The 57671-nt window shown below is 33.7% G+C and carries 40 protein-coding genes (2 of these 40 running past the window's edge); 1 reads left to right on the top strand and 39 read right to left on the bottom strand.

Features of this window, described 5'->3' with window-relative positions; translation table 11 throughout:
* From ACNC7R_RS11005 to ACNC7R_RS10890, 24 genes are all read right to left on the bottom strand, one after another.
* A protein-coding gene (locus tag ACNC7R_RS11005) for an acyltransferase family protein (RefSeq protein WP_417941138.1) crosses the window boundary here: on the bottom strand, positions 1 to 692 show its 5' portion. 457 nt of this gene lie to the left of the window's left edge; 692 of the gene's 1149 nt are visible here — the first part of the coding sequence; it begins with the start codon at positions 690 to 692; the stop codon falls past the left edge of the window.
* Positions 693 to 920: 228 nt separating this feature from the next.
* Positions 921 to 4061: a glycoside hydrolase family 2 TIM barrel-domain containing protein gene (locus ACNC7R_RS11000; RefSeq protein WP_417941137.1), complete on the bottom strand. Its 3141-nt coding sequence runs from the start codon at positions 4059 to 4061 to the stop codon at positions 921 to 923.
* 65 nt (positions 4062 to 4126) lie between these two features.
* Entirely contained in the window at positions 4127 to 4999 is an 873-nt protein-coding gene (locus ACNC7R_RS10995; protein ID WP_417941136.1) for an inositol oxygenase family protein, read from the bottom strand.
* Between the two features lie 253 nt (positions 5000 to 5252).
* The gene (locus ACNC7R_RS10990; RefSeq protein WP_417941135.1) at positions 5253 to 9290 is read right to left on the bottom strand and encodes a hybrid sensor histidine kinase/response regulator transcription factor; all 4038 of its coding nucleotides are present in this window, start codon (positions 9288 to 9290) and stop codon (positions 5253 to 5255) included.
* Between the two features lie 53 nt (positions 9291 to 9343).
* Positions 9344 to 11170 carry a metallophosphoesterase family protein gene (locus ACNC7R_RS10985; RefSeq protein WP_417941134.1) on the bottom strand — a complete coding sequence of 609 codons (1827 nt, stop codon included), beginning with the start codon at positions 11168 to 11170 and terminating at the stop codon, positions 9344 to 9346.
* 1 nt (position 11171) lies between these two features.
* Positions 11172 to 12743: a glycoside hydrolase family 28 protein gene (locus ACNC7R_RS10980; protein ID WP_417941133.1), complete on the bottom strand. Its 1572-nt coding sequence runs from the start codon at positions 12741 to 12743 to the stop codon at positions 11172 to 11174.
* A 76-nt stretch (positions 12744 to 12819) separates the two neighbouring features.
* Positions 12820 to 13671 carry a DUF4861 family protein gene (locus tag ACNC7R_RS10975; RefSeq protein WP_417941132.1) on the bottom strand — a complete coding sequence of 284 codons (852 nt, stop codon included), beginning with the start codon at positions 13669 to 13671 and terminating at the stop codon, positions 12820 to 12822.
* Positions 13672 to 13941: 270 nt separating this feature from the next.
* Complete coding sequence (locus ACNC7R_RS10970) at positions 13942 to 15735, bottom strand: hypothetical protein (protein WP_417941131.1); 1794 nt, start codon at positions 15733 to 15735, stop codon at positions 13942 to 13944.
* Positions 15736 to 15793: 58 nt separating this feature from the next.
* Positions 15794 to 16360 (bottom strand): hypothetical protein, encoded by a 567-nt coding sequence (locus tag ACNC7R_RS10965; RefSeq protein ID WP_417941130.1) that lies wholly within the window; start codon positions 16358 to 16360, stop codon positions 15794 to 15796.
* A gap of 6 nt (positions 16361 to 16366) precedes the next feature.
* Positions 16367 to 18643, bottom strand: a complete 2277-nt coding sequence (locus ACNC7R_RS10960) for a GH92 family glycosyl hydrolase (RefSeq protein ID WP_417941129.1) — start codon at positions 18641 to 18643, stop codon at positions 16367 to 16369.
* A gap of 82 nt (positions 18644 to 18725) precedes the next feature.
* Positions 18726 to 21038, bottom strand: a complete 2313-nt coding sequence (locus tag ACNC7R_RS10955; protein WP_417941128.1) for a GH92 family glycosyl hydrolase — start codon at positions 21036 to 21038, stop codon at positions 18726 to 18728.
* Between the two features lie 245 nt (positions 21039 to 21283).
* Entirely contained in the window at positions 21284 to 22903 is a 1620-nt protein-coding gene (locus ACNC7R_RS10950) for a RagB/SusD family nutrient uptake outer membrane protein (protein ID WP_417941127.1), read from the bottom strand.
* Positions 22904 to 22921: 18 nt separating this feature from the next.
* Complete coding sequence (locus tag ACNC7R_RS10945; protein WP_417941126.1) at positions 22922 to 25933, bottom strand: SusC/RagA family TonB-linked outer membrane protein; 3012 nt, start codon at positions 25931 to 25933, stop codon at positions 22922 to 22924.
* Between the two features lie 162 nt (positions 25934 to 26095).
* A complete protein-coding gene (nagB, locus tag ACNC7R_RS10940) occupies positions 26096 to 28024 on the bottom strand; it encodes a glucosamine-6-phosphate deaminase (RefSeq protein ID WP_417941125.1) in 1929 nt (642 codons plus the stop codon).
* Positions 28025 to 28054: 30 nt separating this feature from the next.
* Positions 28055 to 30235: an alpha-N-acetylglucosaminidase gene (locus ACNC7R_RS10935; RefSeq protein ID WP_417941124.1), complete on the bottom strand. Its 2181-nt coding sequence runs from the start codon at positions 30233 to 30235 to the stop codon at positions 28055 to 28057.
* A 424-nt stretch (positions 30236 to 30659) separates the two neighbouring features.
* Positions 30660 to 31769 (bottom strand): DUF7005 family protein, encoded by a 1110-nt coding sequence (locus tag ACNC7R_RS10930; RefSeq protein WP_417941123.1) that lies wholly within the window; start codon positions 31767 to 31769, stop codon positions 30660 to 30662.
* A 2-nt stretch (positions 31770 to 31771) separates the two neighbouring features.
* Entirely contained in the window at positions 31772 to 34681 is a 2910-nt protein-coding gene (locus tag ACNC7R_RS10925; protein WP_417941122.1) for an NHLP bacteriocin export ABC transporter permease/ATPase subunit, read from the bottom strand.
* Between the two features lie 10 nt (positions 34682 to 34691).
* Positions 34692 to 36893, bottom strand: coding sequence for an NHLP family bacteriocin export ABC transporter peptidase/permease/ATPase subunit (locus tag ACNC7R_RS10920; protein WP_417941121.1), 2202 nt, complete (start codon positions 36891 to 36893; stop codon positions 34692 to 34694).
* 9 nt (positions 36894 to 36902) lie between these two features.
* Positions 36903 to 38165 carry an NHLP bacteriocin system secretion protein gene (locus tag ACNC7R_RS10915; RefSeq protein WP_417941120.1) on the bottom strand — a complete coding sequence of 421 codons (1263 nt, stop codon included), beginning with the start codon at positions 38163 to 38165 and terminating at the stop codon, positions 36903 to 36905.
* A 16-nt stretch (positions 38166 to 38181) separates the two neighbouring features.
* A complete protein-coding gene (locus tag ACNC7R_RS10910) occupies positions 38182 to 39747 on the bottom strand; it encodes a TolC family protein (protein ID WP_417941119.1) in 1566 nt (521 codons plus the stop codon).
* Between the two features lie 31 nt (positions 39748 to 39778).
* On the bottom strand, positions 39779 to 40300 hold the full coding sequence (locus ACNC7R_RS10905) for a cyclic nucleotide-binding domain-containing protein (protein WP_417941118.1): 522 nt from the start codon (positions 40298 to 40300) through the stop codon (positions 39779 to 39781).
* A gap of 85 nt (positions 40301 to 40385) precedes the next feature.
* Complete coding sequence (locus ACNC7R_RS10900; protein WP_417941117.1) at positions 40386 to 40712, bottom strand: NHLP leader peptide family RiPP precursor; 327 nt, start codon at positions 40710 to 40712, stop codon at positions 40386 to 40388.
* Between the two features lie 49 nt (positions 40713 to 40761).
* Positions 40762 to 41418, bottom strand: coding sequence for a helix-turn-helix domain-containing protein (locus ACNC7R_RS10895; protein ID WP_417941116.1), 657 nt, complete (start codon positions 41416 to 41418; stop codon positions 40762 to 40764).
* Between the two features lie 87 nt (positions 41419 to 41505).
* Positions 41506 to 42204 carry a hypothetical protein gene (locus tag ACNC7R_RS10890; protein ID WP_417941115.1) on the bottom strand — a complete coding sequence of 233 codons (699 nt, stop codon included), beginning with the start codon at positions 42202 to 42204 and terminating at the stop codon, positions 41506 to 41508.
* Positions 42205 to 42516: 312 nt separating this feature from the next.
* Between ACNC7R_RS10890 and ACNC7R_RS10885 the strand changes: the two genes are divergently transcribed.
* Entirely contained in the window at positions 42517 to 43281 is a 765-nt protein-coding gene (locus tag ACNC7R_RS10885; RefSeq protein WP_417941114.1) for a response regulator transcription factor, read from the top strand.
* Between the two features lie 40 nt (positions 43282 to 43321).
* Here the strand turns inward: ACNC7R_RS10885 and ACNC7R_RS10880 are convergent, their stop codons facing one another.
* The 15 genes from ACNC7R_RS10880 to ACNC7R_RS10810 all read right to left on the bottom strand — a co-directional run.
* Positions 43322 to 44503: a hypothetical protein gene (locus tag ACNC7R_RS10880; protein ID WP_417941113.1), complete on the bottom strand. Its 1182-nt coding sequence runs from the start codon at positions 44501 to 44503 to the stop codon at positions 43322 to 43324.
* Between the two features lie 48 nt (positions 44504 to 44551).
* Positions 44552 to 46096 carry a type 2 lanthipeptide synthetase LanM gene (locus ACNC7R_RS10875; RefSeq protein WP_417941112.1) on the bottom strand — a complete coding sequence of 515 codons (1545 nt, stop codon included), beginning with the start codon at positions 46094 to 46096 and terminating at the stop codon, positions 44552 to 44554.
* Positions 46097 to 46443: 347 nt separating this feature from the next.
* Positions 46444 to 46794, bottom strand: coding sequence for an NHLP leader peptide family RiPP precursor (locus ACNC7R_RS10870; protein ID WP_417941111.1), 351 nt, complete (start codon positions 46792 to 46794; stop codon positions 46444 to 46446).
* Between the two features lie 31 nt (positions 46795 to 46825).
* Positions 46826 to 47254: an NHLP leader peptide family RiPP precursor gene (locus ACNC7R_RS10865; protein WP_417941110.1), complete on the bottom strand. Its 429-nt coding sequence runs from the start codon at positions 47252 to 47254 to the stop codon at positions 46826 to 46828.
* Positions 47203 to 47562, bottom strand: coding sequence for an NHLP leader peptide family RiPP precursor (locus tag ACNC7R_RS10860; protein WP_417941109.1), 360 nt, complete (start codon positions 47560 to 47562; stop codon positions 47203 to 47205). Before ACNC7R_RS10860 ends, ACNC7R_RS10865 begins: the two co-directional genes overlap by 52 nt.
* A 25-nt stretch (positions 47563 to 47587) precedes the next feature.
* Positions 47588 to 47935: an NHLP leader peptide family RiPP precursor gene (locus ACNC7R_RS10855; RefSeq protein WP_417941108.1), complete on the bottom strand. Its 348-nt coding sequence runs from the start codon at positions 47933 to 47935 to the stop codon at positions 47588 to 47590.
* A 98-nt stretch (positions 47936 to 48033) separates the two neighbouring features.
* On the bottom strand, positions 48034 to 48366 hold the full coding sequence (locus ACNC7R_RS10850) for a hypothetical protein (protein ID WP_417941107.1): 333 nt from the start codon (positions 48364 to 48366) through the stop codon (positions 48034 to 48036).
* 78 nt (positions 48367 to 48444) lie between these two features.
* Entirely contained in the window at positions 48445 to 50370 is a 1926-nt protein-coding gene (locus tag ACNC7R_RS10845; RefSeq protein ID WP_417941106.1) for an adenylate/guanylate cyclase domain-containing protein, read from the bottom strand.
* 186 nt (positions 50371 to 50556) lie between these two features.
* Positions 50557 to 50865: an NHLP leader peptide family RiPP precursor gene (locus tag ACNC7R_RS10840; RefSeq protein WP_417941105.1), complete on the bottom strand. Its 309-nt coding sequence runs from the start codon at positions 50863 to 50865 to the stop codon at positions 50557 to 50559.
* 244 nt (positions 50866 to 51109) lie between these two features.
* Positions 51110 to 51856: a HesA/MoeB/ThiF family protein gene (locus ACNC7R_RS10835; protein ID WP_417941104.1), complete on the bottom strand. Its 747-nt coding sequence runs from the start codon at positions 51854 to 51856 to the stop codon at positions 51110 to 51112.
* Between the two features lie 119 nt (positions 51857 to 51975).
* On the bottom strand, positions 51976 to 53604 hold the full coding sequence (locus ACNC7R_RS10830) for a DUF5597 domain-containing protein (protein ID WP_417941103.1): 1629 nt from the start codon (positions 53602 to 53604) through the stop codon (positions 51976 to 51978).
* 130 nt (positions 53605 to 53734) lie between these two features.
* Positions 53735 to 54391: a fructose-6-phosphate aldolase gene (gene fsa, locus ACNC7R_RS10825; protein WP_278009981.1), complete on the bottom strand. Its 657-nt coding sequence runs from the start codon at positions 54389 to 54391 to the stop codon at positions 53735 to 53737.
* 299 nt (positions 54392 to 54690) lie between these two features.
* Positions 54691 to 56016, bottom strand: a complete 1326-nt coding sequence (gene xylA, locus ACNC7R_RS10820) for a xylose isomerase (protein WP_417941102.1) — start codon at positions 56014 to 56016, stop codon at positions 54691 to 54693.
* Positions 56017 to 56026: 10 nt separating this feature from the next.
* A complete protein-coding gene (locus ACNC7R_RS10815; RefSeq protein ID WP_417941101.1) occupies positions 56027 to 57508 on the bottom strand; it encodes a xylulokinase in 1482 nt (493 codons plus the stop codon).
* Between the two features lie 4 nt (positions 57509 to 57512).
* A protein-coding gene (locus ACNC7R_RS10810; RefSeq protein WP_417941100.1) for a GntR family transcriptional regulator crosses the window boundary here: on the bottom strand, positions 57513 to 57671 show its end. It continues 852 nt past the right edge of the window; 159 of the gene's 1011 nt are visible here — the last part of the coding sequence; its start codon lies beyond the right edge, outside the window; its stop codon occupies positions 57513 to 57515.

Below are 57671 nucleotides of genomic sequence, written 5' to 3'. Positions count from 1 at the left end.
CCCAACAAAGCCGTCGAAACAGCCGGTATTGTCGAAAATATACCTTCAGGGTCATATACTTTACTATGCAGTCTTCCCGGAAGAAAAAGTCGGTCAATGTATCCTTCCAGTGACCCCTCTGCTGTTAAATTACCTGCTCCAAATCCGGGAACTGGTATTAATTTCATGGCTAAATAATAACCAATCAAAATTCCTGTAAACCAGATGATCTGCTTCTTCAAATCAAAATTTAAATAAATTAGTCCTGCAAAAAACCATGCAATTCCGATACGGCCTAATACACTGGCAAAACGGGTTTGGTCATATCCGTCAAAACGCAATAATCCATTAACTACAAATCCAAGAAATATTAAAATACAGGTTCTTTTGAGCATGGACAGGTATATTTTTTTCTTTTCTTTTGACGGAAGTTCACTTGGCTCCTTCACTCCTGCAAGCTTGATTTTTTTATCGAAGGAATACGGCATTGAAACTCCTGCAACGAATAAAAAAACAGGGAAGATCATATCATAAAATGTAATACCATCCCAGTCTGTATGATGCATTTGTGAGGACATCCATACAAAAACCGGAATTGGGGCAGCTTTGGCCAAAGCGTGAATAATATGTTCGCCGCTCATAATCCAAAACATAACAAATCCTCTTAGAACGTCTAAAGAAATTAATCTGTTATTTGTTGTAATTTTATTCATACCGGATTTATTTTTAAAGCATATTTTACGTGCTGATTTCTTCTGTGAATATCAGTCTATTGTTTTGTTTTCAAATGTAACTTTTGATTGACAGCATTCTTTACAAAAGCATCGAAGTCATTTTTTTACATCAACCACGTTCACATAATATGAACGTGATCGAATGTAAAGTGAAAGATCTAAGCCTTAAACGGGGCAAAATTTAATCTGCTTAAATCATTTCGCTCATTATTTTATTGGTTTAATCACAAAACCGTAACTATATTCATTTTTTGTCAGTTGGTATTGTGGATGTGGTGGTAGGCCCCAGCTGTTATCTCCTCCTAAGCCTCTCTGCGTTAAGTCAACACATACTACAACTTCTTTTCTTGGCGTAATATCGCTAGAGTGAATATTTTTTTTAGAAATCCCACCATCAAAATCAGCCGGATAATTATTCAGAGTACTAATTCCTAAAGGCTGAAGACCTTTTATTTCCAGACCTTTTCCACTATTATCTGAAAGTGCAAACCAGCGAATATCAGTTTTATATCCATTTTCCTGCGGTCTTGTGTACGGCACATACTGATCTGCAACTTTGCTAGTATAAATTGCTTTTAGTGATGCCGTTTTTCTGTCAGGATAATTTTCTAAAGGTCCTCTTCCGTAATAATCCAGATTTTCTAATGTATTTTTCAAAGTGAAAATCATTCCGAAACGCGGTAACTCCGGAACCGGATTATTTCCTCTTTTATAAGATACCTTAATCTCTAAAGCTCCATCAATTCCTAATGCATATCTGATCGTGTAATCTGAGGCAACGTCGTTTAGTTTTAATTTCGCAACAATATATTTTTTTCCATCTTCTTCCATTTGCTGAATGCTTTCTAACGAAGTATTTTTTCCTGCCGTTCTCCAGACATTAGTTCTAATCTGCATTTTATTTCCGATATCATTATCGGTGGGCGCCCTCCAGAAATTTGGTTCAGGATATTCTTTAAAATATTCCTCACCTTTTAAACTAAAATAGGAAATAAGCCCGGTATTCTTACTGATTTTAAGCGTAGTACCATCTGAAGTTAAAATAAACTGATCTTTCTCATCCTGAACTTTTGCTGTATTTATTTTTTCAGATGTTGTAAAATATTTTTCGTCTTCGATAACAAACTGTTCTTTGGCAATTTCAAAATTCTCTGGCAATAATTCTGAACCTGTTTTAGTATTAGCAAAAACATTCAATAAATATTCAGTTCCTTCTTTTGATTCTAATTTTGGTAAATCAATTTTAAATTGTTTTTTCGTTTTAGGATCTAAAGCGACATTAAAATTACCTTCTTTAATTACTTTTCCGTTTTCTAAAACTTCATATCTAAAGTTGTATTTATTAAGGTTTGTAAATCCGAAGTCGTTGTTAATTTCAATGATTCCGTTTTTAATATCAACGACTTTAAATAAAATATCCTGATAGACTTTTTTCACTTCAAAAGCTCCTGGATGTGGTGTTCTGTCTGGAAATACCAATCCATTATGGCAGAAATTTTCGTCATTGAGATAATTCTGGCTGCCCATGTCTCCTCCGTAAGCCCAGTATTCACGGCCTGCTTCATCTTTTCTCTTAAAGCCCTGATCTACCCAGTCCCAGATAAAACCGCCCTGCATGTTTTTGCTTCCGCGGATAATATCCCAGTATTCCTGAAAATTTCCACTGCTGTTGCCCATTGCATGCGAATACTCACACATGATATACGGGCGTGTAACTTCTTTACGTGCCGCATATTCCTTCATGTGTTCTATTGTTGGATACATCGGACAGACAATATCTGTATTCTCGTTTTCTTTAGCTTGTTCAAACTGAACCAAACGGGTATTGTCTCTCTCTTTTATCCATTTGTATGCTTCGTGAAATACAGGTCCGTTGGCACTTTCGTTCCCTAAAGACCAGATAATTACCGATGGAGCATTTTTATCTCTTTCTACAAGACTATAAATTCTATCCAGATGCGCTTCTCTCCATTCAGGAAGGAAGCCCGGATTTGTTTTTGGATTCATCCACTTTAGAGGCTGTCCCTCAACACCCATTCCGTGGCTTTCTATATTGGCTTCATCCACTAGAAACAACCCGTATTTATTACAAAGTTTTACCCATAAAATGTTATTAGGATAATGACTGCAGCGAACTGAATTGATATTAAGCTGTTTCATCATCTTAATATCTTTCATCATAGTGGCTTCATCCTGATAATGCCCTGTTTCAGGATTATGCTCATGAACATTAACTCCATGAACCATTAATCTTACTCCGTTCACTAATAATTGTCCTCCTTTTAATTCTACTTTTCTAAAGCCTATCTGAGTAGAAGTTGTTTCTACAATATTGCCTTTTTCATTTTTAAGCGTCAAAACTAAAGTGTACAAATTAGGATTTTCGCTGCTCCATAATTTTGGAGCTGAAACTTTTTGAGAAATATTAACAGTTTGAGTTTTATTTCCAGCAAAATTTACAGGTAATTCTTTAACGAAAACAGTTGTGTGTGATGCATCAACCAGTTTGGCAATTAGTTTTTGATTGTTTATAAACGAAGAACTCAGATTTTTCAAACTAACTTCAACATTCAGGCTTCCGTTTTTGTAATTGGAATCCAAATCAGGTTTTGCAAAAAAATCAGCAATTCGAATATCATGCGTACTATACAAATACACATTTCTGTCTATGCCCGAAAGCCGCCACATGTCCTGATCTTCAAGATACGAACCATCGCTCCATCTGTAAACTTCTACAGCAAGATCATTTTTGCCTGGTTTCAGGTATTTCGAAATATCAAATTCAGCCGGACTTTTAGTGTTTTCCGTATATCCTACTTTCTCACCGTTTACCCAGATATACATCGCTGATGTTCCTGCTTCAAAATGAAGATAAACATGTCTTCCTTTCCAGTTATCAGGCAGTACAAAATCTCTTTTATAAGAGCCTACCGGATTATCCCAATGATTGATTAAAGGTGGATTTTTTTCGAAAGGGTATGTGATATTGGTATAAATTGGCACACCATAACCATGCAGTTCCCAGTTGGATGGCACCTTAAGATCGTTCCAGTGGAGCGTGCTGAAATCTGTTTTGTAAAAATCTTTTGGTCTTTGATCAGGTGTTGGGGACCAGGAAAATTTCCATTTACCATTCAGGGAAAAATACCATGGTGAATTTTCATATTGATCACTTATAGCAGATGTTTCGTCTGCATAAGGGAGAAAAGACGCTCGTGCCGGTTCTCTGTTAATCTGAAATACCTCTGGATTCTCCCAGTCATTTCTGTCTTTTTCCTGTCCTACAGCACCTAAAACAAAAATCACTAACAGACCAAACAAAAATATTTTCGTTTTGCTTTTTTGCATTTAATTTAAAATTAAGAGATATACCTACAAAAAAAGTTGTTAATTATAACCGAAATGAATTGCTATTAAAAATTCAGTTTTTCAGGCAAATATTTAGCTACTAATTCTTTGTAGTATGGCAATAATGCTTTTACGTCCGGTCTGACAGGCGCTTTTGTATATAAATCGTATGGATTGAATTTTTTAACCCATTCAAACATTTCGATATCTTTCTCATTCATCAAATGCGCATAAGCATTTTCTTTATGCTGTGAATAAAACGAGTGGTAACGAATCATATAGAGAGCAGGCTCAGGCAAATAATCTTTCATGATCTGGTACAAATATTCATCATGACCCCAGCTCATTTTAACTTTATCCAGTCCGCAATTTTCAGTGTAAACCCCAAACTTAGTATTAAACCTTTCATCTGTATAATCAGGATTATCTTTGAAAAATTCTGAATAGACAATTTTATCAGAATATGCACAGCCTACAGGAAAAGTATCGCCAACAACTGCCCATTGCGGTTCCCCAAATAAACATAAAATTTTACCCAAGTCATGTAAAAATCCGGTAAGTACAAACCAATCCGGATGACCATCTGCCCTAATCGCTTCTGAAGTCTGCAATAGGTGCTGCGTCTGGTCCAAATCAATATCCGGGTCGCTATCGTCAACAAGTGTATTTAAAAAATCTACTGCTTCCCAAATAGACATTTGTTTTTTATTAAACTGCAAAAACTCCTGCTCTTTGCTGCAGACGAAATCGTAAGTCTGATATGTATGATTTATTCTGTAAAATTCTCTAACAGTTTCTACTCTTTCAGAATCTACATAATTCCTAAATTCCTCTTTTTCTTTTACAGGTTCAGATGGATCCGGATAACGCATTAACAAATCATCTTCCCATTCATCTAAATTATGCAACGGATTATCTGTGTCTATATGCTTTTTCATATCGATTATAAATTAAAAGTTATAAGACAAAAATAGATTTACATATACATTTCAAAATGGACTAATACATCAAAAATATGGATAGAATATTATTTTATAAGAATATTACACTTTTAAATTTGATAAATTCAAAAATTCAGTACTGAAATTCAAAATTCTAATTTTTAGAAGACTAAAAAAAATGAACTCCAAATTCCAAATCTGTGATCGATTGGAATTTGGAATTCATATTAGTAGAATTTATAAAATTTATTTAGTTGATAAGCTTGCTTGGAGGAAACCCAAACTGCTTTTTGAAACATCTGCTAAAGTATAACGGATCATTAAATCCCACCATATTTGTAACTTCAGAAACGTTGTATTTTTTTGTTTTTAAAAGTTCTGCCGATTTTTTTAAACGGATTGTACGAATAAATTCATTTGGAGCCAGATCAGTCAGTTCTTTTATTTTTCGGTATAATTTAGAAGAACTTACCCCTAGCTTGTCACATAAAAATTCTGTTGACAAATCTAATTCACTAAGATTATCATTAATCAAAGTGGTAATTTTTTCCATAAACTCTTCGTCAATTGGTGAATGTGTAAGTAAGCTTACTTTACTTTCTACTTCACCGGAAAATTTTGCCTTAAGGTCTAATCTTGATTTAATAACGTTTTCTATAACTGATTTCAATAATGTAGGTTCAAAAGGTTTTACCAGATAACTATCAGCACCAATTTCATATCCTTTAACTTTATCGACATTTTCACCAAGTGCGGTAAGCAGTACCACCGGAATATGACTAATGAACTCATCATTTTTCAGTTCTTTGCAAAATTCGAGTCCATCCATAACAGGCATCATTACATCGGCAACACATAAAATTGGTTTAATTTGTCGGCAAATTTTAAGACCTTCCTCACCATTTTCAGCATCATACACTTTGTAATAATCAGATAAGAAATCTACCAGATACTTTCTAAGCTCTGTATTGTCTTCAATAACGAGTATTTTTTGTTTCAATTCTGTACTTTGAATCGTTTTCTTTGCTGATTTTTCCGGTATCAGCATGCTAAGATTATCATTTTTCAAAGCATATTCAAACACTTCTTTACTTTCATAAGAGACACGATCAATCGGAATTTCAACTCTGAAGGTACTTCCTTTACCGAGCGCACTTTCTACTGTTATCGATCCTTTATGAATAGCTACTAATGATTTTACCAAAGACAAACCAATACCTGATCCCGTATTATGTGCCTTACTATTTGTGGCCTGATAAAATCTCTTGAAGATTTTCTCCTGACTTTTCGGCGGAATTCCGATACCGTCATCTATTACTTCAATGATTAGAATTTCATCAGTATTATTTTTTAACCTGATAAATAAATCTACGTTTCCGTATTTATTGGTAAACTTTAAAGCGTTAGATAAAAGGTTATAAAGAATTTTATCATACTTATCATTATCTATCCAGCCCTCAATAGATTCTGCCTCAGCAATAAAATTCAATTTAATTTTTTTGTTGAAAGCCATTTCTTTAAAAGAATCAAAAATATTTTTTGAATAGCTTAGAATATCCGTTTTTGTAACCTTAAGCTTCAATTCCCCTGACTGTGCTTTTCTAAAATCAAGTACCTGATTTACCAAATTTAAAAGCCTGCTGGCATTTTGATAGATAAGATTGTACCTGCTTTTTTCATAATCAGTAGCATTACTGTTTTCGTCCAGTAATTGCTTAGCCGGACCTAAAATAAGCGTTAACGGTGTTCTTAATTCATGTGAGATATTAGTGAAAAATCGAAGCTTTTCGTTATTCAGTTTAATATCATGTTCTCTGTTTACTTTTTCGGTAAGCAGTTCCTGTTTCAGGCGGATACGGTTTTTAATCTCCTTTCTTATGAAATAGAATATAAAAAACAATGCTATAAAAACCAATACGAAAGATAGTGGCGTTAACCAAAACGGCGGCAGTATTCTTATGTCATAGGAAACCTCTTTGCTCCAATGCCCATCGCTGTTACTGGATTTTATTCTGAATATATATTTCCCTGGATAAAGATTGGTGTACTGAACTATTCTTGAGTTACTATTTACCGTAATCCACTGCTTGTCAAACCCTTCTAGCATATACTGGAATTTGTTCAGTTTTTCATTAGCAAATGAAGGTGTCGAAAACTGAAGAGTAAAGTTGCGGTTTTTGTAACTCAGTTCAACTTTTTTACCATAATTTAAATCCTGTGAAAGCGGAATATCACCATTAATTTCCATTTCTGGAAGAATCTCTTCGTTCTGAATCTTAAATTCGCTGATTACTGGTTCTGGCGACCAGTTGTTTCTCTTCATGGTCTTAGGTGAAAATGTAATAATCCCATTTTTACCTCCAAGGAAAATTGTTGAATTATTAAAATTGAAAAAACCGCTTGAACTAAAAACATCCAGCCTGTTACCACTGTTTACATGATAAATATTGATGTCTTTCAGATCAGATTTTACCCAGGCAATGCTATTATTATTGATATTGAGCCATAAATTTCCGTTTTCATCAGATAGCATATCTGTAATCCATATACCAGAAGTTTCCTTAAAGTTTTTTATGGTTTCAAAAGTGTTCTTTTTAGCATTATAGATACACAATCCGAAACGTGTCGAGGCCCATACTTTACCTTTCTTGTCAATCATAACATCACTAACGTTATCCTCGTTAGTCATATTATTTTCACGCTTAGAAAGAGATTTGTAAGTTTCTGATTTACCTGATACAAGATTATATTTAACAACACCTGTTTCTGTAGCAAACCATACGTTATTTTGAGGATCTTTCTCTATGGAGTTGATCTGGAAACCGGGCAGTAATTTTCCTTTAGAAGTCTCAACCTGAAGTGTTTTTGTATTTAGCATAACAGCTCCTTCTCCAAATGAACCTATCATCAAAGAATCATCTCCAATTTTTTCGAATGCAAATATTGGCGAAGTGTTAAAACCCAGACTGACTTCTTTTGATGAATTAGTAGTGTAATTATAAATCATCAATCTGCCATCCCAGAGTCCACAATAAAAAATTTTACCATCATCAGAATAAATATTGGATATATCAATTGATTTGTTGTATAATGGTACAAAACCTTTTGCATTTGAAATAAAAAGTCCGTTATGACTCGTTGCCACAATTACTTTTCCATCGTAAGTTTTCGAAAAACCTCTTATTCTGGGTGCCTGATTGCCTATGTAGCGGGAAATATCTTTATTGAGTACAAATTGGTTTTCATACGGATCAAATTTGTCAAGTCCGTCTTCAGTACCAATCCATAAAACTCCTGAGCGATCAAAATACAAAGCCGAAACCAAATTATCAACCAGTGAAGTATCATCAGACAGTATAGAATAATACCATTTATAATCGCCTTTCTGAATGTCTTCTAATTGTTTGCAAACTAATAATCCGCCAAGGGTTCCTACCCAGTATTTACCATCCGGAGCTTTGGCAACCGATAAAAAATAAGGTCCTAAACTCCCTCTGATTTCTTTATTTTCAATATATAAATTTACAAAATTATCATTTTTCTTATTTAGCTTATAAAGACCTCTTCTAGTTCCAACAAAAATGTCTGCTTTAGCATCTTCATAAATAAAATTGATGTATGGATTTTTCTCATTCGAATGAGGAACAGCCAGTGTGTAATTGTTTATTCTTATGATAGCTCCTTGGCTGTCTAACATTATTTTGGCAACAGAGCCTTTATCATAACTTCCAACCCAGATATTTCCCTTTTTGTCTTCAAATATTTCTTTTACGTAGTCAAAACCTCTAATTGGAATTTTTTCAAATCTGTTTTCTCCCAAAAAAAACATATAAAGTCCCTGACTTTTAGTCCCTACCCACACTCTTTTGAACTTATCAACATACACAGACCTTATTTCACCTTCAGGTATACTGTTCGGGTCATTTTTTTTGGGTAGGAAAGTCACAAAGGTATGTGTATCCATTTTAAAAAGCGTAAGTCCTTTTCGTGTTCCGATCCATAAATGATTCGAAGATTCATCTAATCTTAATGCTGTTATATCATCATTATATAATCTGTTATTGCCTGGTGATGAACTCATGTAGTTTTTAAACTGATATCCATCAAATCTATTCAACCCAAAAAAAGTTCCGAACCACAAAAATCCTTTTTTATCCTGCACTATATGCCGAACAGAATTATGAGACAATCCGTTGTTGTCATTATAATGTGTGAATTTTATATTCTGCGAATGTGCATTATAAAAAACGAGAAAGCTAAGAAGTAGTATGAAAGGATTTTTTCTCATATAATAAATTATAAATACAGCTTATGATTAGATTAAAATAAAGTTAATAAATTTCAAGGATTTATACGTTCAATCTGATTCATTTTTAAGCTAATCTTAAAATGATTAGATGGTTTTCCATTCATTGTTTTCAGAAATATTCTGGACCACAAAACCAGTTTTTCATTACTAGATTTTTCTAATTGTCCGCAGACTATTTTGTATTGTTTCAGTCGATTGGCTCCTATTTCAGGAATGGCTAACTCGTCAGCATTTTTTAACCGGTAGAAATCGAAAATCATATCAAAGCCTGTCCAGGATTCAAAATCTCTTGATTTCAAAGAATTTGCTTTCATTGCTGCCTCAACTTCTGTATTGTTTTTATTTATATATGCCAAATCCACTCCTGAAAGTTTTAAAAGGGATGCAGAAAATTCAGCTGGGAAATCTTCTGGTAAAAATCTTAACCTCACTAATTCCTTTAAATGCCATTTTATAAACCCTTCATAATCTTTAGTATTAAGAATTTCTTTATTCCAGATATCAGAATTTTTTATCTGCTTTAAATGAGCATATTCCTGCTTATAAAAAGGAAACAAACTATTAAACTTTGAAACCTTATCGATTACCACAGTTTCTATTTCAAGAACAGCATCCGGATGTATTGTAAGTATTTTATAGCCTGGCATATAAGCAGCCAAAGAAGGCGTCTGGATATTGAATAATGTATTCCCTTTAGGAGTAGTCCGGATTCCTGTGTCATTGATGTGCATATGTCCGCCAAAATGAACCTGAACTCCTGCATCGGCAAATATTTGGGCTACTTCTTCATTTGGAACCCTTGATAACTGCATCTTATTGGAGCCAAAAAGCGATTTTAATTCGGGAGATGCATCATCGTTAAAATCGATCATCGGATAATGGCTGAAGGCAATTAAGGTTTTTCCTTTTTGTTTTGCTTCAGCAGCAACCTTTTTTACCCATTCAATTAAATGACTTTTATAAATGAGTACATTGTTATAGCCGATATTAGCACCTGAAAAGTCATGCGGATCATTTGGCTGACCGGACAGCTTTTCGTTCGGAACGTAAGCATTCGCATCAATTGCCAGAAGCCATACTCCTTTTACTGGTTCAACTACATAACTCGCATCAGGAAGAAATAAATTAGTGTTTTTTACAGAATATGTTCTTTTTTCTAAATCTGATTCAGCAAAAGCTTTTTCATAACTATAATCTTCATATTTATAATCTGAAAAAGGAGTTTCCCAATACAAATAGTTTTTTTGTGGAAAGAACCCGAAAGCCTGCATTTCATTTATGGTTTCCTTGTATCCCCAGTTTTTAATATCAGCCGTAATGATTGGTTCTAACTGATTTTTATGTTTAGGCAGATTGTTTTTTGAACTGCTGATAATTTGTTCTTTGCCGTCTTTTCCTAAAAAATCAGTTTTAATGGCATCTTGCGTGAAAGGTTTTACAACATCATGGTTTCCGGTGGTTACAAAAAAGGATATGCCATATTTGTCAGCATATTGGTTTAAAATTTTTCTCAGTCCCCTCACATGAACAGGCTGACCGTCATCACTGAAATCCCCAGGAAGTGCAACCTGTTTAATGCCTCTTTTTGCAATGTCATTTAAGGCTTCTAAAAAGGCAAAATAATTTTCATTAAAAATTCGCGTTGAATGCAATTGGGCATTCATCGTCCTGATATTGGCGTATTCCCCCGTTACCGGATTTGGGATTCCCTGATAATCATTGTCTTCAAATTTTGCAAAAATATCCTGTAAATGAGCATCGGCAATAAAAGCAATCTGGACATCTTTTGTTTTTGTCTGTTGTGATTTACAAGCCGACAATGATAGAAAAAAAAGTATAAAAACTAATGTTCTTGACATATTATTTAACTTCTGTAGTTTGTTTTAATAGCTGATTTTCCAGCGTTGCTGAAGTTACATTTTTCAAAACAATCTGTTTGTGTTTTGCCTCTGGAAGATTTATATCCTGCATATTAATATTCTGAACATCATCAAACACAAATGCAGGTCTGAAATCAGCATCATCCAATGTCAGCTTGATATTTTTCAGACTTATTCCGTTAGCATGCCTCACATAGAAACCATAAGCAGGCAGTTCTCCAAACATAGAAAATTCAGGATAATCCTGAGCAGCTTCAGGAACCTGATGTAATCGGTTTAGCGCAATATACGCCATTCCTTTTGAGGATCTACCGGGATAATTGAGTTCGATATTTTCTAAAACTACATTTTCGATATTATGTCCTTTCAGTCCCACAATAGAGGACGGAAAAGGATTGTGAAAGAAATCAACTTCCGGACCTCTCAGGTCATAATTACTATCCGGGCGATCAAAAGGGACTTGTACTTTTATGTTCTTTATGCTAACATTTTTTATACTTCCGGGTTTATCCTCAGTTCGTTTTCCTAACCTAATAAAAATAGCATTGCCTGTATTGACAGCGTCTATATTTGAAACCTCAATATTTTCTATAAAAGCACCATCAACAGATTCTATCGCAATGGCAGAACGAAACGTATCATAAACTTTAATGTCTTTAATAATTACATTTTTGAATCCGCCAAAAGAAGCACTTCCAAATTTTACAGCACTGGCGCTGGATCTAATGGTGTTATTGGCAATATAAACCGAGTCATTATAAAATCCGGGGTAGTATGATTTTAGACAGATTCCATCATCGGCAGCGTTGATATCACAGTTGGTTACCCTGACGTTTTTACAATCTGTAATATCGATTCCGTCATTATTCCAGTATGATCGATTTACAATTTTGAGGTTATTTAAAACAAGATTGTGACATAATTCAAACGATAGTCCCCAGCAAGAAGCTTCACCCGCTTTTAGTCCTTCAATTACAATTGATTCACATTGAGAAAAACGAAATAATTTTGGACGCATGGTTTCACTTGGTCTGTTTCTGCGAAGGCTGTATTTTGGATCTACTGTGATACCGGCATGATGAAGACTGTCAATATTTAAAGCCAGCTGTAAACCCTGACCATCAATAGTTCCTTTCCCTTTAAGTGCAATATTTTTAGCTTTATGGGCAATAATCAAAGCCATTTGAGAATTGTCGTCTTTTTTAGGAGAATCTGGTCTTCCTTCAAAAATCATATTAGGATAGTCTTTTGGATTTGTGCTTCCGAGCAAGACGCATCCTTCTTCAAAATACAAGGTCACATTGCTTTTTAAGATAATACTTCCTGATAAAAAATTTCCTTTAGGAAAAACTACACGCCCACCTTTATTTTTAAACGCGGCATCAATTGCTTTTTGGATCGCAATAGTATTAATCGTTTTTTCGTCTGATTTAGCACCATAACTGGTGATTAAAAAATCTTTTTGAAGTCTTTTTGCATTCGATTCAAAACCAAATGAAAAAAGATGGATTAGTAAGGTAATAAAAAACAGTTCTAGTTTAATTTTTGACATTATTATTCGTTTTGTATTAAATACTTCAAACAAAAAAATTAAACTAAAACTGTTTACAAAAGATGTTACAGAAATCTTACTGATTAATGTAAGCTTCTAATTTATCTAAAGTGTTAAGTTCTGTCTCTCTTTCGCAAGAGGATATAATTTTTGTTTCTAAGTATTTTGCTGGTTTAGAAATTAACAAATATTGTGTTCCGTCGTCATTCGTTTTTACATAATCTTTAGGATTGTATAAGATAGCAGCACCAACTTCAACAATTTCTGCTGCTACATCTTCAGGATGTTTTCCCCAAACGGCGATGTAATTCTTTCCTTTTTTAGTTTGAAAATCTTTAAAATAATTTATTCCGGTAACAAATTGCACTTTTTCTCCATTTAAGCTAAAAGCCTCCACTTTAGCCTCTCTTTTTCCTGAAAATACAGTTACACGAACTAAAATATCTACTTTTTTTCCTTTGTATGGCACTCCTCTTGAAATCATTTCCATCCATGAAGTCGTGTCCGTTTTTCCAACACGTGCCAAGCGGTTTGTAACAGGATTCAGGGGTACTACTTTTTCACCATCCCACAATTTTACACCACCTAAACCGCTTGTTGATGCCACTTTATAATAATCAGCTCCCCAGCCTTCTTTTTGCTGTTCCGGAGTTGGATACCAATTTGCCTTTTTTAACTCTAATCCTTTTTTTGCTTTATTATACACATCAATGGCTACTTTATCGCTAAAATAGATTCTCAATGCCATCCATTCATTTTCAATTGCCGGTCCGTGATGTCCGATCGTTTTATACAAGTCACCTGATTCTGAACCAATATCTGTCAAATACGTTATTTTATCAGACTTCATATACAAACTCGTGTCTGTATTATTTTGTGCAAAACCAATGCAGCAAAAAAACAAAGCAGGTAAAAATGATAATTTCATAATTTCTATTATTTATAGGATTAATTTAATTTCCGTAAAAATAAAACAACCTTTCAATAATACCGCAACATTTTTTATAATATTAAGAAATTATCGTTTAAAAATTCAAACAAAGATTTCACATATTACCACGAAAATCAATGTGTTTTTAATTGTACTAATTCTTTAAAGTATGATATTTATTCTTCAAATTGGGTTTTTAAAATTGATTAACACTTGCGGAAAACTAGTGTAATTGTGTTCATATAATTAAATTCATTTACATACTTATCAAGAAATGAACATTTTATGATGAAACGGCGTAAATCCTGTAATGTAAATATGTTCTCCTTTTGTACGCAGACTTCCCTGATGATAAGTATATGCTTCACTATCCAGGTTTTCTACATTTAGATGTTCACATTTTCCGGGGCCAAACTGTATTGAATCTGCTCCCATTGAGAGTTCGCCATTTCCGGATTTCAGAAAATAATTTTGTTTTTCATCCGATACGGCACCTGTCACATTACTTCCTTCTTTAAAACACATTTCTATCGTAACTTCTACATTTGGAGGGCCATCAACTTTAAAATCAAGATTTAGGACTCCGTTATCTTCAGTGATTTCAATTATAGTGGTTTGCTTTTTTACGTTGCTTTTTATGCGGGATTCAAAATCCATTTTATTCCAAAAACGCCCATCCGGTGACTCTGATAATTTATAATCGCCATCACTTTTACGAAATTCTTCTGCAAGCGGCTGATAGTAATCTGCTTCTTTGGTTTCTTTTAGAATGTATTTATTTCCCTCTTTTATAATTCCTTCACTACTGAAATAACCCATCCGGAAAAAAGATGTAGAAAGGCGCATGTATTTTAGAACGGCATCCCCCTTTCTGTACATTAAAAAATTTGGATTTGAAGATCTTCCCGAAACAATCATTACCGGCTTATCGTTTCCTCCAAATAAAGTCACAGAAACTTTACCACGCCTTATTCTTGCCAAATTTGAAATTGCAAAAAATTTCTCGAAATCATTTGCCATTGCTCCTTCAACAGGAATTTGTTTTCTCAGTTCTTCATTTTCCATAAAAAAAGCAAGTGAACCCGACAAAATATCAGCAGCAAAATTTGGAAGACTTTCAATCATTTCAACCATTTGTACAAACATTGGATTTTTTGTACGGATTACCATATATCGATACTGGAGATAAAAATTCGTCACTTTTAAATCCATAAACTGATCCTGTCTTTTTGAATCCACCGTCACCAAATCACCGTTAGGTTCAGTGTAATAAAAATAAGTCGTCAGGTTTTTATTTACAATATCAAGCAATTGAGGTCTGTTTAACAACCTTGACATTGTTATCAGGGCTTTATCAATAACAGCAGAATAAATTCCGCTACGTTCCGCATAATGTCCGTCCTGATTCATATAAATTCCTTCGGCCAGCCATTCGTCAATTCTTCGAATATATCTGGTATCAGGAAACAGCGAATTAATATTAGCTAAAGCTGCACAAATGACCCATCTGTGATTGGGCGTGTGGATACCGCCGGTAATCATGGCTTCTCCAGCATTGATAATAAACTTTTTGAGTTTATCTTTTAATTCGTCCAAACCTTTTTGTTTGCTATTTTTTAAAATGGCAGCTGCTGGACAAATATATTCCAGAATAAAAGCAGTGTCAGGTGGTGATTGTCTGTTCCCTCCGGCATCTAAAGTACCATCACTGTATTGGGCTTTTAACAAAACGTCAATCGCTTCATTAATTTTTGCAACCAGAATTTGAGACTTAAAAAAAACTGATTCTGAATTACACATTGAAGCAGCCATAACGGTTATCGAACTTGCAACATTACGGAAACTATTAAGTCTGATGGCAGGGTCATAAGACTTATTCAATATAGAAGTAACTTTTGCATCATTACTCAAAATAAGCTTTTTCATTAATGCTGTATCCTCTTTCGAAGTTTTGTTTTCAGAAAGGAAATCATTTCCCAATACAGCATTACTGACTAAAGCACCAGCAAGTGAAAGACCTCCTAATCTTATAAACTCTCCACGGGTCATTTCGTTTTTCATACTGTTAGTTTTACTAATTTTACTGACTAATCAACTGCAAAAAATGAAATAACGCAATCTATTTATCGACGATTTTTACCAATGTCCAGTTGATTCCTAACGGATTTTTAGTCAGCTTACAGATTAGAGGAAATTCCGGATTTTTCACGATCCACATTTCCGTTTCATCAATCTGAGCAATTACATGTAAAGTCTGTACTGATTTACCTTCAATTACAACACTGTTTTTATCTGCATTCGGATCTAAAACATATGTTGTATTGTTGTAAATGAATTTGTTATTTTTTACTAAATCCTGATAAGCAGACTGCGAAATCATAAAAAAAGTCTCATTTGGCTTTAAATTCAAAACTGGTGCATATTCTCCCTGATTATAACTTAAAGCGTTACCATTTTTCAGTGCTTCTGAAGTAGTAACAATATTGCTGTTTACATCTCTCGTATCTAAATTAAATGTAAGTGCATCAGCCGTTATTGTAGAAGTGAGTGTCAAAGTGCGGGTCTGACCGTGCAGTTTACAGATATAATGCAGCACAGTATTATTTTTGATTGTAGGAACAAAACTTTGTGCTGACACTAGTTGAAATAGTCCGCAAAAAAAGACGGTTAAAATTGTATTTTTCATGATAGCTTATTTTTTTGGTGGCAAAAGAGTCGTTCCCCAGGCAGAAGGTTTCGAATCCATTTCGAAAATCAATTCGCCTCCTTTAGCAATATCTTCATGCGTCATCCAGGCTTTATTATAAGGCTTTCCGTTTAGAGAAGCGGTTTTAATATATTTATTCTTTTCACTCATTTTTTTTGTAACGATCTTGAAGATTTTGCCTTCTTCCAACTGCAAAGTGATTTCTTTAATCAAAGGTGTATTCAGTAAGTAATAAGCCTGACCCGCGTTAGGATATAATCCCATCATGTGAAAAGCCAGCCACGAAGACATAGCACCCGAATCATCATTCCCCGGTAAACCTTCGTGAGAGGTATTGAAATTATCTTTTATAATCGTCCTTATTCGGTCACTGCTCAAATGTGGTTTGCCAATCCAGTGGTACATTGTAGGGGCTAAAAATGAAGGTTCATTCGAAACGTCATATAATTTTGCGTCAAAAAAAGTATCTAGTCTGGTTTTAAAAGCTTCCTCGCCTCCCGATCTGCGAATCACTTCAGGAAGGTCATGCGGAATACTTAAAGAATATTCCCAGGAAGTCCCTTCGTAAAAAAACACACACCAATGGCACACATACCATGGAGATTCAGTAATTACCGGTGTATATTTATAGGTTGGTTTCTGAATCTTTGATTCTCCAAAAACAACTTCATCCAGCCAGTTTCCTGAAGCGTCTTTAGGCATGATGAAACCTTTTGAACCGTTATTTTCATAATCAGAACGCCATAAATTTTGCCAGTTATCTGCCTGTTTGATATACTGATTATAGATTTCAGTATGATTTAAACCTTTGGCAACAGTAGCAATGTTATAGTCGTTGTATGCATAATCTATAGTACGGTTACCTGCACGATCTATACCAAAAGGCACATAACCTAAACGCAAATAATCTAATAAACCGCCTCTTCCTTCTCGTTCTTCATTCCCACCGGGCGGTATTGTAGCATCCTTAAGCATTGCTTTCAATGCGAGTTCATAATCTATTCCTTTTAAGTTTTTTACAAAAGCATCCGCAAGTACGGTCTCCGCATTTGAACCGCCCTGAGTGCGGCCATTATCATTTCCGCTTCTGCCTTCTGGAAAATAGCCGTCATGTTTGTAAATATTAAGCATCGCATTGATAATCTCTACCTGACGCTTTGGATCAATAAGTGTAATTAATGGACTTGAAGTTCTGAACGTGTCCCAAATACAGTAAAAATCATCATAATAGGGTTCGTCATTCGTCCATAACGGATTTTCTCCAGTGCGGTTAACTGGCATAATCATAGTATGATATAAACCTGTATAAAACATCTTTTTATACTCTTCAGATGTATCAGCAGAAAGTTGTATGCGGTTTAATAACTGTTCCCATTTGTTTTCTAATGATGCTAAAACAGTGTTGAAATCCCAATGCGGAATTTCGGCTTCTATGTTGTTTTTTGCTTTTAACTCGCTTAAAAATGAGATTCCAATTTTTACATTAAGTTCCTCTTTTCCTTCTTTCCCAAAAGAAACTAAAGCTCCCGTTTTTTTACCCGAATCAAACTGAGCCGATTGATTACTGTAAAATTTACCGTCTTTCCAGGTAACATATTTTGCAATGGGCTGGTCAAAAGTCGCCCAAAAGTAAACGGTGTAAGCGCGCCCATTATTCCACCCGCCTCTGATTCTGCTGTATCCTCTAACCTCAGTATCTGAAACAATCTCAATTTGAGATCCAACAAATTGCTGCGCTTCCCTGGCATTAGGTTCAGGAGACTCGCCAAGGAAAAAACCAGGATCAATTTTTAAATCTTTTGATGCGTTTTTTGGATACGTTATTTTGTAAAATGAAACTTTTTCAGCCGTTGTGATTTCAGTTTTAATCTGATTTTCTTTAAAAACCGTTTCATAGTAACCCAGTTTTACCTTTTCCTCAGTTCTGTGAGCACTTTGATCGAGTTTGTCTAAAGTACCTGAAAAAGGCATAATCTGAATATTCCCGTATTTAGGTCCGCCACCTGTTCCGCTAACGTGTACCTGACTAAATCCGGTTACTTCTTTTGGCAATGGTAGCCATCCGCTATTCGGACTTACCGTACAATCCGGACTTGGCTTTACCATTCCGTAGGGACATGAAGGACCAATAAAAACACGTCCTACTCCTTCTGAACCAATCATCGGATCTACATAATGGTGTACTTTGGTCTGGGCATAATTTACTGATGTAAAGAATAATGATATTCCTAAAAAAAGGATCACTTTAGTACATGTCTTCATTGTTATTTTATTTCTTTCGGTTATAATTAGTCTCTGCTTGTAAAAGCCTTAAAATCGGCTCAGGATCAAATCGTATCACCTATTACTGCTTTGCTTTATTAGACATTTCTAAAATCAATTTTCCTCCGTTTGTAATAGCATTGTGCGAAATGGTATAATTTTCTACAGTGGTATTGTTGTATTTTATTTCGTTGACATACCTATTTTCTATACTGTTCTGAGGAGCTTCCATTATGAAATTTTTACCTTTGTAATAGTTTTGATTTAGCTGAATGGAAACTTTAGAAAAAATTGGACTTCCTATCTGATATTGCGCATCCTGATCGGTTCCTCCATTCATCTGGAATAAGCCAATTTTAAGCAAAACATTCAAGCTTCCCATTAGCCCCTGATCCTCATCTCCGTTGTAACCTGTAGCAGGAGATAATCCGCTAAAGGTATCTTTTACAACGTTTCTGGTCCAGTATTGTGTCAAATCAGGTCTTCCTAATGCATTAAAAATAAAGGATGTCTGAATGGAAGGCTGGTTGCCAAAATTGACAGGAATACGGCTGAATTCCGGATGCAATTCGGCATCATGTGAAGTTCCCGAAGTGAATTTTAACTCTTTTGCCGTTTCAAATTGCTTATTCAGTTTTTCAACCGCTTTTTGCTTTCCTCCCATCAATTCTGCTAATCCTTCAATATCATGCGGAACAAACCACGTTGACTGGGCTCCATTTGATTCAATAAAACCGTTTTCATATTCATACGGATCATAATTTTCACGCCACTTTCCTTCTACATTTTTTGGACGCATCCATCCGGAAGTTTTATCAAAAACATTCTGGTAGTTTTTAGATCTTGCCATGAAATAATCATAATCTTCCTGATGCTTTAATTTCTTAGCCAATTGAGCGAGTGTCCAGTCCTGATATGCATATTCTAGAGTCTGACTTGCTCCGTCCTGATGACTTCCAAAATTGCCTTCAGGAAGTGGATACGGAACAAAACCTTTTTCGATATAATATTTCAATCCACCACCAACATTCGTATTATGTTCATATCCTGCTTTTCCCATGATGCCGTTTAGCATATGGTTTTTCTTCAGTGCAATATAAATAGCTTCTAAATCGTCTTTTACAATTCCTTTTTGAATGGCCGTTACTATAAATGGTGTCGTAGAAGCACCTGTCATTACATAGGTGTCATTTCCTCCCGAAGGACCACGCGGAATCATACCTCCATCTTTATAATATTGCATTAAAGAATGTACAAATTCATCCATAATTTCAGGATAAACGAGTCCCCAAAGCGTATTGATTGTCCACTGGGCTCCCCAAAATGCATCCGAATTGTAATGATTGAATTTCGGTTTTCCGTTTGCATCAAGAGGCAATTGCCCAATTCTGAATTTTTCTCCGGTATTATCCGGATAGGCACCATTTGCATCACTAATTATTTTTCGTCCCTGTAAGGCATGCCAGAGATCAGTATAAAAACGTCTTTGATCCGTTTCTGTACCACCTTCAACCTGAATTCTGCCTAATAAACTATTCCATTCATCTTTTGAGTCAGAAACAGTTTTATCAAAATTCCAATGGGGTAATTCCTGCTGCATGTTATTAGAGGCATTTTCTACAGAGGTGTAAGAAATACTAGCTTTCATCAGGATTTCTTCTTTGGTTTTGCCAAAATTTACCAAATAATTACCTGTCGCTGTATTTCGTTCGATAGAAATTACAGGTTCATTAAATTTAATTTTAAAATATACCGTTAAAGGTTTCGGACGTCTAAAATTGGTACTTAAAACTAGCGATCCTGAAAGTTCATAATCATTATTTTTTTTAAGAATTCCACTGGTGTTTTCACAAGGTCCTAAAATGGTGTTCAGATTGAAAAGAATTGCTTTTTGAGAGCTTTTTGGAAATGTATATTTATGAAAGCCAACTCTTTTTGTACTGGTCAGTTCTGCTTTTATCTGGTACCTGTCGAGTGTAACGGAGTGATAACCTGGAAATATTTTTTCAGAATCATGACTAAATTTAGAATAAAAATCTGAAAAGATATTTGCACTATTTCCATTACTAATCGTTACAGGCATTACTGAAAGCGCCGACATTTGCCATTCATGAACGTGGCTAAAACCTTTTATGGTGTCAGTTGTATATTTGTAACCTCCTCCCCAGTCTCCTTTTATTTCGGTGTCCGGGTTTAAATTTACCATACCAAACGGACGACTTGCAGATGAAAAGAAAAACCATCTGGAATTTTCGGTATCAAGTAACGGGTAAACCATATTTACTAAAGCTCCTTTTTTTGAAGAAGTGATTTTTTCAGCTTTGCATGAAACTAAAAAAATAAGAAGTAAACCTACTGCGAAGTGCCCCAATCTATAAATTTTATTGATTATCATTTAGTATAAGGTATTGAATGTCATTATATACTTTTTTACATTGTATTTTAGGAATGAAATAATACTAAAAAGACAAAATAATTTAACAGTTAAAAATATTCTATTTTATATTGATAGAAAAGAAGATACAAATCAAAAGCTATAAATGCAATATTTAAAACATTTCAAATCATATTGTAATAAAAAGGAGAAGAATTAAGTATCTTCTCCTTTTTTGAATTAAAATTAGTTTTTGGTATTATGTATTAATTAGAATATCCGTCATTTTGAGTTAAAGCCGGATTTAAAACTCTTGCATTTGTTGGAATAGGGAAAACACGACGATAGGTATCAGCATTTGTTTTATATCCCCATTGTCCTTCATATTTTCCAAAACGGATCATATCATTTCTATGCCAGGCCTCCCATGCAAACTCACGGCTTCTTTCTTTGTACAGATCTTCCAGCGTTACACTGCTCCATGCTGCAGAAGTAGTACGGTTAGAACGCACCATATTAACAAGTGTTAAAGCATTTTGTCCTAAAGTTTCAGCACCTCCACGTAAAATTGCTTCCGCTTTCATTAATAATACATCTGAATAGCGTAAAAATGGTACATCATTATTTTGATTACGGCTGGTAGAAGTATTGTCAGGATAAAATTTAATATTTCTATACCCCATATTCCAAGCAATTTCATCATTTCCTAAATCGAACAAAGTAACGTTTTGGCGAGGAACAATATTAGGTGTCAGGTCAACCTGGTATGTGTAAGCGGCACCGCCATCTGCTCCTGTATAAAACTGGTCATATCCTTTTTTTGTTGTAGTAACCATTACAGGAGTTACACCGTCATTTAAATATTGTAATCCTGTTAGCCATTGTTTGTTACGAATATCATTCGCATCATTAAAATGAGCATAAAATTCAGGAAGTGTACTTCTGGCCGCACTTGGTGTAAACGGAAGACCAAATTTAGTTCTTTCAGAACGAGGGACATCATAACGTGCATGATACATTTGTCCGTTGAAACCTACTGTCACAGCAGAAGGACTGTAAGGAACTGCAAAAATAAACTCCTTCATTTGTGGACCATTACTTGGATAAAACATTTGAAGATAAGTTGCTCTTGGCTCAATATCATATAATCCTGATTTGATAACTTCATCACAAGCTGCAATACACTCATTATAACGTGATGTACCTGTATATACCTGAGCGTTTAGGTATAATTTAGCTAACAATGCATTAGCAGTCTGTTTGTTAGGTCTACCATAAGTTGTAATTCCTGATGCAGGATTTAAATTAGGTATCGCTTTTTTTAATTCTGCTTCAATAAAATTAAATACTTCAGTTCTACTTGATTTTGGACGAGAACTAAAATCTCCATAAACGGTATCTAATGGTACATTTCCGTAACTGTCCATTAACATGTAATAAGAAATGGCACGCATTGTTTTTACCTCAGAAATCAAAGTGTTTTTTTCTGCACCTGCCGGCATTGCCTGATTTAGAATTGAAATGGTCTGATTACTGATCCCTATAACTTTAGATGACCAGTCCCAAAGACTTCCTATGATACCATTATCAGCTGTCCAGTCATGAAAATGCATGGCGATATAGTTTCTGTTGTCAAACCAGTTTCCTCCTCTTGCCGGTAAAATTGCTTCATCTGTAGTCAATGATTGTGACCACCACCAGGCAAATGAAAACTCACCTCGGAAAGCTGAATATACAGGGCCTGTAGTTTGAATGTATTGAGTTGAGTTCTGAGGAAATACATCTGGAGTCAATTGTGTAGTAATAGGTACATCCAAATCTTCACAAGACCAGAATAAACCAACCATAAGTACTGGAAGCCCCAAATATTTTAATATCTTTTTCATAATTTTTAGAGTTTAATTTTAGAATATCACGTTTAAGCCAAACATAAATGTTCTGGTTTTTGGATAGAAGTTATTTGAATCTACACCTGGAGCTGTTCCTCCTTGTTCTACTTCCGGATCAATTCCTGAATACTTCGTAATAACAAAAAGATTATTGATGGTTTGATATATACGAACGTTTTGAATGAATTTGCTCACTTTGCCGAAATTATATCCTAAAGTCATATTATCTAATCTGATGTAACTACCGTCTTCTATAAAACGTGATGAATATCTGTAAGCATTAAGGTCGTTTGGTGATTCATCAGCTGCATCTGCTAAGATATTAGTAGTCATTGCAGTACTTGGTCTGAATAAATCAGCTCGGGTAGCATTGAAAATTTTGTTTCCAAAAACACCTCTAAAGAAAATACTTAAATCAAACTTCTTGTATTGAAAATTATTCCCCCATCCCATTAATACTTTTGGCTGAGCACTTCCTACGTAATGATAATCAACACCAATTAAAGGACTTGTAGTTAAACTACCATCTTTGGCAACATATTGAGATACACCTGCTGAATTTTTACCTGCATACAGAAGAGTAAAAAATTGTCCAAGAGGTTTTCCTTCTTTAAATATCTGTAAAGTACTTCCTGTTTGTCCTCCTCCGTCAGGCTGAACTCTTCGGATTGAATCACCTCCAATAAAGAAAGGATTTGTTAATTTAACGATTTTATTCTTATTACTTGCCAAGTTTAAATTTGTTGACCAGGTAAAGTTTGCTGTTTTAACAGGAGTAGCTGCTAAACTTACCTCGATACCTTTATTAGACATCGTTCCACCGTTTGCTACAATTGTTCCTACTGGCACAAGAACTGGGTTTACTGAATAATTAAAAATCATATCAGTTGTTTTCTTATCATACAAATCAACAGAACCTGTAACTTTTCCATTGAACAATCCAAAATCAAGTCCAATGTTTGTAGTGGCTGTTTTTTCCCATTTCAAATCTGGATTTGCAGCCTGGTTTGGTCCGTAAGCACCTATTTGCTGTCCATTGTAATAAAAAGTTCCTAAACTTCCAGAAATAAACTGAGCCGTGTAAGCATTAAATCCTGAAGAGTTTCCTGTAACACCATAACTTCCTCTCAATTTCAAGTCACTAAAAACTTTTTGTCCTTGCATGAAACTTTCTTTATCAATTCTCCAAGCTCCACCTACAGAAGGGAAATATCCCCATCTGTTATTAACTCCAAATACAGAACCTCCGTCTCTTCTGATCGTTCCCTGTAAAAGATATCTGTCACCGAAATTGTAGTTTAAACGTGCAAATTCTCCAATAAGACGTGTTTTCTGATATGCTCTACTGTCTCCAAAATTCACAACATACCCATTTACTGATGTATAGTTGCTTAAAGCAAGATTGTTATATCCTACATTATCTACAGGGAAATTTGTAGCTGTTGCCTGAAATCCGTCTCCCAATGTGTTTTCCTGCCATGAATATCCTAAAACAGCTTTTATTTTATGAGCTCCAAGCGTTTTGTCCCAGGTTAAAAAACTTTCAATGATGTTGTTGGTATTCTCATAACTATTTCGCAATGCTGATCCATTTACACCAAAGTTAACAAGCGATTTATTTTGTGGTGGATCTGGATTATTGTAGAAATTAGCACTATTATATTTTGCATAATAACTGTCATAGAACTCACCATGAGAAGTTGTCAGCTTTTGGTGCGCAATATTCAAATTGTAAGTAAACCCAAAAGGAAGTTTTACCTCTGCGGTAAGGTTACCCACAAGGTTATTTGTTTCTGTTTCATCTGTTCCGTGTTCGATTAAAGCTACAGGATTAAAATAACCGGTACTGGTAAAATTTTCGAAAAAGGTTCCATCATCATTTCTTACAGGGGAAACCGGAAGATAACTTGCTGCCTGTAAAAGTACCGTATTACGCTGTGGCACGTTTACATATTTACTGTTAGAATTTGTAACATTCAATCCAAATTTAACTTTATCATCAAAAGCAAATTGCTCTACCGCTAAACGTGCTATTACACGTGAGAAATCACTTTTTAAAAGAACACCTTCTTTATTAAGAGAGGTAATACTCGCTGTATAACTACCGTTTTTACCTCCTCCACTCATGGATAAGTTATGACTGCTTGATTTTGCTTTTCCCGATCTTAAAATTTCTTTCTGCCAGTTGGTATTAGCTCCTTTGTCATTTTCAGGAGTAAAATTCAGACCATTTTTTGTCGTAAATGCTCTCAATTGATCTGCATCCATCATGTCAAGCTGATTCGAAACTTCTTCCCAGCCAACATATCCGTTATAAGCAATTTGAGTTCTGTCTTTACTTCCTTTTTTTGTTGTAACCATAATAACCCCATTAGCGGCACGGTTACCATAAATTGCAGTTGCAGCAGCATCTTTTAATACATCAATAGTAGCGATATCATCAGGTGAAATCATCGAAATATCTACACCAGGAACTCCGTCGATAACATAAAACGGTCCCTGAGAACTATTTAAGGTAGAAACTCCACGCAAAACAACAGAAGCAGTTCTTGTCGGATCTCCACTTGATGAGATATTAAGACCTGATACTTTTCCCTGTAGCAATTGTCCAACATCAGTAAGAGCTCCTCTGTTTAATTCTTCTGCTTTAATAGAGGTTATAGACGTAGTCAGGTTTTTACGTGACCCTTTTCCATAACCTACTACTACTACCTGCTCTAAAGCATTAGTAGCCGAAGCCAGTTTAATTGTTAAATTTGTTTTGGTTCCGTCTAATTTAACAGTCTGATCTGCAAATCCAAGGAAAGATACAACTAGTACCGCATTAGGATTTGAAACTGAAATTTTGAATTTACCATCAAAATCTGTTACTACACTACGAGTAGTACCTTTTTCAAGAATATTTGCTGCGGGCAATGGCAGATTCTTGTCATCTAAAATTACACCGGACACTTCTGTTTTTTGTGCCCATGAATTAATTGAAAGACCTAAAAAGAAGGCTAACAATAAAAGTTTAAGTTTTTCCATACTCAGTATTTAGTTTATTGGTTAAAAAGTTAATTCGAAATTAGTATTAAAGAATTGTTAAGAAATGGACAGGTTATTCAGAAACATGGACTTTTTTATTAAACCCAGTAAAATAAAGGCCTAAAGAGGTTTTATTTTTTTAAATATATAACCAAACTCTTATTAATACATCCACCTTACGAAAGCTTCCATTGCTGCATAATGGGCTAATCCAAGTTCATGATACAAATCTGCAGTTTCTTTATTTCGGTCTTCGGCTCTTTGCCAAAATTCCCTGCTGTCAGAACCCTGAAAAACCACTCCGTCTTTTTGTGACTGATGCTTGAAAATTCCTTTTCTCTTTTCCATAACCTGATCGGGTCCCATTGGTACAGCCATTTCAATTTCATCAATTCCCCATTCCTGCCATGCGCCTCTGTACAGCCAAACCCAGCATTCTTTCATAAAATCCTTAGTCTTTAAACGAGTTACAGCTTCAAAAATGGCGTCCAGACAAACTTTGTGGGTACCATGCGGATCTGCCAGATCTCCTGCAGCATATATTTGGTGAGGTTTAATTTTCTCAATTAGATCCATTGTAATTTGGATATCTGCTTCTCCTAAAGGTTTTTTCTCTATAGTACCGGTTTCATAAAAAGGAAGTTCCATAAAATGAATCTGACTATCAGGAATTCCAACAAAATGACAGGTTGCCTGAGCTTCTCCTTTTCGGATTAATCCTTTAATGTTTCTTACTTCCGGAATATCTATTTCGCTGTTTTTTTTATTTTTAAGAAATTGCAATGATTTTGTATAAATGTCATCTGCTTCAGCACTTTTAATTCCGAATCTCTCGTTATAATCACAAACAAAACCGGCAAATCGTAAGGCCTCATCATCAGCTACTGCGATATTTCCGGAAGTCTGGTATCCTACATGCACTTCGTGTCCCTGCTCATGCAAACGTTTGAAGGTTCCTCCCATACTTATAATATCATCATCAGGATGCGGACTAAAAATAAGAACACGTTTTTTTGCAGGCTCTGCCCTTTCTGGTCTCTTACTGTCGTCTGCATTTGGTTTTCCGCCCGGCCATCCGGTAATGGTATTCTGAAGTTTATTAAAAATCTTAATGTTGATATCATAAGCCGGACCTAAATCGGCAAGTAAATCGCTCATTCCGTTTTCAATATAATCGGCATCTGTAAGCATCAGGATTGGTTTCTTTAGATGTAAAGCCAAACCTAAAACTGCTTTTCGAATAAGATTATCTGTCCAGATGACATTTTCAACCAGCCATGGTGTATTGATACGTGTTAATTTTGAGGCAGCAGCTTTATCCAGTACAAACGTGGTGTTGCTATGCTCCTGTAAAAAAGAAGCCGGAACCAAATTAGTCACTGTGCCCTCAACCGAAGCTTTAATAATATTTGATTTTCCTTCTCCCCAAGCCAGTAAGATCACTCTTTTGGCTTCCATAATTTTCTTCACACCCAGGGTAATCGCTGTCCTTGGCGTATTATTCAAACCCGAAAAATCGTTACTTGCCGCTACACGCGTAATGTGATCTAAAGCTACCAAACGGGTCTTAGAATTTTGAAGAGAACCAGATTCATTAAATCCGATGTGACCATTTCCTCCAATTCCCAAAACCTGTAAATCAATACCGCCTAGTGCTTCAATTTTGCTTTCATATTCTGCACAATAATCTCCAATAGCTTCTTTTGATAAAGTTCCATCTGGGATATGAATATTTTCAGGTAAAATATCGACATGATTGAATAATAATTCTTTCATAAAACGGACATAGCTGTTTATCGAATCGGGTTCCATCGGATAATATTCATCCAGGTTGAATGAAACTACATTCTTAAAACTCAATCCTTCCTCTTTATGAAGCCTTACCAGTTCCGCATACAAACTTTTAGGACTCGACCCTGTTGCTAATCCCAATACACATAACTGATTTTGAGTCTGCTTTTCTCTAATCAGATTCGCTATTTCATTGGCTACTGATTTAGAAGCTATCACAGAATTTTCATAAACCACAGTACCAATATTTTCAAATCGCTTTTCAAAACTTGTTGCTTTGTCTATACTGCTTTTTAACATTTCTTTTTATTTTATGGTTAGTATAATTTTTTAATACATTTCTCTGCTTTCACACCATTTTTCTTCCCACTGCTTTATTGATGCTCTTACTTTAGCTTCATCAAATGGTGCTTTACTGACAGCAGATTCTCTTTGAGCCTGTAAAAACATTTTCCATCTAGGCCAGTAAAAATCTTTATACATGCCTTTCCAAGCTCTTGATGCGTAGTCATTTAGATGACCTTCTCCTCCCCATAATGTTATTAAGGCTTTGGCATTTTTTAAATATATTCTAGATGCATCAGGAGAATTTCCATAATCCCAGGCTGATTTTAGCCAGTAATTCAGATTATTCAACGGCTGACCTGACATCATTCTGTCAATATCAAAAGCTGTTTTTTCTATTTCTTTAAACAAATCATCTCCTTTTTTAATGTCATTAGATTCATAAGCAGCAACACATTCCATTAGTAAATCATCAATACATAATGAATAATAATGTCTCGAAACATCTATCACATCATAATTGTAAAGGTTATTTTTATTGAAATTTTTAGCTTCTTTTTTCAAAAGATCAATAGCTTGTTTTAGCTTTATCTTGTCTCCCGGATTACCTTTAAATTCTGTTACTTTTAATGTAGGTCTTTTAAAAAATAAATAAGCTCCAGCCCAGTCATTCCACCAGCGGGTTTCCCAGTATTTTGTGCTGTACACCGATTCTGTCAGCAATTCCCAAGCTTCAATAACAGTAGCTGAAGTTTTTCCGTATCTGGCGTTCAAATGTTTCTTTAACCATTCAGCAACAGGCTCTTTTCCCTGTGTCCACGGAAGATCATAAATGTATTCGTAAACTATTGAATTGTTATTCAATCCTTCAGGCATTACACCATAACCTACGATATTTCCTTTGTTAGGGTTTTGCAGTAAACTGGTAAGTTCCTTTTTGTAAAAATTTAAATCTCCGTAAACCGGATTCGAACCTCCATAATTATGTACATAGCCGTAAGACCATTGCTTACCATAAAAAGCTTCCTGATTCTCCCATACCTTATATCTGTCATTGGCATAATCCTGAACTATCATTCTGTCATTGGGTACTTTACTTAAAAAAGCTTTGGTCGCTTCTTTGGTCCAAAATTCTTTATTATCGCCAAAAAGCCAGCCCTGCATTACCCAGGTCGCTTTTGGAGAAGCTTCATTAATAGTTTCAAAAATGGTTTTTCCGTAATCTGCCAGTTCCTCATATTTGTGTTCCTCAGAAACTGGCGGTGTTATTTCGTTAAAAGAATCTGCAAGATAAAATTCAGACTGTCCGTATGTTTTAGTGTAAATTTCTATAAAACGTTTTCCAATTTCTTTAAACAATGGATCGTTAGGATCTAACAGATAAGTACTTTCAAACCCACCTCCAGACCATGATTTCAATTCCTTTATTTTTGAATTAGGATGTGACTCTGCAAAAGCCTTAGGCACATACCCGCTAAAGGCAGGCACAACCGGATGCATCCCTAAAGTTCTCATTTTCTGCAAAATTTGTTTCTGAACTTCTTTCTTTTTAAGAATAAATTCCTGAGGCAATGGTCCATCAAGACTATTTATATTACCCATTCGCTGCCATGGTAAAAATGCTGGGCCTGCAAAATGAGCCTGCAATTGGCTGTCTGTCAATCCGTATTCTTTCCACAATTCCTGCCATACAGCTTCCTGTCCTTCTAAAGCGGTAGGCAGGTTAATTCCGTGAAGAGCCATCCAGTCAATTTCCTGTTCCCAGCGTTTCCAGTCCCACCAAGGTGTTGTATAACCAAAAGTGCACGCATTTAGATATTTTCTGTACTTAAAAGGTGTAGCTAGTTTTTTTGAATATGCAGGCCACTTTTTAGGCAAACTAACTCTATTGCCCTCCCAGCTAATCGATGCAGCTCCAATATCACGAAGAAAAGTATACGCGGCATAGCAAACGGCTGTATTCGATGTTCCGGTGATTTTTATCCTGTTTCCTGTTACTTCAATTTCAGACCAATCCGTATTTTGGCTTTTATTTTCAATAAGATAAAAATCAAATTCTTTAGCACGATTACCTATCAGCCTTTCCATCACCGCCATAGCACTTTTGGTATTAGCTGCATTTTGACAATACACTTTAGAACCTAAAAGAAATAACATTACAAAGACCAGTATAATATCATTTATTAAGGAATTATAGTTTTTGAATTCTAAACAATCACTTTTCATACAGATATCTATTTATAGATTAAAAAATTTATTTTATTCAAAGCATGCACATAAAAAATAGGGAGATTAAAATCAATTAATCTCCCTCTCAAATCAACTTAAAAACTAACACAAAATTTAAACTCAACATTTTAAAAATATTGACATGAAAACACTACTCTTCAACCACAATGATTAATTAATGATAAAATTACTCTGAAAGAATCTTTAAGAAATGGACGCATTATTCAAAACTATGGACATATTATCCATCGTTTTAAATTAAAAATAACTGTTAATTTATTGATCAGAAAACACCCCTAACTATGAAGAAACTGTTAAGGTAAATTGATAATTTTGGTTAGGATTATTATTAAAATTATCAATAGTTTGAATTATACTTAAAAAGGAGTTAATCTTAATTATGAAATGCTGAAGCCTTTTTTCAGCCATTAAATTCTGTATAATATTTTTCAATAAGTAAAATAGTTCCATTTTGAGAAGCAAGGTCAGTAAGACCAGTTTCACACAAGGCATTGATTCTACAAATCTGATCTTCGGATGATTTTAATTTGCCTAATTTATTATCAAAAAGGCTAATAGTTTCAATAGCATTTTTTACAATCTTTATTAATTGTCTAAAATCTTCCCGGGAAAATCTGTTATCCTGTACATAATTTTCTAGTCTTGCACCCCATCTGTATTTTGGATATTCTTCGAGCCCCATAAAATTCAACATCCATACTTTATCGTAATATCCAACAGTTTTAATAATTCCGATATAATCTGCAATTAATTCATCATGCAGGTTATTTGAAGCATATCCATATTTTTTTAATGTATATAAATGGGTAAACTCATGTTCTCTTCTGATACAAATAGATTTTGAAATCCATTCATTATCAGTTAATCCAAGTTGATTTGCAGCTACATTGCTATATGGTTTTGTGCTCAGAATAATCAATTTGTCTTTATATAGAGATTTATTGAGTATCACGTTAGAAAATTCCTGATTCCAGTTTCCCGAAGGATTTTTTGCCTGCCATTGATTTTTTATACTCTTGATTCTTTCCCAATTATTGAGACCATTTATCAATACAGCACCCATCGATTGTGGAACTTCAACAGGATTATTTTTATGTAGTAAAGACTGGATTATTTTAACGAAATCATCCTGGTTTGGAATTGTCAAAACAGGTATTTTACCTCCTGGACAAATAGTATATTCAAGTTTTAAACTTTTAGAGTCAGTTAATTCCAGATAACAATGTAAACTTGTTAAATCTATTTTGCCTTTAAAAACAAACTCTTTATATAATTCAGATTTTTCTATTCCAGTTTCTATCGGGAAATTAAGTTGAGGATAACATTTTTTTAACAAATCAAATACATTGTGATTTGCAATGTTTTTAGAATAGTCATCCCAAAATTCAATATTTAATTCTTCTGTAAAAGATTGTTTATTAAGAAACTTATTGAAAACATATTCTTTAAGAGGTGTAGAAAGATTCAGAAAAAAATCCTGATCTGTTCGTAAGGAAACTGAATTGTCCATAATTATGCCATTTGACGTTTAGCCAGCTGCGTAAATAAACCATCCAGCTGCATTAATTCGTCATAAGTACCAGATTCAGTAATTTCTCCTTTATCCAGAACAAAAATTCGGTCTGCATTTTTTATAGTACTCAGCCTGTGCGCGATGACAATTCGGGTTGCCTGAAGTTTGTCTAAACTTTCTGCTACAATATTTTGAGTTCTGTTATCAAGTGCACTGGTAGCCTCGTCCATATAGAGTAACCTTGGTTTATGTACTATGGCTCTTGCAATCATCAACCTTTGTCTTTGTCCGCCGGAAAAAGTTCCTGCACCTTCACTAATAAATGTATGTAATTCCATCGGCATGTTCTTGATATCTTCTTCCATACCTGCCATTCGAGCTGCATCCCAAGCATCATCTAATGTTAACTCAGAATTTCCGATAATATTCTGGTAAATACTTCCCGACATCAGTGCTCCATTTTGTAAAACCACTCCAATTTGCCGCCTTACCAATTCTTTATTCATTGTATCAAACGTATTTCCATCATAAAATATAGAACCCATTTCAGGATGTTCAAATCCTAACAGCAGTCTCATGATTGTCGATTTTCCAGAACCCGAAGCTCCAACAAAAGCAACCATTTCACCTGGCTTAATTTTGAACGTTATGTTTTTTAAAATTAAAGGCTGATTTTCGTTATATCGAAATGAAACTGAATTCATTTCAATTTCACCAGCCAATTCACCTGGATCAATACTTTGTTCTACAGATTCTGTTTCTTCTTCTAAGATAGGTTTTACCCTTTCATAAAGCGGGATAACATTCAAAGAAGTAATAAGTGCCATACTTAACCTTAAACTATCACTTAAAAACTTATTAAAAGCTGTTATAAAAGCCATAAATGCACCCACAGTTATCATACTGCTCAATTTGTCTGCGTTTAAAACAGTGTAGTAGATAAACGAAAAAAAGAAAATGCTCGTAAAGAGTGGATAAGAACTATTAAAAACTTCGACGAAATTTTGATAACTTCCGGAGTTGAATCCTAAAGTTTTTAGTTTTGAAAATTTATCGGCCCAAAGAGCAAAAACCCTTTTTTCTCCACCTGTAATTCTTATTTTGCTTATTCCGGATAAAAATTCAAAAAGAAAGCCCTGGATTTCTCCCTGGTATTTAGAAACTTCCCTGTCGTATTTCAATTTTAAACATCCCATAGCAATCATAAATATCACGGCAACTAAAGCTAACCCTACCCCAACCCAAGCTAAACCTGAATCGTAATAAAAAAGCAATATCAGATTGACAAATGAAAATGCACCGCTCAATACAGCTGTCATCAGTGTATTAGAAAGAATTTGCCGAATAGAATTAATGCTAAGAACGCGGTTTGTAAGATCGCCTGCTGTATATTTTTTGTAAAAAGTTACAGGTAGTCTTAATATGTAATCCATAACTCCCGCCTGAAGATTAATACTAGATTTTGATTCTACACGCATTTGCAATACTCCCTGTACCAACTGAAGTCCGGCAGTAACTAAACCGATAATAATCATAATACTAAACACTTCAAAATGGATAGATCTGTCTGCTGTCGGAATAACATCGTCAAATATGATCCCGGATAAGATGGGAATTAATAAACCTATTAAGCTGCCTGCAAAAGAAGCAAGTATTAATAACCTGGCATCTTTTTTTACTCCATTCATAGCAAAATTCAATACTTTTTTCATGGAATTCATTTTGACATTGAATCCAGAAAAAAACATATATCCTATCGGTTGTAAACTATCTGCAATTTCTTGATTTACAATACTCTCAGTTCCCTCAGATAAATTTTTAATCAAATATGTATCTGAGTTTTTTTGTATTAAGGCAACAGGAATATTATCGGACTTCAAAAAAGCCAGTAAATGTCCATTTTCCTCTTTCCACCATCTGTCTCTCAGAATAATTTTACGAACTCTTATTTTAGAACTTTTTGCAATAGCACACAACAGATTATTTGCGCTGCTCTGAGTGGTTTCGATGTGTTTTGGTTGTTCAAATTTAAATCCTGTGTGATCTCCAATTATTTGGCATGTTGAAAAAAGTATACCTGACTTATCTGTATTTTTAGATGAAATGCGAGCAATATTTTTTTTCTTGCCTGAAACTATAGATTTTATTTTTTCGAGCGTGTTTTTTAATTCGTCTTCCTCATTTATGAGCTTATTATTAAAGTGTGTATGTTCTAATAAAATGTTATTTTCTATACTTTTACGAAGCTGATTATAAAAATAAAATTGGAGTTTTTCTAAAGAAATTAGAAAATTAATTTCTTCTTCTATCACTTCACGTGTGCTTAATATTTTTATTTCCGAATCATCGGATAAAGATTTTATCCATAACTTATTGGAAACAGGTATTGGATACCCTGTTTCATTCGTTGAACTGATATTCATTTCATCTGAAAAAACAGAAAAATTTCCTTTAAGTAATCTGATCCAATTTATTCCATTTGAAGGATATGCTATTGTATTCTCATTTAATGATAATTGTTCAAAATCATTGAGAGCAACATAAACTCTTGGTGCATTATTAAAACTTAATTCGGCTGATGTTTTTAAAATCCATTTATTAATCATGTTTTTTAAAAAGAAACGATCAATATTCAGAAGATCACATTTTTGTATCGATAACAATTTAGCTTCATTTGAAAAAACAATTAGTCTCATATTCTCAGCACATCCATGAGGCAATAAGCTAAACAGTAATTCTCCATTTTTAGCAGAATAGAGATATTTTAAAGGACATAAATACTCTCCCTGATCATCAACTTTAGTATAAAACACATTTACTTCACCTGAAATAATCATCCAGAAACTGTCTGTATTATTCAGAATCAATGGCTTTTCAACCCCGATATGTATTTTCTCTTTTACTGACATATTGCTAAATTTATTTTGTTTCAATCAAATGAGAATAAATACCGTTTAATTTTAATAATTCCTGATGTGAACCCCGTTCTACTATTTTTCCGTACTCCATAACAATTATTTCATCACAATCCATTATAGTACTTAATCTGTGAGCTACAATCAGGCAGGTGCATCCTCTCTTTTTAATATTATCCATTACTGTTTTTTCAGTTGTGGGATCTAAGGCGCTGGTTGCTTCATCCATTATCAAAATAGTAGGATTACCAGCCAATGCCCTGGCTATTTCAATACGTTGCCGCTGTCCTCCGCTAAAATTGGTTCCGCCTTCCATGACAGAACTGTCATAACCGTCATTTCGTGCAGCAATAACATCATGAATAACGGCGTCACGAGCTGCATTTATAATATGTTTCTCAGGAATCATGGAGTCCCAAAAAGATATATTTTCTTTGATAGTACCATTAAAAACAATTACATCCTGATCTACTACGGCCAGCGAACTTGTAATAATGTGTCTTGGAATATCGTTTCTGTTTTTTCCGTCAAGTAAAATTTCCCCATCCCAGGGATCATAAAGACCGGAAGCTATTTTTGCTATAGTCGATTTGCCGCTTCCAGAGCCTCCTACTAATGCTACTCTGCTTCCGGGTCTTAGTTTTAAATTAAATTTTTCAATCAATGCCGGCATATTAGTACTATATCCAAATGTGACATTTTTCATTTCGAAATATCCAACCAATTTATTTTTATGCTCTTCATGATTTGAATGCTGAATATTTGCTCTTTGCTCTTTTTCCCTAAACTGATTGTCAATTTCGTAGTTGAGTACATCATCAATTCGCCCCATATCGCTTTCTGTTTCATGAAGCATCGTTCCTACACTTACAAGCTGATTAACCGGAGCGATAAAGTTTGACATTAAATAGGTAAAAGCCACCAGAGCTCCTAAAGTCATCTGTCCATCCATTATCTGCAAAGCTCCAATTCCTAAAATTAAAGCGTTTGTCAGCGATGTAATCAGGCTGGGTAAAACATTAAGTCTTATTGTTAGCCAGCCTAATTCTTGTTGGGCATTCATTACTTTGGCCAGATATCCTATCCAGTTGGTGAAAAAATCATTTTCCCTCCCAGAGGCTTTTAATGTTTCAATCATGCTAATTCCTGAAGTTGTAGTCCCTAAAAGTTTACCTGTTTCATTGCTTAGTCTTCTGCTTCCGTCTTTTCTGGCTGTTGAAACATATCTAAGAATAAAAATATTTAAGCCTGCCATGCAAACTCCGATTAATGTCAGCGTTACATCATAAGAAAACATAAGCGTTGCATAAAATATCACCGCAATAACATTTAAGGCTGCATTAGCCAAATCACCACTTAATAATTTGGCTACCTTATCGTTTAACGAAACCCTGTTCCCAACTTCACCACTGTATCGCTGTGTAAAAAAGGCTATAGGCAGATGAAAAACATGCCAAAGAAATTTACTGGAAGTTACCAACGCAAGTTTGGTTTCTAATTTAAGCAAGAAATATTGCTGAAGGTAAACCAGAACAGAATTGATAATTAGTATTGCACCCATTATTAAAAGCAGCGGCATTACGAATCCTGAAAAATTATTTATGAGATACTTATCTATAAAAACAGTAAGGAAAGATGGAATTACAAGACCTGGAATTACTAAAAACAAACTCGCTAAAATAATATAGGTAATACTTAATTTAGAATTTGCTACCCTTGAAAGCAAAGAAGACATCAATCCTCTTTTTTCATTTCCTTTTTCGAAAGCTGTATTAGTTTCAAAAGTTAAAACAACACCTGTGTAGCAATCATCAAATTCCTGATGAGTTACTGAATATCTTCCTTGAGCCGGATCACTCAAATATACTTTGTTTTTAGTAAAGCCTTCTAAAACCAAAAAATGATTGAAATTCCAAAAAATAATGGCAGGCATTTTAACCTGCATCAATTTTTCGATAGATTTTGCATAACCTTTGCCTTCCAGTCCAAACTCTTTGGCTGCTTTCAGAATATTGGTTGCTTTTAACCCATCTCTCGAAACCCCACAGGATATTCTTAGTTTTTCCAAAGGGACAAACTTACCAAAATGACCTAAAATAATACTTAGGGCCGCTGCACCGCACTCTACACTCTCCATCTGTAAAACAGTTGGAACCTTAATGGGTCTGGCTTGTTTTTCTATAACTAAAGTGGCACTATTTCCCATTTGTCTTTATTAATATAAATCGAAAAATTTCTTGAATGCAGGTACAACAATCGTTACCGGAGGTTCTTCTTTTATGGTTACTTTCCCCATACATGAAGTGCCTTCTTTTATAAAAACATCAGGTCCTTTTGCCGAAGTCCATTTAAATCCGCTGTAAGATTCCGGGTCGCTTTCAAAGTCCACATGAACTTCAAACAATGTTCCTGAAGCCAGGAGACTTTTTGCCAGCTGATCATTTTTAACAGAAGTCAGCATACCCTGCTGCGTTACAGGAAAATCAGAAACATATGTCACTTTTCCTTTTATAAAACCATATTCCTGAGGCTGCACAGTTGAAGGAACAACCAATGCTTCCATTCCTTTTCTAATTTTTTTCCCATCTTGTGACGGAATATAAAGCACTCCTTTTAATTGTGAATGTTTTGTCTTATGCAGGTTTTTAAGTTTAAATAAAGGCGTTCCTGCACCCACAACAACACCTGCATCAGTTAAAACTTCTACCACTTCACCTTCATAAGGACTTATTATATTTCTTTGAATGTCATAACGCTCAGTTAAGAATTGCAAATTTCTTTCGGCTTCAGCAATTCTCTGTTTTTGCAAAGTAACTTTCTGCTGCAAATCAAAGCCCAAATCATGCTGTTGGTTGGAAGTTTCTGCTTTTTGCCCTTTCAGTCTTTCTATAGTATTTTTTGAAGCTTCAATTTGCTGTTTTGTATTTGCAACCTCAGATTTGGTTATTAAACCTTTACTAAGTAAACCGTTTTCAGATTCTAACTGATTATTTAAAAACAATAATTTCTTTTTCTCTGACTCAATTTCTCCCTGAATACTAATACGCGTTTGTTTAATTAATTCACCCTGCAGTTGAGTTCCCTGGTTTCCATATGAAGATAGTTTTTCCATTTCAAACTTTCTGTCAGAAACAACAGCTTTTGCATCTTCTATTTGCTGAAGCAGCTCTGGTTGTTTTATTGTTGCGATTATATCCCCTTTTTTTATTTTTTTGCCTATAGCTACTTTTAGTTCTACCAATTGTCCTTGTGATGTAGCTACAACTTCATGGACCTCTCCCCCCAGTACCACACCAATTACATCTAATTTTGTTTTTACCGTTCCTGCAAATGACCAGACAACTCCTGTAAATAATGCCAATGCAACTGTCGTAAGAGATATCCAGGCTTTTGGTCCTGTAACTTTGATTAACTGATCTAACTTTTCTGGAGTAGAAAGTTTTTCTAACGCTGATTTTCTGAAAAAACTTGCTGACATGATTTCCGGTTTTTTGTTAATTTATATTGGGTACAGTATAAAATGCGTTCTGAATTACATTAAAATTCAGGTTTTCTTTAGTAACTAGTGTCCCTGTTTCGTGTCTAAGGCTGATGATTGCATTTGAGAATTGCTGCTTCGCATTAAGATATTCCAGTTCTGAATAAGTATATCTTTCCTGAAACTGCATTAAATTAAAAAGAGTAGTTAAGCCCATTTGAAATTTTATTTGTTCGTTATTAAATGCCTCCTGATAGAACATCATCGATTCTTTTGCTTTTTCAAGAATTACAACACTGTTATTTAAATTATTAGTAGCAATATTCACATTTAATTCAATGTTTCTCTGAGTATTATCTCTTATGACTTGCTGATCTTTTACAGCGATTTTACTAATCGAATAATTTCCTCTTGCAACATTATTATTTAAAGGAAACATAAACGTTAATTTTGCTCCTCCTCCAACATCCTGCCCCTGATTTTTTACAAAGGAAGAAAAGGTTTTATCCATGCCATTTCCGTTACTAGTGCTTCCGTAATAGGCAAATCCGGTCAAATCTAGTTGAGGTTTAAGATTATTTTCGGCTAATTGATACTGAAGTTCTACAGCTTCAGAAATCTTTTTTATAGCTTTTAAATCTCCTCTGTTTTCCTGTGCCGTTTTAATAAAAGTATTTTTATTACTATTTTCAGTGAAACCGCTTCCATCAACTTCCGGAAAATCATTTGCGGGAATATCTAACAACTGGCTTTCTTCATCGGATAGCCCGATAGCTCTTCCCAGATTTATCTTTGTGGTGTACAAATTTTGTCTGGCGACAACTGTTAATCTTTCCTGGTTGATCAAATCTGCCTTAATTTGAGCCATATCTCCCTGAGGTTTTTTGTCCGCTTTGACCAGCTCCGATGTCATTTCTAACAGGTTCCGCACTCTGGTTTCATTCTGAATATAAACATCTAAGCTTTTAAATGCCGTGTAATAACTCCAATATGCTAATCCTATTTGTAGAATTTCATATGAGTTGGTAAACTCATAATCATAATTGTTTTTATCAATATAAAGGTTTGAAATCCTTTCTCCTGTTGTAACAATTCTTTTTCCCCTTCCTCTTAACAACGGCTGTGTTAATGAAAAATTGACGACACCGATATGGTTGCCATAAAAAGGACCAACATACTCATTAAAATTGTTGAACGGAAAATTACTGTCTTTATATAGATATCTTAAGCTTACTTCTGCTATTTGTGACGTTCGAAATTTCTTTACCAGATTGGCCGAGAATTCAACCGAATTCGATTTTAAAGGGCTGTCGATAAACTCATTTCTGGGATCGGCATCATAAAGATTATACCTGCTTTTTTGATAAATGACATCTGAATTCAGATTATAATCAAATGTACCAGCCTGAACCTGAACGCCTGCTTCGGCATTTTGTACGGCATAATAAGTGCTTTTAATATTTGGATTTTTATTAAATGCGATACTTGAAATTTCAATTAAATCACATTTAATTTTAGATTGACTGTATAGGTCATTAACAGTAACAATCAATACAGAAAAAAAGAAATAGTAAGCCCTCATTAAATTTTGATCTTATAATTTATACCATAGATTATGCCTGCGAAAAACTATTTAAAATTTGTCCGAATCGGGAACCTGCCTGAGCAACCCCGTCCAAAATTTTTGTATCTATCAGGTCTTCTTCTTCAGGGATCCCATATCCTAGCTGATCTGTAGTTTTTCTTAATCTGTTAGAAAGAAATAAGGCTAATGCATAATAAAAATTAGCTCTGAAGTCGGGATTTTTCGAAAGCCTTAATTCTATAACCTGTCTGGAAATCTTATATACTGTTGATGCTTTTTTTGCAATTACAGAAACTGAAGGTGGTCTTGTTTCTAAAAATGACATTTCTCCTACAACCTCTCCTGATCCCAAAGTTGCAATATCATCTTTATCTCCATTTTCTGAACAAACAGACAACTGACCGGATAATATGATAAAAAGACTGTCAATAAAATTGCCTTTTTGAATCAGTTTTTCACCAATTCCTAATTCTATTTTTTGACCATTTTGAATCATCCATTCTACATCTCTGCTATTTAACTGGCCTAAGAAAAAAAGTGCTCGTTTCATAATGTATTTTTTAAGGTTGTACTAATTTATTTTAATTTCGGCTGTTGATTCAGACAAAGAATCTGACATATCTGACACTGAAAAATTATTTATGGATCCTGCGTAAAGAATCATAAAGACTTTCATAATCTGTGATTACAGAGCCGCCATTTACTTTGTCTAATTTTTTTTCATCTAATTCAACATCCTTAATGGTCGGTTTTACAGGTATATTAATGTATATATAGTCCGGATTCGACTGGTCAGCTACCATGATTTTTTTTCCTGCCGGAAGACTTCTTCCAAAAAACTTTTCTAGTGTTTTTTCAGGATTTATAATCAATGACTCTTTAAAATCGTCATTTTCCCAGGCTTCCGTGATTATCCTGAAAAATACATCCTGTCCCTTTTTTTGTTCTTCTGTTAGTATCATTTCTTTTTCTATTTAATTTTTTTATGCTGATAATCATTTTTATGCATTTTCATCTTAAAGAGTTTATTAACTCTTTAGGAGAAATATCATACTGACTAGAAAATAGTTTTGAGAAATAATGTACATCATTGTATCCCACAGAATAGGCAACTTGAGAAATTGAGTTTTGAATGTAATTATCAATCAGATGCTTTGCTTTGTGCAATCGCAGTATGCGTATATACTTATTTGGTGTCAAATGAACCAAATTGGCTATTTTTCTATGCAATTGTCTTTCACTAACTGCCATTTTGTATGATAGTTCATATAAGTTCATATCATTTTGATTAATTGAACTATAAATTTCTTTTTCTAAATTTATGAGCCAGTCCTGATCTAATTTTGTTACTTTTTGCGGATTTATTTTATCCATACACAAACTCTGAACATTTTTATTAGACTCATAAATATCAAAAATATCAGGACGTCCCTGAATTGTGAGACTTACGGATTTTGATTTAATTTCTTTTAAAATTTCCTCGATGAGATCGTTTATTTGTTTACTACTAGAAAATATAATTTCATTTTTAACTTTGTTATCAACAATGTCAGGTTTACTGGCAGTGATAATGATATCTAATGGATTCTTGATGTTTTGAACAATCTGATTAAGTATATCCGGAGAAGACCAGTCAATTGTAGTGCTTTTTGTGATTTGATTTATCATTTTAATGGAAATTAATTTGTTAGTCAACAATTTTTAACAACCCGGCTCTGACAAGTCATTTTGAATTTGAGAAAAATGTTTTAGATATCATGCCAGATAATTGTATTCTTTATTTTTGAATACAGAGTTCGGTATTTTATCTATATACTGATCTGTTATCAAATACCTGTTATTATAATAAAACTCTTTTAAGCCATCGTAATTCATTGCTATCGGGATAGTTTCAGAACCTAAATAATAAACTGAGGCACCAATAATATGTGTTTTTATCCCTAGCAGGCTCATAATTCTTAATAACTTACTGTCACATTCCGCCAGAGCAACACCATTTTTTTGTTCGCATATTGGAGCAATAGCACAAACCATTAATCTTCTAAATAAAGTTCTGTCCTTATTATTTTTTCTAGTTGCAAATCTTCCTATGTGCCATATCGAAGATAATTTTTCTGAGTTGTTTAAAACAGTTAATGGATCTATATCGAAGATTTTCTGAATTGGGAGTTTAGCTTTATAATCCCATTTAATCACCCGTATCGATCCCTCAATGTTGCCTGAAAAATCTTTGGCAACAAAAATTTCAGAATCTTTGAAATAGTTTAATTCTTCATCGTACACTTCCTGAGTGTCGTTAACAAGTTCCTTTGTAGTTACATTTTCGCAATGATGACTGAAATTCTCTTCAACTACAAACTTTGCTAATTCTGTTAGCTGATCTAATTCTAATCTTTCTAAATAACTTTGTGTAATGTTCATGGGTCTTGGTTTTCTAACAAAGCTAATTTTCATATACTATAATTTCACTACACCAAATTGTAGTATTCGGCTGTAAATCAATAAACTATACTTTTGTGTAGGATTTATTATAATGCATCATTGCCGAAAAAGCTGTGATTTTAATAAAGAATTTTCTAACGGCACCTTTACATATTTTTAAGTGATTTTTTTTAATATTTAATTATCTGAAAATCAGTTAAAATCATACTTTTTTTTCAAAGATCAATCACTTATATTTTTCATTTGATAAAAACACATTATAAATATGTAATTATTTTCATACACAATAAAAAACAATTAAATTTGAAATAAAAAAATATGTAAATGAATAAAGCAGATTTAAATTCGTTTTTTGATTCGAGAAATATAATTTCTGGCTTAACTGATGAAGAAGTTTTTAAAAGACTTGAATATTTAGAACCCATTAAAGCATTTGCGAGAGCTACTTATACCAGCATTTATGTTATAGATTACTTAAAGCAAGGCTTTGAATTTGTTTCAGATAATCCATTATTTCTATGCGGTAATACTGCTGAAGAGATATTAGAAATGGGGTATGCTTTTTATTTCAAACACGTTCCCGAAACCGACTTAGAATTACTCCTCAAAATTAATTCTGCTGGTTTTGATTTTTATGAAAAATTACCCATTACTGAAAGAACCCAATATACTATAACATATGATTTTCATTTAAAAAATAAAGAAGGGAAGCTGATTTTAATTAACCAGAAACTTACCCCTCTTTTTTTAACGGACACCGGTAAAATTTGGAAAGCAATATGTATTATTTCATTATCATCTGAACGTAAAGCCGGAAATATCAAAATCTATAAAAACGGTGAGAATAAAGTATATAATTATAATCTCAATAAAGGCTTTTGGGAAGATTCTGAAAAAACATCTTTATCCAAAAGAGAAAAAGAGATTTTGCAGCTTTCTACCAGAGGGTTTACCATAAATGAAATAGCGAATGAAATATTTGTTTCACCAGACACTGTAAAATTCCACAGAAGAAAATTATTTGAAAAGTTAGAAGTCACCAATATATCCGAGGCAATAGTTTATGCGACTAATAATAAGCTAATTTAACAATAACGTTTTACGGCTACAACATCAGTTTTTTATAGCCTTATGCTAAAGCATATTCAATAACTTTTTCCATCTTAAAACTTGCCATTGTTTCATTTATTTCTACTGCGAGTTTATCTAACATATCAAAATCTGTTAAGGTGTTATCTTCAAATCTATTAACCATTTCGAGAAAAACATTCCAGTAGTCAGCATTATCGTCAGGATGAGGGATATGCCCTGAGACACCTAATTCCTGCAGCCTTAATGCTATATCCTCCCGATCGTAACATTGAGTACCGATTGTTAAGGATGCTACTCGGTTCATTATTGGATAATGATAAATTGAGGCGCTGCACTGATGAATTACTAAATTTGAAATTCCACATATATAATTTAATGGAAATAATTTATTATAAAAAACTTCTTGTTTGTATTTATTATTTATTTCACAATTACAAGTAGTTATAACAGCGTAGTTGCGTTTGACAAAAAACTCTATAAAATTTTCTATCGGAGTACGGTCTACAGTACCTGTTGTAATAAAAACTATTGGTTTTTGTTTATTATTATTTAAAAATTCCTCTAATCTTGCAGATAAATCTTTAGAAGGTTTGTCCATAACAAGAAGAGGTCCTGAATAAAAGTAGGAATCCCTGTCTTCAATGTTATCCGGTAAGCGTTCAATTGTCGAGATCCCTGGAATAATCTTAGCTTTCGGTTTTATATACTGCTCTAAAAATTCCAAATCAGTCTTATTAAAAAACGATGCTTCCGCATTATATGAGTTTGAGAAACTTTCAGATTTGTCAACACTGCTGCCTTTCTGAAAAGAATGAACATGATTTGGATTTCTGTAACGTCTATCAATAGCTCTAAAAATTCCAGTTCTCTGAATCGAAATTCTTGGTATATGGTTCTTCTCAGCAATCAGGGGAGTGATGCAGGCGGTATCCTCAATAATAACTTTTGGTTTAACTATATCGTAAGCCTTTTGTTCCATTTCAATAAGGCGCTCATTTATTTTCTCAAAATTTTTAGACGAAATTAAGTTTTCTTCAAAAGTATAATCTACGGGTACACAACTGACGCCTTGCATATTCAGAAAGATTTGCGAATTATTGTTCACTAAAAACTGATTTTTAAATTCAGCATTACTTCTTAAGTATTTTTGTTGTAGCACATACAAAGGAATTAAATGGGAAATTCCACCTGCAATATAAGGGATTGTTAGAATATTCATAAGATTGTTTTTTAAATTAAAGACAAATGGATATTTTATTACTGATATTTATATCTTAAGCCATTTTTTAATGTATTCAATTTGTTCATTTTTGTGATCAATAGATAATGAATTTATCCTGCAATTAATATTTTCAATGCAGTTATACTTGAAAATATTAAAAGAGTTATGGTTTTCTAAATGATGATCTAAACTATTAAGATCAAAGAAGGGTATATCCCCATTTAGCATTTGATCCATTTCTGAATCGAGCATAAATTCAAGTATTTTGAAACTTTCTTTTTGATAAGCTTTTGACAGTAATTCATATAATTTCGAGCTATATGCCTCAAAATCTGACATAAAAGCCGCGCTTCTCAAATATTTTAAAATTTTGAAATATATGAACGTTGGTCTCCATACATAACGTATTTTTTGATTGTTAAATAATTGTAATGGAGATTGAGCTGACATTAAAAATTCTTTCGAGTCCATAAATAAATTATAGGTGACTGAAAAGCCTTCTATAAAATAATTTTCATAATTATTAGCAAATATTAAGGTGTCTTTATAAAATGGCACGTTTTCTTTTATAAGTTTTCTAAAAACAAATCGGGAATCTCTATTAGAATCAATTGTATTGGGTTTCAATAGTTTCTTCTCAATATCCATAGTTTCAATAGATCCTCTAATACCAAATCCAGCATATTCTAACGGAACACCTGTATCATTATTAGCTATTAACATACTTTCTAACACAGAAAAAAGAGGCACTTTATTTTTCTCATCCCAGTTAAGAATAGATTGATTCTTAAAAAGCGGCTGAATGATAGTTTCATGATCTATTAAAATTGGATTTTTACCTGATGATATTATGTTTTCATAATGACAATCTTTGCTTCCCAAAAGAAAGGAGATTGCTAAAAGAGCTCCTGCCTTATAATAATATTCCTGAAGCTCTTCACCAGAATTAACAGATTCATAAGCAACAAACTCCAACCATCCATAATCTTTACAGCATATACATTTGAAAGTACTCAAATCTATATTCAGGTTTTGGTTAACCCAGTCAATAAAATTATTGTATGAATTAGTAACATTAATGTTTCTTGGCTTGTATATCAGTTTTGTTCCATCCCATAATGTTACTAAAGATGTGCCTTCACCATTATGTCCGTCACCAAGACTTGTATCTATGTCAATGATTCTTTTATTGTTTGCTTTTATGGAGAAAGTCCTGGAAATAACATTAAAATCCTTATCAAAATTCAAAAAAATATTTTGCAGATGTATTAAATAATAATCACATTTTGTTTTTAATATTTTATCTAATACGGGATATTGGACTTCAAAAGATGAAATAGTTATTTCTACAAATTCCTGATAATTTTTATTCCCCTTTTTTTTATAATTATCTAATTCTTCTTGTAGCGTTATTTCTGCTATTAAGCTTAATTGTTGTAAAAGAGTTAAATGTAACTTATTAATCAGAGCACTTGAGATGTTTATCATTTCAAGTTTCTCTAAAAAATTAAAAGTGTATGGCAATAGTATGTCAATAAATGGTATTTTTTCGAACTCATCCGTGAGCAAATATGTAGTTTGATTGTTCATCTTTAAATGTTTTTGCACTAGTTCGTATACTATCGAATGAGTATTAATTTTTTTAATAATACATTTTATATTCTTTTATTCCTGAATATAAAAAACAACAATACTATAAAAGTTAAAATGTAAATGATATCCAACCAAAGGGTTTTGAATGTTAGTGTCCTGAAATCAAAATGCTTAAAGATTATAATACCTAATATTACTGCTATGATTATTGCAGGAAACCTGAAATTATTATTTCTCATAATTTTATTATTTTTTAAAGCATAAATATACTTTTTAAAAGATAATCAAATAACCATTTTTGGAAAATAGCTATTCGATTATCTTTAAAACTTTCTTGTTAAGAATTAAATATGAGATGCAACCCAGCATAATCCTATACCAATACCAACTCCTAATGCATATGCGCCAAGTACTGGTGTAAGTCCACCAGCAATCATTTCTAATTGCTCTTCGGTCAATTCTAATTCATCAAAGTTTACCTTTGCCGGAATATTAAAGTAAATCACTGACTCGTCTGTTTGATCATCTACTATAATTTTCTTATCCTTCGGAAGTGTTTTGCCAGTAACTTGTTCGATTGTTGCAACAGGATTATTTATTAATTGCTCTTTAAAAGCTGTGCTTTCCCATGCTTTCTGTGCAAGAGTTTTCATTAACTCTGCGCCTTTTTCTTGTATTTCTGCTGTAAATTTCATATTTCTTAAATTTTAAATTCTATATTCGTTTTTATTGATGAGATGCTGCATAAATCGCTATACCAACACATATTCCATACCCAATAGCAGGCAGTAAAGGAGTAAGTCCACCAGCAACCAATTCTAACTGCTCTTCAGTTAACTCTAAACTATTGACATCAATTTTTCTTGGAATAGTAAAGAAAACCGTAGACTCATCTGATTGATCTGCTACTACTAGTTTTTGACCTTGTGGCAAACTAATTTTATGACCAGTCAATTTTTCAATTGTTTCAACAGGATTTGCTACTAATTCTTTTCTAAATTCTGCATCATCCCATGCTCTTTGTACTACCTGTGCGTTTAATTTTTGTTCTAGAGTAATTTCCATGATCTTATAATTTTGATTTGTTAATAATAAATATGAGTTTATAATAGTTCTGGTTCTGGTCCAGGAGGAAAGCAAATGATAGGAGGCCATTTTGGAACTACTGAAATTGGAGGCCAGATTGCAATTGTCTGTAATCCTCCGGCTACTGATTCTAATTGCTCTGTGCTTAATTCAGCATCTTCCAATTGTTTTGCTGCAGGAATATTAATATAAACTGCAGATTCATCAGTCTGATCTCTTACCACTAATGTCTTTCCTTCAGGTAAATTCAATTTTTTACCAATAAATTTTTCAATTGTACCAATTGGACTAGCTATTAATTCTTTTTTAAATTCAGCATCTTCCCATGCTTTTTGCACAATTTCAGCATACATTTTTTGTTCTTGTGTAAATTCCATGATTTAAAGGATTAGGTTAATATTTTTAGTATATAAATATATCTTTTGGAAAAGTTGGAGTTGGTATCCATGGACCTGGTAATGGGATACAGCCACCAGGACCTACAATACCACCGGCAACAGCTTCAAGTTGTGAATCACTCAATTGCGCATCTACTGACTTTGGGGCTGCAGGAATATTAATATAAACAGCCGACTCATCTGTCTGATCCCTTACAATAAACGTTTTACCTGCTGGTAAATTCAGTTTTTTTCCTGTAAAATTTTCAATGGCTTCAACTGGGTTTGCTATTAACTCTTTTTTAAATTCAGCATCTTCCCATGCTTTTTGTACAATTTCTGCGTACAATTTTTGTTCTTGTGTAATTTCCATGATAATAATTTTTTAAGTGTATTAATAGTAATATTGTTTATTAAATCTATAAGTAAAAAGGCAGTTGAATTAACTAAGTGTTAGTCAAAACCTTGTTTTTATATTATAATGTAATTTTTTAATGCAGGAAATAAACTATTAATAAGATCCGGCCATACTGTTTGTCCACCTCCGGCAATTGTTTCTAATTGATCTTCTGTAAGTTCGATATCATCGATATTTGGTTCACTCGGAATATTAACGTAAACCTTAGATGTGTCTGTCTGGTCATTAATAACAAGTGTTTTTCCCTCAGGTAAAACAATCTTAGCTCCTGTCAGATTTTCTATTGCTTTTATAGGATCTGAAACCAGGCTTCTTCTAAAATTAACATCTTCCCATGCTTTGGAGATTACTAATCTTAAAACCTCTTCTTCTTTATTATGTTCCATGATTATGTCCTTTTTGTATAATGTAAAATTAGAAGTCTTCTACTTTATAAAAATGACAAATAAACTGACAAAAACAACCTAAACATGTATTTCATCGATTAAAATAGTATTTTCATCGGTGAAAATGTTGTTTTTTACAACAAAATACATTTTAATTTCTCCTTTACCTTTGGCATAAATGTTTCCTCGGTACTCAAATTGGAAGCATTTTTCCTGTTTGATTAGATTGTATAAAGAATCACTTATATTCACTTTACCAGCCATTCCGTTACTTTCTATCCTGCTGGCTGTATTTACAGTATCCCCCCAAACATCATATTGAAACTTTTTAACTCCAACAATTCCGGCAACAATTGGTCCTGCATGTATGCCAAGACGCATTTCAAAAGCCGGTTTGTTTGTAGCTGAATTCTGATTTTTTCTTTCAATCATAAATTCCTGCATTTCTAATCCAGCCAAAACGATGTTTTTTAGTGAGTCCTGATCTGGGTTTGGTATCCCTCCGGCAGCCATATAAGAGTCACCTATAGTTTTAATTTTTTCTATATCATATTTCTCAGAGATCAAGTCGAAAGCTTTAAAACAAACATTTATTTCTTCTACAAGATCTTGTGGTGACATTTTTTCGGCAGTTTGCGTAAAGGATTTAAAATCGGTAAAAAGAATTGAAACCAAATTAAAGTCTCTGGCGTTAACAAAGCCTTTTTCTTTTAATTCTTCGGCTATCTCTTCCGGTAGGATATTTAGTAAAAGCTTTTCTGACCGGTCTTTTTCAATTTTTAATGCTTCTCTGGATTTTCGAACATAGTTTAACCTATTCCATAAAGCTACTGTTATCAATAGTATAAAACACAGAGAAATAATAATTAGATTTTTTTGCTTCTCCTTCTTCTGAACCTCTTCTTTATGTCTGAGTTCAAGAGTATGTTCCTTCGTAACATAGGCAATACTATCCATTAACATAGTCTTCTGAAATTCCATATTTAATATCTTATTAGAGGTTTCTTCAGACTGTAAACTATCATTATAAACGTTAGATTTTTCATAAAAATTAAGAGCCGATTTAGCATCACCAGAAGATTTATAAGCTTCATAAAGACATTTACAAGCTTCTTTTTTTACTGATATGGCTCCTAAGTTTTCTGCAATTTCAAGTCCAGTTTTACATTTTTCAATGGCTTTATCATTTTTGCCTAATTGATTTAATATAGTACCAATAGCGACTTGTGAAATAGCTGTATACTGTAAGCTGTTAATTCTTTGTGCAGACTTCAAACAGCTATTATAATAGGATAAGGACTTTATAAGATTGCCTTGGGTATGAAACAGTTCTCCTAAATTATAAAGAACTTCTATCTTTTTTTGTTGATCATTTATCTGATCAGCAATTTTTAAAGCCTGATTAAAGTAACTGTAAGCTTTAGCATATTGCTTTTGCATCATATAAATTTTTCCGGCACCATTTAAGTTATGAGAGATTCCTGTTGAATCTTTTAGCTCTTTATAAATAGCATTGGCTTTTTGGGAGTAAATTATTGCATTGGTGTAGTCTTTAATATCAATATATATACCTCCAATGTTTTGAGTTGTTGCAGCGATTATTTTCTTGTCACCAATTTTTTTTTGAATTTTTATGGCCTGATTATAAAACTCTAATGCTTTTGGATAATTCCCTAAATAATAATAAACAGCGCCCATATTGTTTAATGCTGAAGAAATGCCTTTTTTGAAATCAATTTTTTCATAAGTTTCTTTGCATTTTGTGTAGTAAGAAAGAGCCTTTAAATAATCTCCCTGATAATAATGTGTGGTTGCAATTTTATTAAAGCTCTCCCCAATACCTTTTTGATCGCCTAATTTTTGATATACGATCAGGCATTTCTGAAACAAAACCATTGCATCTAAAAACTTCCCTGTATCCTGATATTTAACCCCAATGTTTAACAAACTATCAGCTGATTTCTTATTTTCGGCAGTAGGTTGTACAATGCTTTTAACTGTCACAATTGTTTGTGGGCATGCATTCAAACTTATACCATAAATCAGAAAAAAAAGAAACAGAAAATATATGTGTAAAATCTTCATTGATGGTCTTAATTTAAATTCAAAACGTATATGTTCAAAATGAGCATATACGTTTTTATTTCAAGATTGAGATCTTAAACAGAAATGCTCCTCAAGTACAACTAACTATTTAACAATAATTGGAGGAGTTTGCCCATCTCCGCCTCCACCTGAAATGTAGTCTAATTGCTCTTCAGATAATTCTGTGTCTTCCATGATTATACTTGGATTAACCGGAATAGTAATAAAAATGGCAGATGCGTTTGACTTATCTATAACATTAATAGTTTTTCCCTCGGGCAGCTGAATTGGCTTTCCTAAAAAACTTTCCAGCGTTTGAATTGGACTGGCTATCAAATTGCTTTTAAAAACTGGATCATCCCACGCTTTTTTAACAATGGATTCCAAAATTTTCTGATCATTAAATAATTCCATTTTTTCTGTTTTTAGATTAAACTTGCTTTTTTACACTTGTAAAATTATTAGCATTTAATAATATAGAATTGCCAAATAGACTGACAAAAAGCAAATAAGCTTAATTATTACCTTTTTTTGTAGTCCTTTATAATTACTTTTTTTATATACTATTGGGCTGATTATTCTAAATAAAAAACTGTGACGAATAAATCCGACACAGTTTAATTAAAAAAATGTACTCAATATTGAAAGAGAATTTTGACTACTTAAGTGTTGTAAAATAAAACTCCGGAAATGTTTTTACAGATTTATTGGTAGCAATATCAAAAGCAATTGAAGTACAGACAGCTGCTGCCTGCCAAGATGCAATGGATAACTGTGGCGGAGGGAGTTTTTTATTCTCTTTTTTATATTTATCAACTATTTCTTCGAGCCATTCCTGTGGATTTCCAGAATTTCTCATATAATTTGAAATGTAATCCACAACAGACAGCTCATTGAATGTTTCGCTTGGTTTTTCTAAAACATGCAAACCTGATTTTTTTGAAACTACCAACACAAGTGCTGCCCAGCCTAAATTATACGGGTGTAGGACTGGTATATTTTTCTTTTGACATAGAGAATCAAACAGTAACGGAACATCTGAAGTGAAGTCTAGCGCATTAATAGCAATTTTATGACCTTCAATGTATTGATCAATATTATCTGCCGTTAAAAAGCAATTATGAATAGTAATTTTTGCCTCATTATTAATTAAAAGTAATCTTTTCTTAAGAGCTTCTGCTTTATGTATTGCAATATCTTTTTCAGTATAATTCTGCCTGTTTAAGTTGGATAATTCTACAGTATCACCATCAATTATAGTCAAAGTTTCAAAACCCAATCTTAGTAAACACTCTGCAATGACACTGCCAATACCAGCTCCAGCTAAAAGTATGGGTGTGTTTTTTATTATTTCCTGATCTTGATTGGTGATATAGAACCGGTTTCTTTCATGCCTTTTTTTCATATATTTTCTTATAAAAATAACTAAAAAAAGTATTTTGCATAGAACAAACAAAAGTTAAATAATTAAATATTAATCAGTTATAAAAAAAATAAAAATTAATATTGATATTTGAAATCATATTATTCATAAGTATATAACTTAAGTTTTTGAATTTCATAATCTCCAACAGCAATTCGAAGATGTCTTCCCTGATGTGTCTGGTCACCATTAAAATGCCTTACTGTTTTCCAGACTTCATTTTCAAACTTACCCTGATCTGTTTTTAGAATTCCGGCATTGAGAGATGTTTTTTTTAAAGGTTTAAAAGTGACAACAATTCCAGATCCGGCAATATAGAATTCGTCAGGAGTGATTTCGATAATAATAGCACTTGCGATTGGCCAAATTTCATTTTTTGAACCATCGGACCAATTCAATGTGTAATCATGCTTAAAAGTAAATTCATAATTACCTAATTGAATGATTTGAGATGGTTTTGCTTTATCAACTAAAACTCCGTCAATCTTGCCAGTTCCTTTATGAGCTTCAATTGCTGGGGTTAATTGTCTGATTAAATCATATATTTTTCCTAAAGGTTCTTTTTTGGCATCTGCAACAGATTCAATTGAGAAAGGAGAAAAACCAATTGCCTCATAATGTCCGATCGCATATAAACCTTTAAAAGGCGCCGTGACATCAAAGCGGTGCTCCGGGATAAACAAAGGATCTCCCTGACGTGTAAACAAATCATTCCAGTGCTTAAACAAAGGATTATAGAAATCCGGAGAAAACATATCAATTGAAGTGCCTGCAGCTTTCCATATATCCATCAAATGTGGCAATGGACCCGCGCTTGGGTACTCACCAGGTTTTTTTTCAGATGCGTTTAAGGCTGCATTCACAAATAACGGAATCGGATAAATGTCTTTTCCAGCTTTCGCTATTTTATTCGTGAATTTTGCAAAAAACCAGGCCATGAAAATTTCATCAGTGTGTAACCCTTTGCCAAAAATCTGTTCCCAGTTTCCTGAAGTTTTTAAACCATTTTTTTTCCAAATTTCAAAAAACTCAGGTACTAATTTTTCTTTATTTTTTTGGATGTATTTTAATAATTCATCCGGAACCTGCTTATTGAAAGCTTCACTTGCCATTAAAGAATAATCTCTTGCAGTTGGTAACATTCCAATTTCATTTTCAACCTGTACCATGATTACAGTCTGCTGTTTTTGATCAAAATCTTTGATGTGTTTCATCAGTTTTTGAAAAGCATTTAAATCTGCCTGTAAATTATTTTCATTAAAAGGGGTCAGAATCTCGTGGCTTTTGTTTTTATCATCTTTCACCCTTGGGTATTTCTTCTGATTTAATTTTACCCATTCTGGAGCGTGGCTCGACATACTGTTTTTCCACGACCCAAACCAAAGGAATACCAATTTTAGATTTTCTTTTCTGGCTTTGAGAATCAGGTCGTCAACCAAAGAAAAATCAAATTTTCCTTCCTGAGGTTCTATGAGTTCCCAATAAATCGGAGTCAATACGGTATTCAGATTCATATCTGTCAGCTTAGACCAAATTGTTTCCATGCTTTCCATGCTTGTTGCTGAAGAATTTCCTAATTCGCCTCCTCTAATAATAAATGGTTTCTCCTCAACAATTAATTGGATTTTATTTCCTTTTTTCTGCAGATGAGGCATTTTATCCTGACTAAATCCAAACTGAAGTGATAAGAAAGCCAACAAAACAAATCTATTTTTTTTAAAATTTATCATAGAATCTTTTTTAATGTTAAGAATCATTTTTAAATTCACTGAAAGACAAAGACTTAAAAACAACAAATCCATATCAAACTCTCACACGAATTGAGACTTTAATATGGATTGATTATGATAAAAATCTTATTTAAAGATTCATTTTTTTGGCGTCCTCAACAAATTGTTTTAGTCCAATATCTGTCAATGGATGCTTTAGCAACCCTTTAATTGCAGACAAAGGTCCAGTCATCACATCTGATCCAATTTTAGCACAATTGACTATATGCATTGTATGTCTTACAGAGGCAGAAAGTATCTGTGTTTCATAATTATAATTGTCATAAATCTGTCTGATTTCTGCAATTAGATTCATTCCATCTGTAGAAACATCATCTAATCTTCCTAAAAAAGGAGAAACATAAGTAGCCCCAGCTTTTGCAGCTAATAACGCCTGACCTGCCGAGAATACCAAAGTCACATTCGTTCTGATTCCTTTTGAAGAAAAATATTTGCAGGCTTTTACGCCATCACCAATCATAGGTAATTTTACAACAATCTGTTTATGTAAAGCTGCCAGTTCTTCTCCTTCTCTAACCATTCCTTCATAATCTGTAGAAATAACTTCGGCAGAAACATCTCCATCAACAATATTACATATATCAAGATAGTGTTTCAAAATGTTATCTTTCCCTGTAATGCCTTCTTTGGCCATTAATGATGGATTTGTAGTAACGCCATCTAAAACCCCCATAGCCTGGGCTTCTTTAATATCTTCTAAATTTGCGGTGTCTATAAAAAATTTCATTCGTTGTGGTTTATTTTTTTGATTAATAATAGCTTGTTTATCCTGTTCACCAAATGAACTGGAAATAAGTAATTTTATATGTAATGAAAATGGTGAAGAAATTCACCATGAAAAGTCATTTTTTTAATCAATGATATGGCCGTTGATTATTTAGCATCAACGGCCAAAAATTACTAAGTAATCCACTGAATTTTCTCCGGCAAATACACTAACCAAAAATATCTGCCAGAGATAAAAAAACTACAAAACAATCATGAATTCGGTTTTTAAATCACCGAAAAAAATCTTTCTGCAATCAATTAAATATATTGATTGATGATATTTTCGAACAATTCCTGTTTACCACTTTGAAGTGTTAATTCGCCATTTTGGTTTGCAATATCGTATAAATCTTTAAGGTTTAATTTTCCATTTTCAAAATCTTTACCTTTTCCTGAATCGAATGAGCTGTATCTTTCTTTTCTTAATTTTTCATAAGGAGAAGAAGTGATGATTTTGTCAGCTGTCAGTAATGCTCTTGCAAATGTATCAGCACCTCCAATGTGTGCTAAGAAAACATCTTCTAAATCTGTAGAGTTTCTTCTGATTTTAGCATCAAAGTTAACTCCTCCGCCTTGTAATCCGCCAGCTTTCAAGAAAACCAGCATCGCTTCAGTTGTTTCCTGAATGTTATTTGGAAACTGGTCTGTATCCCAACCATTTTGATAATCACCTCTGTTCGCATCTATACTACCTAACATACCTGCTTTTGCAGCAACTTCCAGTTCGTGTTGAAATGTATGCTGTGCTAATGTTGCATGATTAACTTCGATATTGATTTTGAAATCTTTATCTAAACCATACTCTTTTAAAAATCCAATTGCTGTTGCAGAATCGAAATCATATTGGTGTTTAGATGGCTCCATTGGTTTTGGCTCGATAAAGAAAGTTCCTTTAAAACCTTGTGCTCTTGCGTAGTCTCTTGACATTGTTAAGAATTGTGCCATGTGGTCTAATTCTCTTCCCATATCTGTGTTCAATAAAGACATATAACCTTCTCTACCACCCCAGAATACGTAATTTTCTCCATCCAGAGCGATTGTAGCATCCAAAGCTAACTTTACTTGTCCACCGGCTCTTGCCACAACATTAAAGTCTGGATTTGTAGCCGCTCCGTTCATAAATCTTGGGTTTGAGAAACAGTTTGAAGTTCCCCAAAGTAATTTAATCCCTGATGCAGCTTTTTTCTCTTTTAAGTATTCTGTAATAAATGCTAATCGCTTCTCTGATTCAGCAAAAGTTGGTCCTTCAGCAATCAAATCGTAATCGTGAAAACAGAAATAATCAAATCCCATTTTACTGATAAATTCAAAAGCGGCGTCTGCCTTATCTTTTGCAGCCTGATAAGGATCTGAAGACTGATCCCATGCAAAATTTTGTGTCCCTGGTCCGAATGGATCGCTTCCCTGTCCGCAGAATGTATGCCAGTAAGCAATCGCAAATCTAAAGTGCTCACGCATTGTTTTTCCTGCAACAACCTGATCCGGGTTATAATATTTAAATGCTAAAGGGTTATCAGATGCTGCACCCTCAAATTTAATTTCGCCAATACCTTTGTAGTATTCTTTATTTCCTAAAGTTATCATTTTTATTTTTTTATTTATTTGTTACTATTAATTCTAATTCTTTTTTCCAGTTTTGATACGCCTTTTCATATTCTTCTTTGTTTTTTAAAGGTAAAAAGGTCATTACGTGATCATTGGTTGTAATTGCTGAACCAAACTTTTCGAAGTCACCATCAGTTAAACCTACTGCTCTGGCTGCTCCAACAGCTCCGGTTGTATTGTAAATTTCGATTTCATGCCCAATTAATGTTGCTACTGTATTCGAAAAAATTTCTGAACGGAATAAATTATCATTTCCGGCTCTGATCACATCAATCTTCGCATTATCATCTTTCAAACATTCCATTCCGTACACAAACGAGAAGGCAATTCCTTCCAAAGATGCTCTGTACAAATGAGCGTTGGTATGAATATTAAAATTCAGATTTAAAATATGAGAGCCAATGTTTTTATTATTGAACATTCTTTCGGCACCATTTCCAAACGGAATCACAACTAATCCTTGTGAACCTACATTTACCTGAGATGCTTTTTCATTCATCTCTTCATATGACTCACTTCCTATATTATTACGCATCCATCTATATTGGATTCCGGCTCCATTTATATTCAGTAATTTTCCAACTCTCGGATTTGATTCTGAATAATTTACATGAACGAAGTTGTTCACACGAGTACTTTTACCCGAATTGGTTTCCGTAACAGCATAAAAAACACCTGATGTACCTCCCGTTGCCGCCACTTCTCCAGGACGCAGTACATTTAATGACAACGCATTGTTTGGCTGATCCCCTGCGCGATAAACAATCGGAATTCCAACAGGAAGACCTGACTCCAGCGAACCTTTTTCGGTAACTATACCCTGATTTGTGAAATTTTCTACAATATTTGGCGTCAGTGATGGATTGATTTCGTAATAATCCAAAAGCCAGTCCGCTACTTTATTTTCTTTGTAATCCCAAAGCATTCCCTCTGACAACCCATTTTTAGTTGTCGTTACCTCGCCTGTTAACTTCAAAGCAATATAATCTCCAGGAAGCATGTATTTAGCAATTTTACTGTAAACTTCAGGTTCATTTTCTTTAACCCATTTCAATTTTGAAGCGGTAAAATTTCCTGGTGAATTCAACAAATGCTCAGCACATTTTTCAGATCCAATTTCAGCGTAAGCTTTATTTCCAATTTCAACAGCACGGCTGTCACACCAGATAATAGAGTTGCGCAGCGATTTCCCGTCTTTGTCTACAATAACCAATCCATGCATTTGATAAGAAATACCAATTCCCTGAATTTTAGAAGCCTCAATATTAGCTTCCTTAATTGCTCTTTTCGTTGCTGTACAAATGTACTGCCACCACATTTCAGGATCCTGTTCTGCCCAGTCTGGCTGTAATGACGAAATTTCCATTTCGTTTTGCGGCTCATTTAATACCATTACTTTTTTTCCTGTTGCGGCTTCAACCAGGGCAACCTTGACCGAAGAGCTTCCAATATCATATCCTATATAATACATAATTTTATAATGATTCTCTTAATATTAAACTTGTTGGTACGTAACACTGAACTACTTCATCATTTGTAATAAATGCTGCTGCTCTTGTTCCTATTTCTTTAAAATCAGTTGAAATAACCGAAATTCCTTTGTATATAAATTTTTTCATGGGTGTTTCATTATA

This window comes from Flavobacterium adiutor (assembly GCF_048282555.1).
Lineage (GTDB): Bacteria > Bacteroidota > Bacteroidia > Flavobacteriales > Flavobacteriaceae > Flavobacterium.
This window is presented reverse-complemented; position numbering and strand designations above follow the sequence as displayed.

What these genes read in the sequence shown, in the direction of transcription:
- ACNC7R_RS10895 (WP_417941116.1), bottom strand. Translation starts at nt 41,418, where the DNA reads ATGATAAATCAAATCACAAAAAGCACTACAATTGACTGGTCTTCTCCG.
- ACNC7R_RS10850 (WP_417941107.1), bottom strand. Translation starts at nt 48,366, where the DNA reads ATGGAACATAATAAAGAAGAAGAGGTTTTAAGATTAGTAATCTCCAAA.
- ACNC7R_RS10870 (WP_417941111.1), bottom strand. Translation starts at nt 46,794, where the DNA reads ATGAAATTTACAGCAGAAATACAAGAAAAAGGCGCAGAGTTAATGAAA.
- ACNC7R_RS10840 (WP_417941105.1), bottom strand. Translation starts at nt 50,865, where the DNA reads ATGGAATTATTTAATGATCAGAAAATTTTGGAATCCATTGTTAAAAAA.
- ACNC7R_RS10980 (WP_417941133.1), bottom strand. Translation starts at nt 12,743, where the DNA reads ATGTCAAAAATTAAACTAGAACTGTTTTTTATTACCTTACTAATCCAT.
- ACNC7R_RS10905 (WP_417941118.1), bottom strand. Translation starts at nt 40,300, where the DNA reads ATGAAACGAGCACTTTTTTTCTTAGGCCAGTTAAATAGCAGAGATGTA.
- ACNC7R_RS10900 (WP_417941117.1), bottom strand. Translation starts at nt 40,712, where the DNA reads ATGATACTAACAGAAGAACAAAAAAAGGGACAGGATGTATTTTTCAGG.
- ACNC7R_RS10945 (WP_417941126.1), bottom strand. Translation starts at nt 25,933, where the DNA reads ATGGAAAAACTTAAACTTTTATTGTTAGCCTTCTTTTTAGGTCTTTCA.
- ACNC7R_RS10950 (WP_417941127.1), bottom strand. Translation starts at nt 22,903, where the DNA reads ATGAAAAAGATATTAAAATATTTGGGGCTTCCAGTACTTATGGTTGGT.
- ACNC7R_RS10925 (WP_417941122.1), bottom strand. Translation starts at nt 34,681, where the DNA reads ATGTCAGTAAAAGAGAAAATACATATCGGGGTTGAAAAGCCATTGATT.
- ACNC7R_RS10875 (WP_417941112.1), bottom strand. Translation starts at nt 46,096, where the DNA reads ATGAACAATCAAACTACATATTTGCTCACGGATGAGTTCGAAAAAATA.
- ACNC7R_RS10920 (WP_417941121.1), bottom strand. Translation starts at nt 36,893, where the DNA reads ATGGGAAATAGTGCCACTTTAGTTATAGAAAAACAAGCCAGACCCATT.
- ACNC7R_RS10955 (WP_417941128.1), bottom strand. Translation starts at nt 21,038, where the DNA reads ATGATAATCAATAAAATTTATAGATTGGGGCACTTCGCAGTAGGTTTA.
- fsa (WP_278009981.1), bottom strand. Translation starts at nt 54,391, where the DNA reads ATGAAATTTTTTATAGACACCGCAAATTTAGAAGATATTAAAGAAGCC.
- ACNC7R_RS10885 (WP_417941114.1), top strand. Translation starts at nt 42,517, where the DNA reads ATGAATAAAGCAGATTTAAATTCGTTTTTTGATTCGAGAAATATAATT.
- ACNC7R_RS10915 (WP_417941120.1), bottom strand. Translation starts at nt 38,165, where the DNA reads ATGTCAGCAAGTTTTTTCAGAAAATCAGCGTTAGAAAAACTTTCTACT.
- ACNC7R_RS10930 (WP_417941123.1), bottom strand. Translation starts at nt 31,769, where the DNA reads ATGGACAATTCAGTTTCCTTACGAACAGATCAGGATTTTTTTCTGAAT.
- ACNC7R_RS10960 (WP_417941129.1), bottom strand. Translation starts at nt 18,643, where the DNA reads ATGAAGACATGTACTAAAGTGATCCTTTTTTTAGGAATATCATTATTC.
- ACNC7R_RS10860 (WP_417941109.1), bottom strand. Translation starts at nt 47,562, where the DNA reads ATGGAATTTACACAAGAACAAAAAATGTATGCTGAAATTGTGCAAAAA.
- ACNC7R_RS10965 (WP_417941130.1), bottom strand. Translation starts at nt 16,360, where the DNA reads ATGAAAAATACAATTTTAACCGTCTTTTTTTGCGGACTATTTCAACTA.
- ACNC7R_RS10975 (WP_417941132.1), bottom strand. Translation starts at nt 13,671, where the DNA reads ATGAAATTATCATTTTTACCTGCTTTGTTTTTTTGCTGCATTGGTTTT.
- xylA (WP_417941102.1), bottom strand. Translation starts at nt 56,016, where the DNA reads ATGATAACTTTAGGAAATAAAGAATACTACAAAGGTATTGGCGAAATT.
- ACNC7R_RS10990 (WP_417941135.1), bottom strand. Translation starts at nt 9,290, where the DNA reads ATGAGAAAAAATCCTTTCATACTACTTCTTAGCTTTCTCGTTTTTTAT.
- ACNC7R_RS10815 (WP_417941101.1), bottom strand. Translation starts at nt 57,508, where the DNA reads ATGTATTATATAGGATATGATATTGGAAGCTCTTCGGTCAAGGTTGCC.
- ACNC7R_RS10995 (WP_417941136.1), bottom strand. Translation starts at nt 4,999, where the DNA reads ATGAAAAAGCATATAGACACAGATAATCCGTTGCATAATTTAGATGAA.
- ACNC7R_RS10910 (WP_417941119.1), bottom strand. Translation starts at nt 39,747, where the DNA reads ATGAGGGCTTACTATTTCTTTTTTTCTGTATTGATTGTTACTGTTAAT.
- ACNC7R_RS10985 (WP_417941134.1), bottom strand. Translation starts at nt 11,170, where the DNA reads ATGTCAAGAACATTAGTTTTTATACTTTTTTTTCTATCATTGTCGGCT.
- ACNC7R_RS10890 (WP_417941115.1), bottom strand. Translation starts at nt 42,204, where the DNA reads ATGAAAATTAGCTTTGTTAGAAAACCAAGACCCATGAACATTACACAA.
- ACNC7R_RS10855 (WP_417941108.1), bottom strand. Translation starts at nt 47,935, where the DNA reads ATGGAAATTACACAAGAACAAAAATTGTACGCAGAAATTGTACAAAAA.
- ACNC7R_RS10935 (WP_417941124.1), bottom strand. Translation starts at nt 30,235, where the DNA reads ATGAAAAGTGATTGTTTAGAATTCAAAAACTATAATTCCTTAATAAAT.
- ACNC7R_RS10970 (WP_417941131.1), bottom strand. Translation starts at nt 15,735, where the DNA reads ATGAAAAACGAAATGACCCGTGGAGAGTTTATAAGATTAGGAGGTCTT.
- ACNC7R_RS10880 (WP_417941113.1), bottom strand. Translation starts at nt 44,503, where the DNA reads ATGAATATTCTAACAATCCCTTATATTGCAGGTGGAATTTCCCATTTA.
- ACNC7R_RS10830 (WP_417941103.1), bottom strand. Translation starts at nt 53,604, where the DNA reads ATGATAAATTTTAAAAAAAATAGATTTGTTTTGTTGGCTTTCTTATCA.
- ACNC7R_RS10865 (WP_417941110.1), bottom strand. Translation starts at nt 47,254, where the DNA reads ATGGCCTCCTATCATTTGCTTTCCTCCTGGACCAGAACCAGAACTATT.
- ACNC7R_RS10835 (WP_417941104.1), bottom strand. Translation starts at nt 51,856, where the DNA reads ATGAAAAAAAGGCATGAAAGAAACCGGTTCTATATCACCAATCAAGAT.
- ACNC7R_RS11000 (WP_417941137.1), bottom strand. Translation starts at nt 4,061, where the DNA reads ATGCAAAAAAGCAAAACGAAAATATTTTTGTTTGGTCTGTTAGTGATT.
- nagB (WP_417941125.1), bottom strand. Translation starts at nt 28,024, where the DNA reads ATGTTAAAAAGCAGTATAGACAAAGCAACAAGTTTTGAAAAGCGATTT.